Here is a 57,671-nt window from a genome sequence, read left to right as displayed (position 1 = left end):
GTCGAGCCCGTCCGGCACGTCGATCTTGTTGAGCACGACCACCCGGGGACGGTCGCCGAGGCCGCCGTACTGCTTCAGCTCCTCCTCGATCACGTCGAGGTCGGAGACCGGGTCGCGGTCCGACTCCAGGGTCGCCGTGTCCAGCACGTGGACCAGGACGCTGCACCGCTCCACGTGCCGCAGGAACTCCAGGCCGAGGCCCTTGCCCTGGCTGGCACCCGGGATCAGGCCCGGCACGTCCGCGATGGTGTAGACGGTCGAGCCGGCGGTCACCACGCCCAGGTTGGGCACCAGGGTGGTGAACGGGTAGTCGGCGATCTTCGGCTTGGCGGCCGACAGCACGGAGATCAGCGAGGACTTGCCCGCGCTGGGGAAGCCGACGAGCGCCACGTCGGCGACCGTCTTCAGCTCCAGCACGATCTCCTGGGCGTAACCGGGCTCGCCCAGCAGCGCGAAGCCCGGCGCCTTGCGGCGGGCGGAGGACAGCGCGGCGTTCCCGAGCCCGCCCCGGCCGCCCTGCGCGGCCACGAACGTGGTGCCCTCGCCGACAAGGTCCGCCAGGACGTTGCCCGCGCGGTCGAGCACGACCGTGCCGTCCGGCACCGCGAGGACCAGGTCCTGGCCGTCCTTGCCGGAGCGGTTGCCGCCCTCGCCGGGCTTGCCGTTGGTGGCCTTGCGGTGCGGGCTGTGGTGGTAGTCGAGCAGGGTGGTGACGGACTGGTCGACGACCAGCGTCACGTCACCGCCCCGGCCGCCGTTGCCCCCGTCGGGGCCGCCCAGCGGCTTGAACTTCTCCCGGTGAACGGAGGCACAGCCGTGGCCTCCGTTACCCGCGGCGACGTGCAGTTCGACGCGGTCCACGAAGGTGGTCATGTCAGTGCCTCCAGTTACGTACGGGTGTCGTGTTTCGCGGCGCGATCAGCACCGCACGACAGGAACAACACGCGAAAGGCGGACCAGCTTCCCCCGTACTGATTCGTAGGGGGAAGGCGTGGCCCGCCTCCGCGATGAGAATCGCTCTACAGCAGTCCGGTCAGCCGACCGGAACGATGTTCACGACCTTGCGGCCGCGGAACGTGCCGAACTCCACGGCACCGGGCTGGAGCGCGAACAGCGTGTCGTCGCCGCCGCGGCCGACGCCGGAGCCGGGGTGGAAGTGGGTGCCGCGCTGGCGGACCAGGATCTCACCCGCGTTGACGACCTGACCGCCGAAGCGCTTCACGCCGAGCCGCTGGGCATTCGAGTCGCGACCGTTCCGGGTGGACGATGCGCCCTTCTTGTGTGCCATCTCTCCTCAGTCCCTTACTTCGCAGCCGTGGGGATCGCCGTGACCTTGATCGCCGTGTACTGCTGGCGGTGGCCCTGACGACGGCGGTAGCCGGTCTTGTTCTTGTAGCGAAGGATGTCGATCTTCGCGCCCTTGTGGTGGTCCACGACCTCGGCCGTGACCTTGATGCCGGCAAGCACCCACGGGTCGCTGGTGACGGCCTCGCCGTCAACGACGAGCAAGGTCGAGAGCTCGACCGTGTCGCCCACCTTGGCAGTGGAAATCTTGTCAACCTCTACGGTGTCGCCGACAGCAACCTTGTGCTGGCGACCACCGCTGCGCACGATGGCGTACACGCGGGTCTCACTCTCTGTAGCTCGCAACGGAACCTCTGAAGCCAGCCGCTCACACGGGCCCGAGGGCCGTGGATCCACGAGGGCGAGCGGCCTCTCCGGCCCGGCCCTGACGGCCCGAGGTGGAGGGAGGTGCTCAGAGGGATGGCGCAGGAACGCCGACGCTCTAGGTTACGGGGCCCTCCGCGGCCGGTCAAACCGGGCCCCGGCCCCCGTCCGGGACGCCCCGGGAACGGACGCGCCGGCGGCCCGGAACCGAAGTCCCGGGCCGCCGGCTACGTGCTCGACCGTGTGTCGACCGTGACCGTCAGTCCTCCGTGGAGGCGGTGACGGTCGGCGCCGTCTGCTGCTCCGCCGCGGCGGTCTTCTTGGTCGCCTTCTTGGCGACGGTCTTCTTCGCGGTCGTCTTCTTGGCCGTCGTCGTCTTCTTGGCGGCGGTCTTCTTGGCGGCCGTCTTCTTGGCCGGTGCCTTCTTCGCGGTGGCCTTCTTGGCGGCCGTCTTGCGGGTCGCCTTCTTCACGGGCGCCGCGGCCTCGTCGGCGGTCGCCTCCTCGGCCAGCGCCTCCTCGGCCCGACCGGCCGCCTCGTTGGCCTCCACGACCTCGACGGGCGCGGGAGCCTCCGCCGCGGGCACGACCACGACGGCCGCCTCCTCGGACGCGGTGGGCGCGGTGGCCTTGCGCACGGCCCGGCGCCGCGGACGGGCGGGAGCCGCGTCGGCGACCGGCTCCGGGGCCTCGACCGGCTCCGGGGCCACCGGCTCCGTCACCGGCTCGACCACCGGGACGGTGACCTCGGCGGCCTCGGCCGCCGAGCCGTCGCCCTGCGGGGAGCCCGCGGGGGCGCTGGCCTTACGGGTGGCCCGGCGCCGCGTACGGCCCTGCACAGCGGCCTCGGGGGCCTTCTCCTGAGCCACCTCGGCGACCGACTCGGTCACCGCGGCCGGCTCCGGGGCCTGCGCCACCGGAGCGGCCTCGGCGGGGACCGCCGGGCGCTCGGCGGGGGCCTCGTCGGCACCCCTGGGCGCACCGGCCGGAGCCGACGCGCGACGACCGCCCCGACGCCGGGAACGACCCCGGCCCGCCGCGGCCTCCGCCTCGGCGACACTGCTGTACAGCTCCTCGTCGGGCGCGAAGTCCGGTGCGCTCAGCGCGACGGGCTCGGCGACCTCCGCAGCGACCTCCGCCGCCGTCTCCTGCTCCGGCTCGGCGGCCGGGGCCTCGGCGAGCTCGTGCACGTGCTCGTCGTGACCGTCGGCGCCACCGCCGCGGCGCTTCTTGCGCTTGCCGCCACCGCCGAGGGACGTCGGCTGCTCCATGTGGACGATCACACCGCGCCCGTTGCAGTGGACGCAGGTCTCGGAGAAGGACTCCAGCAGGCCCTGGCCCACCCGCTTGCGGGTCATCTGCACCAGGCCCAGCGAGGTGACCTCGGCGACCTGGTGCTTGGTGCGGTCGCGCCCCAGGCATTCGAGCAGCCGTCGCAGCACCAGGTCCCGGTTGGACTCCAGGACCATGTCGATGAAGTCGATGACGACGATGCCGCCGAGGTCGCGCAGCCGGAGCTGACGCACGATCTCCTCGGCCGCTTCGAGGTTGTTCCTCGTCACGGTCTCTTCGAGGTTGCCGCCCTGACCGGTGAACTTCCCGGTGTTGACGTCGACCACGACCATGGCCTCGGTCTTGTCGATGACCAGGGAACCGCCCGACGGCAGGTAGACCTTGCGGTCCAGCGCCTTGATGAGCTGCTCGTCGATCCGGTACGTCGCGAAGACGTCCACCTCGGAGGTCCACCGCTGGAGCCGGTCGGCCAGGTCGGGCGCCACGTGCGACACGTAGCCGTGGATGGTCGACCAGGCGTCGTCACCGCTGACGATGACCTTGGAGAAGTCCTCGTTGAAGATGTCGCGGACGACCCGGACCGTCATGTCCGGCTCGCCGTAGAGCAGCGTCGGGGCGTTGCCCGTCTTCGCCTTCTTCTTGATCTCCTCCCACTGCGCCTGGAGGCGTTCCACGTCACGGCGCAGCTCGTCCTCGCTGGCGCCCTCGGCGGCGGTGCGCACGATGACGCCCGCGTCCTCGGGGACGATCTTCTTCAGGATCGTCTTCAGCCGGGCGCGCTCGGTGTCCGGGAGCTTGCGGCTGATCCCCGTCATCGAGCCCTCGGGCACGTAGACGAGGTAGCGGCCCGGGAGGGACACCTGGCTGGTGAGCCGGGCGCCCTTGTGGCCGATCGGGTCCTTGGTGACCTGGACGAGCACGGACTGTCCGGACTTGAGGGCGCTCTCGATCCGACGCGGACCGGACATGCCGAGGGCCTCGAAGTTGACCTCGCCCGCGTACAGCACGGCGTTGCGGCCCTTGCCGATGTCGATGAAGGCGGCCTCCATCGACGGCAGGACGTTCTGCACCTTGCCCAGGTAGACGTTGCCGACGTACGACGTCGACTGCTCCTTGTTCACGTAGTGCTCGACGAGGACGTTGTCCTCCAGCACGCCGATCTGGGTGCGCTCGCCGTACTGACGGACCACCATGACCCGCTCGACGGCTTCCCGGCGGGCCAGGAACTCGGCCTCCGTGATGATCGGAACGCGACGGCGTCCCTGCTCGCGCCCCTCGCGACGGCGCTGCTTCTTCGCCTCCAGGCGGGTGGAGCCCTTGATGGACTGCACCTCGTCGGACGCGGGCCGCTCCTCCTTCTTGCGGGGCTCGCGGACCTTGACGACCGTGCGCTCCGGGTCGTCGGACCCGGTGTCGGCGTTGTCCCCGGCACGGCGCCGGCGGCGACGGCGGCGACGGCTGCTGCTGGAACCGCCGCCGTCGGCGTCATCGTCGTCGTCGGCGTCGGACTCGTCGGCGTGCTGGCCGGCGTCGTCGGCCCGGTCGGCGCCGCGCTCGGCCCGGTCGGTCTCGTCGGCGTCGTCCTCGGACTCGTCGGAGCCGTTCTCGTCGCCCTCGGCGTGCTCGCCACGGCGACGACGGCGGCCACCGCGACGGCGACGACGGCGGGAGCCCGTCTCCTCGGTCTCCTCGACCTCCTCGGCCTCGACCTCCTCGGCGTCGACCTCGACCTCGACCTCGTCGAGGGATGCCTCGGCCGCGACGGTCTCGGACGGCGCCGGCACGGCGGCGGGCTCCTGGGACTGCGGGGCGGCGGCGGGTACGGCCACCCGGCGGCGACGGCGACGGCGGGACCCCGCGGTCTCGGCGGCGTCCGCCTCCGACCGCTCGGTGCGCTCCGACCGCTCGGCGCTCGGGGCGGTGGTCGTCTCCTCGGGCTCCTCGATCTCCTCGGGCTCCTCGACGACGTTGCGGGCCTGCGCGGCCTCGGCAGCGGCGCGCTCGGGCGTCTGGAACATCGGCTCGGCGAAGACCGGTGCCTGGAAGACGGCGACGGCCGGCCGCGCGGGCCGCTCGTCCCGGCCCCCGCGGGTGTTGTGCTGGGCGGGCTCGGAGAACCCGACGGCGGCCCGGGTGGCACGGCGACGGGAGCGCTTGGGCGCGGCCTCCTCCACCGGAGCCGCCTCGGCGGGCGCCGCTTCGGCGACCGGGGTCTCGACGGCCGGCGTCTCGGCGGCGGCCCGGGTGGCGCGGCGGCGCGCACGCTTGGGCGCGGCCTCCTCCGCGGGAGCTTCCTCGACGGGTGCCGCCTCGGCGGGCGCGTCCGCGGCGGTGGTCGGTGCCTCCGTGGAGGCGGTGGCCCGGGTGGCGCGGCGGCGCGCACGCTTGGGCGCGGCTTCCTCCACCGGAGCCTCCTCCACCGGAGCCGCCTCGGCCGGGGCCTCTTCGGCGACCGGTGCGGGCTGCTCCTGGGCGGCGGCCTCGGACGCCGTGGCGGAGGCCACGGCGCGGGTCGCCCGGCGGCGGGTGCGCGCGGGTGCGGCGGAGACGGCCGGGGTGGCGGCCTCGTCAGCGGAGTCGTCCGGCTCCGGGACCGCGGCGGTCACCGCGGTCCCGTCGGACGCCTGGGGGGTGCCGGCGGGCGCCGAAGCACGGCGCACGGCGCGGCGCCGCGCACGGGGCTCCGACACGGCCTCGACGGCGGCGGGCTCTTCGGCCGGCGCCGGTTCGGCCACGGGCTCCTCGGCGGGGGCGTCCTGCGCCGCGGGGGCGCCGACGGGCGCGGAGGCCCGACGAACGGCCCGACGGCGGGTACGGGGGGCGGGCGCCTCGGCGGCGTCCTCCGTGCCGTCCGCGGCGGCGGCCGCGGCGTCCGTGGTGTCCTCGGCGGCGACGGTCGCGCCCCCGGTCGATGCCTCGGCGGACGCGCCGGCCGGGGACCCGGCGGGACGCGAAGCCGCGCGGCGCCTGCGGCGCGGCGGCAGGGTGTCGCCGGGGCCCTCGCCACCGGCGGACGTGCGGGTGGTGGGTTCGGTGTGGGAACCCTCGGTGGATTCGATCGGTTCGAGCATGCGGGCGGTTCTCCCGTCGGCTCCCGGGCGCCGCGCCTGTTCCGGTGACGTCCGCGGCGCACGCACTGGTGTGCGGGGCCGCCGTCCGGGGCGTGGGCGCCGCACGGGAGCTTTCTGTGTCCTGTCTCGCCGGTTCCGTACGCCTTGTCGCGTACGGCCTGGCGAAAGTCTTGTGGTCGGTGCGCTGCCCGACCCAGGTGGCTCCCGGATACGAGGGCGACGCTACGACGTCCGTCCTTACGCGGGCCCTTCCGGCGCCGCTGCCGTCGCGGCGGCGGGCGTGGCGACCCCGGGAACAGAAGCCGGGGCGGCCTCGACCGCCTCGCGGTCGGGCGCGAGCGGGTCGGAAACCGTGCCGGTCTCCTCATCGAAAAGCCCCTGCGCCAGCCTGGTCACCGCTACGGGGACCGGCGGCGCCAGGTCGGCCACAGCTCGGAGACCGGACAGGACGTCGTCGGGTCGTACGGCAGGCGTCACGTGCCGAACAACCAGGCGCAGTATCGCACAGGGCCGGACGCCCGGCCCATCAGGCCGGGGCGCGTCCGTCCCGGGTGGGACCGCTGTGCCGTCCGTGTCCCCCGGTGCGGCCGGGTTCCCGGCGAGCTCCAGGTGGGCGACGGCGGCCCGGGCGTCGAAGGTGCGCATCCCGTTCTTCGTCCGGCGCTCGACCTCCACCACCTCGGCGGCAGTGAAGGCGTCGACGGCGCGCCGGGCGGCGTCGGGCGCCACTCCGTCGAGCCGCAACTCCCACACGGAACCGGTCAGCCGGTCCGCGAGGCCCGAGGTGCGGACCTCCACCGCGTCGACGATGTCGAGCCCGGTCGGGAGCGATGCGTCGAGCAGGGCCCGGAGGGCCCCGGGGTCACGCGCCTCGGTGAGGGCGATCTCCAGGTACTCCGCCTCACTGCCCGTGCCGGTGGGTGCGGCATTGGCGTACGACACCTTCGGGTGGGGGGTGAACCCCGCCGAGTACGCCATGGGCACCTCGGCGCGGCGCAACGCCCGCTCGAACGCGCGCTGGAAATCACGGTGGCTGGTGAACCGGAGGCGGCCGCGCTTGGTGTAACGCAGTCTGATGCGCTGCACCGCGGGCGCGGGCGGGGGGCCTTCGGGCTGTCGCTTGCCCAGTGTCGTCAGTCCTTCGTGAGTGCGGTCTTGCTCCTGACTAGGGTACGTCGCGGATCGTCTCCGGGTTCAGGTGACCCGGAAGCCCGGCGCCCGGCGGCCCGCGGAGCACCGGTGTGCGGGGGCCCGGCCGACGCGCGCGGCACGGCCGTCCGCTCGGGTCGTGCGCCGAAGAGCATCCGCCGGACGTCCGCCCGGGCCTGGCGGGCGCCCTCCCGCACGGAGGCGAGGGCCTGGCGCGCGCCGTGGCCGACCTCCCGGGCGACCCGCGCGGCCGGCCGCCACAGCGCGTCCCGGACCAGGTGTCCGACCGGGGTGCACACGGTGCGGTAGACCCACACCACGGGCGTCACGAACAGGAGTGCGAACGCCGCACCGAGGAACCGGCCCACCGCCCGGGAGATCCGGCCCGCGATCCGCCAGGCGTGCCCCAGGGCGTCCACCACTTCCCGCCCCGCCACGGCCAGGACCCGCCCGAGCGGCACCAACAGCCAGCGCCACACCCCCACGGCCGGGTAGTAGACCAGCAGGCGCAACGTCCAGTAGAGGGCGTACCCCAGTCCCCTGCCCACCGGAAGCAGGGCCTGCGTCCACAACCAGGACAGCGGGACGAGGACGCACACCCGCAGCAGCCACGCCAGGCCGGCGCCGACACCGCGCCCCAGCGGGGCCAGAGCGCGCGCCCAGAGCCACTGCACCCCGTGCCCCAGCGGGGTGAGCACCGCCCGGTACAGCCAGGCCAGGGGCGTCACGACCAGGGTGCGCAGCAGCCAGTCGGTCCCCCGCCACAGCGCCGACAGCAGCCACAGCACGGCGCGGCACAGCGGGACGAGGACCCACTCGGCCAGCCACTGCACCGGTACGACGACCAGGGTCCGGCCGAGCCAGCCCAGCGCACGGCCCAGGGGGTGCAGGGCGTACCGCCACAGGAACGCGCCGGCCAGGACCAGCGCGTCCCACAGCAGCCGTGCGGGCACCACCAGGGCGAGCACCACGAGGCGCACCGGCAGCCGGACCGCCACGGCGAGGTACCCCGGGTGCTCGCCGTGGCCGTCCGGTCGCCGTTCGGGCCCCGGCGTGCGCTCCTGCTTGATCAGGTCCATGTGTCCACAGACACGTGGCGCACCCGGACCGTTTCGCCGGCGCCCCACTCCGTGGCCAAGGTGTTACCCGGCCGCCGGGCGGGTCCGTCACCGGGCGGCCGTCCTCGTCACCGCGGGGCGGAGGCCGCGCCACCCGGGCTCGGGGCCGCGGGGGCCGTGGGACGCATCCGTGACGCGACGACGAGCGCGAGGACGACGACCGCGGCCATGGCCAGGAAGACGTCGGAGTAGGCCGAGCCGTCCGCACCGGAGTGGAAGGGGTTGACGGCGTCACCGCCGCCCTGCTGCCGCGCGGACACCAGCACGCCGAACACGGCGGGGCCCGTACCGGCTCCGAGGAACTGGGCCCCCTGGAGGACCCCGAGGCCGACGCCGGTCTGCTCGGGCGGTAGCTCGCGTGCCGCAGCGCCGATGACGGTGGTCATCACCAGCATGAAGCCGATGCTCAGCCCGAGGATGCCGACACCGGCGAAGACCACCGAGGAGCCGCCGGTGAAGGTCGAGAGGAACAGCGAGAACAGCCCGATGAGGCCGAGCCCGGAGAACACCAGGAGCCGGGTGTCGACGCGGCCGGCGAGGCGCCCGATCCACGGTGCGAGGAGCGCGGTCACGGCTCCGGCCGGGATCATGACCAAGGCGCCCTCCCCCGGGGTGAGTTCGTTGACCTCCACCAGCAGCAGCGGGACGAACACCAGGCCGCCGAGGTTGACGGCCATGGCCAGGAACGCGACGAGGACGCCGGTCCGGTAGACGCGGTTCGTGAACAGCGAGGGCGGAACGAACGGCTGGTCGACGCGGACGGTGCGCACCCCGAAGAGCACGAGCGCCGCGACCGCGACCGCGAGGCTGCCCCAGGACAGGGGTTCGGTGAAGCCGGAGACCTGCGCCCGGGTCATGCCGAACAGGACGAGACCGGCTCCGAGGCCGAGGAGCAGACCGCCGGGGAGGTCGAGCCGGCCCGTGCTCCGCGGAGTCTCGTCCGGGAGTACGCGCAGGGCCGGGAAGAGCAACAGCAGCGAGACCACCAGCATGATCCAGAACAGTGCGGGCCAGCTGAGCGCTTCCCCGATGCCGCCGCCCAGCGCCGGACCGACGGCGGTGCCGACGCCCGCACCGGCGGACACGACGCCGATCCCGACGCCGCGCCGCTCCGGCGGCAGCAGGGTCGTGACGGCGATGATCGAGAGCACGGGGATCGCGGCCGCGCCGATGCCCGTCACGATCCGCCCGGCCACGAGCACGGCCAGACTCGGGGAGATCGCGCAGATCAGGCTGCCGACGGCGTAGGTGAGGAGCGCGAAGGCGAAGAGCCGGCGCAGGCTCACCCGGTCGGAGATGCGGCCGTACAGGGGGATCCCGACCGAGAACATCAGCAGGAAGCCGGTGACGACCCAGGCGAGTTCCGCCTCGGACGCCCCGAACTCGGACCCGATCGTCGGAAGCATCAGATTGACCATGTCGCTGGCCGTGACCGTGACGAGGATCGCCGGCATCAGCACGGCCAGTAAGCCCAGTCCCGAGCCGGTCCGTTCGGTCGTTGTCGACGTGGAAGTCATACGAGGCCCTCCGGGCGGCTTTCTGCCACCATGGCAGTTACAGTTAGGACAAAAGAAAGGGCGGAGGGCACCGCCTCCGCCGTCGGTCAGCTGCCGGCGCGCTGCGCGACCGCACGCTCGCTCGCCCGCACCTGCCGGACGAGGTGGGCGATCGTCGTCCGCCCGAGCCGCTCCTTCATGGCCCGCTCCGCGTCCTGGAACTCCACCTCAAGCAGCTTCTGCATGTTCCGCCCCACCTCGCACTCGGCACTCGGCGGATGCGGGTACCGCGAGAGGATCGGCCCCGCCTCCACGGCGGCGTACGCGTCGTAGAGCGTGATCTCACGGGCGGGTCGGGCGAGCGACCAACCGCCGTTGCGCCCCTCGGTGGACCAGACCAGGCCGGCGTCCCGCAGACCGCCGAGGATCCGCCGCACCAGAACCGGATTGCTGGCCAGACTCTCCGCGATCTCCGCGGAGGTCAACGAGCGGTCCCAGCGCCCCAGCATGGTGAGGGCGTGGATCGCGACCGCGCTCCTGCTGCTGATGCTCACCGAGACCCCTTCGCGATCGTCGCCCCACCCACCCAACTGCAACAACGCTAGTAGCAGTTTGATCCATGCGTCAACCCGACAGGCGGCCCGCTACGGGGCGCCCGACCTCGTTGCCGTCGCGAGGACCCGGCTGCACCCCTCCCCCACGCGTCAGGTCCGCGGTTGCGCACCCGCTGCGTAGCCGGGCACGGACGGCCATCGAACGGTCAGCACCACCGACTCCTCCTCGGCGTACCACGAGTGATCCACTCCGCGCCCCCACACGACGTAATCGCCCTGCCGCGCCAGAAGCACGCTGCGGCCGGGCAGTTCGACGCGGAAGCGTCCACTGATGAGCACCAGGAGAGCCGTGCGCTCCTCGCCCCTCACCCATAGCGATCGCGCATCGGCGCGGGGGTGAACACCCCATTTGATCTCTACGGCCTCACTGTGGCGCGGGTCGCCAACGTCCTTGAAGTGTCCGAGGATCCACCCCCGGTCCAGTGCTGCGTCCTCGCCCGCGTTGCCTACGTGCACGTGGTCATTCACGTAGGCGAACGCTAGCAATGCGGTCAGGGGCACCCGGGCCGATGGACACCGGGCCAGGCGACTGCGGGCCCAAGTGGCCCGCCGGCAAGGGGAGGAGCGAATTTCGGCCATCGCCGGAACCGGTGGCAACGCGCACGTGCAGCGCCGCACTCTCACGCTCCGGGAGTGGGAAACCGGGGCGGCCACCTCCGACGTTTCCTCGACGGCCCCGCTGAGCTGCAAGGAGTCACCTTGCCATTCACCAGACGCCGGGGTCGCGGCGCGGCGACCGCCGCCGCGACCCTCACGGCAGCAGCGCTCATAGCCGGGCTGACCGCCACCCCCTCGTTCGCCGGCCCCTCGTTCGCCGGCCCCGACGGACCGAGTACCGGTGCGGCCCCCGCCGCCGGACTCCGTTGGGTCACCCTGATCACGGGCGACCGGGTCGCCGTGGACGCCCGCGGCAGGGTCGTCACGGTCGACCGGGCCGAGGGCCGCGGGAAGGTCCCCGTACGGAGCTGGACCGAGAAGGGCCGCACCTACGTCGTCCCGGCCGACGCCGAACGGCTCGTCGCCCGGGGCACCCTCGACCGCCGCCTCTTCGACGTCACGGGGCTCAGCACCCCCGAGAGCCGGCTGGCCCACGGCAAGGGCCTCAAGGTCATCGTCGCGTACGAGGGCGCCTCGGGCCCCACCGCCCGTACCGAGGTGCGCGGCGACGCCGAGGTGCAGCGGACCCTGCCCTCGCTCGACGCGGACGCCGTGACCGTTCCGGAGCAGGACCCGGGCGCGCTGTGGGCCGCCCTCACCCGCACGACCGCGGCGGACGCCCGTACGACCCGGGCCGTCCCGGGCGTCGACCGCGTCTGGTTGGACGCGGTGCGCACCGCGTCCCTCGACAAGAGCACGGCACGGATCGGCGCGCCCGAGGCGTGGCGGGCCGGGTACGACGGGACGGGCGTCACCATCGCCGTCCTCGACACCGGCGTGGACGAGACCCACGAGGACCTGCGGGGCAAGGTCGTCGGGGCGCACAACTTCTCCGACGCGCCCGACACCACGGACCGCAACGGGCACGGCACCCACGTCGCCTCGACCGCGGCCGGCACCGGCGCCCGCTCGGGCGGTACGCACCGGGGGGTCGCACCGGGCGCCCAGGTGCTCAGTGCCAAGGTGCTCGACGACTTCGCCCGCGGCACCGACTCCCAGATCATCGCCGGCATGGACTGGGCCGTGGCGCAGGGCGCGGACATCATCAACCTGAGCCTCGGCGGCCTCGACACCCCCGAACTGGACCCGCTGGAGGCCCAGGTCAACAAGCTCTCCCGGGAGAAGGGCGTCCTGTTCGCCGTCGCCGCCGGCAACAGCGGACCGGGCGCCGGCTCGATCGAGTCCCCGGGCAGCGCGGACGCCGCCCTCACCGTCGGTGCCGTGGACGACTCCGACCGGATGGCCCGCTTCTCCGCGTCCGGGCCGAGGTTCGGCGACGGCGCGGTCAAGCCGGACGTCACCGGGCCCGGCGTCGACACCACCGCCGCTTCCGCCGCCGGCAGCACCCTCGCGCGGCGCTACGGGGAGAACCCGCCCGGCTACCTCTCGATCTCCGGCACTTCGATGGCCACGCCGCACGCCGCGGGCGCCGCCGCCCTGCTCAAGCAGCGCCACCCCGACTGGTCGGGCGCACGGATCAAGTCCGTGCTCACCGCCTCCACCGAGGACGGCGGCCACGGCGTGTTCCGGCAGGGCACGGGGCGGATCGCCGTCGGCGCGGCCCTGAAGCAGTCCGTGGTCGCCGACACGGCCACCGTTTCCTTCGGCCGGCAGCAGTGGCCGCACACCGACGACCGGCCCGTCACCAAGGAGATCACCTACCGCAACCTCGGGGACCGGGAGGTCGTGCTGGAGCTGACGGCCCGCGGCCTCGACCCGCAGGGCCGGCCCGCCCCGGCCGGATTCTTCACCCTCGGCGCCGACCGGGTCACCGTGCCCGCGGGCGGCACCGCCGCCGTGCCCGTGACGGCGGACACCCGGATCGGCGGCTCCCTGGACGGCGCCTACACCGCGACCGTCGTCGCGACCGGCGGCGGGCAGACCGTGCGCACCACCGCCGCCGTGGACCGCGAGGTCGAGTCGTACGACCTGACCCTCCGTCACACCGGGCCGGACGGGAGTCCCAGCAGGGAGTTCTTCAGCCGCCTCATCCAACTCTCCGGCGTGGCCGAGCACTCGGGCACGTACGCCGAGGGCAAGGCCACCGCGACGTTCCGACTCCCGAAGGGCAGTTACGTGCTGGACGCGGACCGTTCCACCGAGTCCGCGTCGGACTGGCTGACCCACCCCAAGCTGGCGCTGACCGAGGACACCACCGTCGAGGTCGACGCACGGCTCGCCCGGCCCGTCCGGATGAGCATCCCGGACGGCCCGGCCCCGATGACCGACGCCCGCAGGACCCTGTCGGTCGAAGCCGGCCGGGGGTTCTACTCGACCTTCCGGATCTTCGGCTCCTTCGACGGCCTGCGCACCGCACAGCTCGGCCCCCGGCGGCCCACCGGCGTCACGCTCACGGAGTCCTTCGCCGCCCAGTGGGAGGGCGGCGCCTCGGCCCAGTACAACGGCGCTGCCGGCGGGCCGGTCGAACGGCTCTCCACCGGCCACGACACGGCGTTCACGGCCGCCGACTTCGCGAAGATCTCCGCGACCGCGGGCTCCTCGGTCCCGGGCAAGAAGGCGGTGTCCACCCTGCTCAGCGGCGTGGACGGCATCTACTTCGACTCCGACGTCCCGTTCGACCTGCCCGGCACCCGGACCCACTACGGGGCCACCGTCGGGAAGGCCAACCGCTGGTCGGTGCGGATGGCTCAGCTCGGCGCCGACGGGCGTGAGGAGACCGACCACACCTCCCCGGTGCGCCACCGCCGTCCGGGCGGGAGCCATCGGGTGACCCTCGGCACCGCCGTCCACTCCCCGCTGATGGACGAGCGGGCCGGTGTCTTCCGCGACGAGGACGTGCTCTTCGGCACGGTGCCGCTGTTCTCCGACGGCAGGGGCAACACCGGCTGGTCCGTGCACTCCTCGGCGCAGAGCGTGCTCTACCGGGGCGCCACCGAGGTCGCGCGGAGTGCGGGTCAGCTGGACGGCCTGGGCGGGTTCGAGGTCGGTGCGGAAGACGCCGAGTACACCCTGACCACCTCGGTGCGGCGCAGTCCGTCCGTCGCCGCGGTCGGGACCCGCGTCGACGGTTCCTGGACCTTCCGCAGTGCGCGGCCGGCGGCGGGCGAGTACACCAGGACCCCGCTCTCCACGGTCCGGTTCGGCGCCCGGGTCGCCCTCGACGGCACCGTACCCGCGGGTCGTACGGCGACCTTCCCGGTGACGGTCCAAGGGCCGGCGGCCGGCGCGGGAGCGAAGTCGCTCACCGTGTCCGTCTCCTACGACTCCGGCGCCACCTGGCGGAACGTGCCCGTGGCCAAGGGGAAGATCAAGGTCAAGAACCCGGCGCGGGGGAAGTCGGTGGCCCTGCGCGGTCAGGTCACCGACCGACAGGGCGGCAAGGCGAGCGTGACCGTGTACGACGCGTACCTCGGCCGGTAGCGGACGGGGGGCGCGCCGCCCGTCCATGAGGGCGGGCGGCGCGCGTCCCCCGGCGGGAGCGTCATGGTTCCCCTGCTCACGCCGCGCCGTCGAGTACCGCCCGTACCTCGGGCACGTGTGCGTACTCGGCGAGTCGGGCCAGCACGACCCTGCCCCGTTCCGCTGTCCGCTCGCTGGCCATGTCAGCCGACAGGCTGACGACCCGTTCGGCGGTCGCCGCCGCTTCCTCCGGTTCGTTGGCGTCGACGTAGGCAACGGCAAGCCACGACAGGTACAGCGCGAGTTCACGTGTGTGGGTCGCGTCGTACCTGCTGAGCACGTCCCGCAGGAGCGGCACGGCCCGCAGCGGCCGGTGCAGTTCGGTATAGACCCGGGACTCCATGACCTGGAGTTCGCCAGCGTCCACCCAGTACAGCCACGTCGGGGACTCGGTTCCCTCGCTTTCCTCGGCCAGGGCTTCCCCGGCTTCTCCAAGGGCCCGCATGGCGTGTTGCGCGCTCTCAGGTCCCCCGGCTTTCGTGTGCGCCCAGGCGACCCGGTCGAGATACAGTGCGCGAGCCTTTGGTGGTGCGTCCGTCCCGGCCTCCGCCAGCGCCGAGCGAGCGAGCATCAGCCCCTCCGCTTCGCGGCCGGTGTTGCTGAGCTGGTAGGCGAGTGACCCGGCGAGGTTCCCGGCCAAGGTGTGGTCCTCGGCCTGCTGTGCCGCACTGAGTCCCAGCCGGTAGATCCGCTCGGCTTCCGCGTGCTGCCCCGCGTCGCTGGCGATCCAGCCGGCGATCTGTGCGAACTCGCCGACCAAGCCCAAGAGCTGGCGGCCGGTCTCCTCGGTGTACCGGGCTTCGCGGAACAAGGTGACAGCGGCGCGCAGGTCCCGCGTGGCTCGCCCGATGAGATCCAGCCCGTAGACGACGTCGTCGGCAAGGCGCAGCCCGTGAACCCTCCGGTGCAGGTCGAGCACGACCCCGCCGCCGATGCGACGCCCGCTCTTGGCGCTGAGAGGGGCCAGCGGGTCACCCTCGGGCAGATAGTGGGCCAGCATCGGCATCACCGGTTCCGGGGGCGCTGGAGCGCCTGTCAGCACGTCCACGGAAACCCCCAGGACGGCGGCGAGGAACGAAAGCCAGTCGCGAGGGGTACGCCGACCGGCTTCCCACCTGCTGATCTCCTGGGCGCTGACCGGTTTGCCCTGCACCCCCGCCGCACGGCACAGCTCCCACGCCAGGCGCGCCTGAGTCCATCCGTGCTGTCTCCGCAGACGCCTGATGTTGGCCCCGATCACGGTGGTCATCGACCCAGTGTGGCCTACGACTTGGCCCACCCGGGGGCCTATGCCGGGCCAATGGATACCCATCCTCCGCAGGCCGACGCTGAACGGTATGAAGTCCAGCAGCACGGCGAACCGCAACGGCACGGCGTTCCGCCCGGAGGACATGGGCGCGCCCCGGTCATCGGAAACCGCCATCCCCTACCAAGGAGTCTCACCATGAGGGCTGCCCTGAACCTGCTGAAGTTCGCGTGGTTAGAGGTGACGGGACTCTGCAACGAGTTCTGTGATCACTGCTACGCCGACTCGTCCCCCAAAGGGACGCACGGCACGATGACCGTGCCGGACTGGAAGAACACGATCGATCAGCTCTCGGCCATGGGGGCGCGGGACGTTCAGTTCATCGGCGGGGAACCGACGCTGTACCCGCATCTCCGTGAGCTGATCGAGCACGCGCACGGGGCGGGGCTGGGGGTCGAGGTGTTCTCGAACCTGACCCACATCCGCGACGAGCTGTGGGAGACCTTCACGGCGTGTGGCGTCAAGCTGGCCACGTCGTACTACTCCGACAGCGCGGAGGACCACGACACGGTGACCCGGCTCAAGGGGTCTCACAAGCGCACCCGCGCGAATGTCGCCAAGGCGCTTGGCCGGGGCATCCCGCTGAGGGGCGGAGTCGTCGCCGTGAACCCGGGACAGCGCGTCCAAGAGGCGGCGCGGGATCTGGCGGCACTCGGAGTCGAAGAGATCGGCGGCGACCGGACCCGCGCGTTCGGACGGGCCAGCCGAGGAGCCGCACCGACCATCACCGACCTGTGCGGACACTGCGCCCACGAGAAGTGCGCCATCGGCCCGACCGGGGACGTGTGGCCCTGCGTCCTGGGACGGTTCCTCACCATCGGCAACGTGCGGGAAACGCCGCTCGCCGACGTCTGGGGCGGCCCGCAGATGGCCAAGGTGACCGCTGGCATCACGGCCGTGCACGGGGAGGGGGCGCAGTCGTGCACGCCTCCGCAGTTCCTGCCGATGTGCGGACCGTGCCAGCCCTGCGTTCCCTCGGTCGGGCACTGCGACCCGAGGGAGGCGAACCCGGCAGCCGAAGCCGCTAGCATCGGCGCACCCGCTTGACCCTCCAAGAACCCTGGAGTGCGCAGATGGACGACCACGGAGACGACTTCGGCAGGTGGGGCATGGAGGCCTCCCCCGGCGCCGTCCAACGGAGCGACGAGGAGTGGGCCGTCATCGCCGGGTACATCCGGCACGCCGCGAACAAGGTCGGCCCCATGCTTGCCCTGTGCCTGCCAGGGGAGCCGCAGGAGTGCGGGCGGACCGCGCAACAACATGTGCTGGCGTGGTCGGCCCACCTCAAGGCCGTGGCCCATCACCTGATCGAACAGTCCGCCCCCAGTGAGGCACGTGCCGCCCACGTGGCCGGACCCCTGTACCAGCGGCGACTGACCGAGTTGCGTTCCCTGGACGCACCCCAGCACGTCTAGCGGGATCCGCGACGCCCCATCCATGCACCGCCCACGTGGCCGTGCGGGCGGGGCGTCCGGCTGGCGAACTCCGACTCGGTCAGGCCCGCCAGCGTCTCGTCACCCGCCGCCGAACAGCATCGCCGCTGGTCACGACGGATTCTTGACCGACAGCGGCAACAGCTTCTTGCCGGTCGGGCCGATCTGGATGCTGGTGTCCATCTGCGGACACACCCCACAGTCGAAGCAGGGTGTCCAGCGGCAGTCCTCGACCTCGGTCTCGTCGAGGGAGTCCTGCCAGTCCTCCCAGAGCCAGTCCTTGTCGAGGCCCGAGTCGAGGTGGTCCCAGGGCAGGACCTCCTCGTAGGTGCGCTCCCGCGTGGTGTACCAGTCGACGTCGATGTCGAAGGCGGGCAGTTCCTTGTCGGCGCAGGCCATCCAGCGGTCGTACGAGAAGTGTTCGCGCCAGCCGTCGAACCGGCCGCCGTCCTCGTAGACGGCGCGGATCACCGTGCCGAGGCGGCGGTCGCCGCGCGACAGCAGGCCCTCGACGATGCCGGGCTTGCCGTCGTGGTAGCGGAAGCCGATGGAGCGGCCGTACTTCTTGTCGCCGCGGATCTTGTCCCGGAGCTTCTGGAGCCGGGCGTCCGTCTCCTCGGCGGAGAGTTGCGGGGCCCACTGGAACGGGGTGTGCGGCTTGGGCACGAAGCCGCCGATGGACACCGTGCAGCGGATGTCGTTGGCGCCGGAGACCTCGCGGCCCTTCTGGATCACGTTCATCGCCATGTCGGCGATCTGGAGGACGTCTTCGTCGGTCTCGGTGGGCAGACCGCACATGAAGTACAGCTTCACCTGGCGCCAGCCGTTGCCGTAGGCGGTGGCGACCGTGCGGATCAGGTCCTCCTCCGAGACCATCTTGTTGATGACCTTGCGCATCCGCTCGGAGCCGCCCTCGGGGGCGAAGGTGAGACCGGAGCGGCGCCCGTTGCGGGTCAGTTCGTTCGCCAGGTCCACGTTGAAGGCGTCCACCCGGGTCGACGGGAGGGACAGGCCGATCTTGTCCTCCGTGTACCGGTCGGCGAGGCCCTTGGCGATGTCCCCGATCTCGGAGTGGTCGGCGCTGGACAGCGACAGCAGGCCGACCTCCTCGAAGCCGGTCGCCTTGAGCCCCTTCTCGACCATCTCGCCGATGCCGGTGATGCTGCGCTCGCGGACCGGGCGGGTGATCATGCCGGCCTGGCAGAAGCGGCAGCCGCGGGTGCAGCCGCGGAAGATCTCCACGGACATCCGCTCGTGGACGGTCTCGGCGAGGGGTACGAGGGGCTGCTTGGGGTAGGGCCACTCGTCCAGGTCCATGACGGTGTGCTTGGACACCCGCCACGGCACCCCGGAGCGGTTGGGCACGACCCGGCCGATGCGCCCGTCGGGCAGGTACTCGACGTCGTAGAAGCGGGGCACGTACACGCCGCCGGTGCGGGCGAGCCGGAACAGCAGCTCGTCGCGACCGCCGGGCCGGCCCTCGGCCTTCCAGGCGCGGACGATGTCGGTGATCTGGAGCACGGCCTGCTCGCCGTCGCCGATCACCGCGCAGTCGATGAAGTCGGCGATCGGCTCGGGGTTGAACGCCGCGTGGCCGCCGGCGACGACGACCGGGTCGTCGAGTCCGCGGTCCTTGGCCTCCAGCGGGATGCCCGCGAGGTCCAGGGCGGTCAGCATGTTGGTGTAGCCCAGCTCCGTGGAGAAGCTCAGCCCGAACACGTCGAACGCCTTCACCGGGCGGTGCGCGTCCACCGTGAACTGCGGGACGTCGTGCTCCCGCATCAGCTCCTCCAGGTCGGGCCAGACGCTGTAGGTGCGCTCGGCGAGGACGCCCTCGCGCTCGTTCAGCACCTCGTAGAGGATCATGACGCCCTGGTTGGGCAGACCGACCTCGTAGGCGTCCGGGTACATGAGGGCCCAGCGGACATCGCAGGCGTCCCACGGCTTGACGGTGGAGTTGAGTTCCCCACCGACGTACTGGATGGGCTTCTGGACGTGCGGGAGAAGCGCTTCCAGGCGGGGGAAGACCGACTCGACAGGCATCGTGGCGTCTCTCGTGAGCTGGCGGGGGACGCCCCGCGGGAAGAGCGGGGTGACCCTCAAGCCTAGCGCGTCCCGCGAAGCCCCCGGGTGGCTCGTTCGGCGGCCTCCCACGCCGCGGGCAGCTCGGCCTCGTAGCCGTCGGCCCGCCGCTCCTCGTGGCCGTGGATCAGTCCGTAGGTGAACGCGTTCTCCCGGGCCGCGTGCGCCTGGGTCGCGAGGTCCCGCAGGGTGGTGCGGGTCATCACGCTGTCCTGGTGCTCGCCCAGCAGGTCCTGGAGGGCCTTGCTGCCGCGGATGGCCTGTTTGGCGGGCTTGCCCAGGGTGTCCAGGGCGGCCTCTGCGGCGTAGCGGAGCCGTTTGGCCTTCTTGCGGGCCTCGTGCATCGCGAGGTCGCGTTCGGGGCCGCTGGGGCGTTCGAGGGCCTCTTCGACCAGGGCGGCGAGCTTCCCGAAGTCCTTGCGGGCGGCCCGGTGGATCACGGTGGTGGCGTCCCGGGCCCCGGCGGGGAGCAGGGGCGGGTCGGCGAGCAGCGCGTCCAGGGCGTCGAGGAGGGCGAGGTAGCGCTTGCCGTTGAGGACGGTGATCAGTCGGCGGCGGGAGCCGCCGCGCCGGGCGTGCGCCCAGGTGCGCAGTCGGGTGCGGACGGGGCCGATCACGAGGTTGCGGGGCAGTTCGGCGAAGTGGCCGGTGAGCCGTTCGGTGAGGACCTCGGCGTCCCGGTCGATGCCGAGTTCTCCGGCGAGCCACTTGAGTTCCGCGCCGATGGGGTCGGTGACGGCGCGGTCGAGGACCTTGGAGTAGGAGCGGAAGGTGCTGCGGGCGCGGCGGGTGGCGACGCGCAGGCGGTGGACGGAGTCGTACTCGTTGCGGCGGACGGCGGGGTCGAGGGCGACGATGGCGTCCCGCTGGGCGGTGAGGTAGGCGAGGACGGGGGCCGCGGCGGTGCCCTCGTGCGGGGGGCGGGGGGCGGTGGCCGGGGTGTGTCGGTCGGCCGTCACCGGCGTGTGCCGTTCCGGGATGACCGGGGTGTGCCGTTCCGGGGCGACCGGGGCGTGTCGGTCGGGGGTGGTCTCGGCGAGGGCGCGGGACAGTTTGGAGGCGGAGGCGGAGCGGCGCAGTCCGCCCTTGCGGAGCTTCTTCTCGACCTTGTCGAGGAAGGCGGGCTGTTGGTCCCGGCCGAGTTCGACCTCGACCTCGGTCCAGGTGGTGGTGGCGTCGCCGCCGGTGAGGCGCTGGGCGCGGACCACGTCCACGCTGAGTTCGGCGAGCAGGGTGCCGTCGGCGTCGACGAGGTGGTGGACGTCGCGCGTGGAGCGCAGTCGGATCACCGGGACGAGGGGGGCGCTGCGCACCCGGGAGCGGACGAGTCCGGTGAGGGTGCGGGGCGGGGTGGCCGACAGGGGGGCGCGGATCTCGTCGCGCACGTCCCGGGCAACGGGGAGTTTCAGGTGCCAGCCGGCGTCGGCACCGCCGGTGCGTCGGCGCAGGGTGATCGACGCGGCGGCGAGGCGGTGGTCGACGGTGTCGTAGTAGACGGCGTCCAGCTCGGTGACGCCCTGGTGGACGACGGCCGAGACCCCGCCGACGGCGGTCAGGTCCGGTAGCGCCCGGTCGCTCTGGTTCGGGTAGGTGGCTTCGTACTTACGCTCGATCTCGCGCTGTATATCCGCCATGCACCGAATCTAGACGGATTTCGCCCCGTCCGGCAGACCTCGGGGGCCCCGAGCGGCCGGAAACGGGCGGGAACGGCGGGAAACTGAGGAGATCCCGTCGGGGTCGGTGCCCGGGTGGTGGCGCCGACCCCGGTGCGGTCAGGCGGACAGGGGGCGCTGGACCCGGATCGACTGGAGGAGTCCCACGGCGACCCACACGGCGAACATCGAGGACCCTCCGTAGGAGACGAAGGGCAGGGGGAGGCCGGCGACGGGCATGATGCCGAGGGTCATGCCGATGTTCTCGAAGGACTGGAAGGCGAACCAGGCGATGATCCCGGCGGCGACGATCGTGCCGTACAGCTCGGTCGTCTCGCGGGCGATGCGGCAGGCGCGCCAGAGCAGCACGCCGAGCAGGACGAGGATCAGTCCGGCGCCGACGAAGCCGAGTTCCTCGCCGGCGACGGTGAAGACGAAGTCGGTCTGCTGTTCGGGGACGAACTGGCCGGTGGTCTGGGAGCCCTTGAACAGGCCCATGCCGGTGAGGCCGCCGGAGCCGATGGCGATGCGGGCCTGGTTGGTGTTGTAGCCGACGCCGGCGGGGTCGAGTTCCGGGTTGGCGAAGGCGGCGAAGCGGTTGATCTGGTACTCGTCGAGGACGTTCAGCTGCCAGACGGCGACGGCCCCGAGGGCGCCGGCCCCGAGGATGCCGAAGACCCAGCGGTTGGAGGCGCCGGAGGCGAGCAGGACGCCCAGCACGATCATCGCCATCACCATGACCGACCCCAGGTCGGGCATGAGCATCACGACGGCGATGGGGATGACGGCGAGGCCGAGCGCCTGGACGACGGTGCGGTGGCCGGGGTGGAGCCGGTCGCCGGCGTCGACCCGGGCGGCGAGCAGCATCGCCATGCCCAGGATGATCGTGATCTTCACGAACTCGGAGGGCTGGAGCGAGAAGCCGCCGCCGATGACGATCCAGGCGTGGGCGCCGTTGATGGTGGCGCCGAGCGGGGTGAGGACCAGCAGGACGAGGAAGACCGAGATGCCGTAGAGGATCGGTACGGCGGTGCGCAGGGTGCGGTGGCCGAGCCAGACCGTGGCGATCATCAGGGTGATGCCGATGCCGGTGTTGAGCAGGTGGCGGAAGAGGAAGTAGTAGGGGTCGCCCTGGTTGAGCTCGGTGCGGTTGCGGGTCGAGGAGTAGACGAGGACGGCGCCGATGAGCGAGAGGGCGACGGCGGACAGCAGTATCGGCCAGTCGAGGCGGCGCAGCAGGCTGTCCCGGGCGGTGACCCGGGTGAGCCAGGACCGCTCGGGGCCGTACCCGGAGACGGAGAAGCCGTGGGAGCCGCTCATCAGTCGCGCCTCCCGGTGCCCGGCGCGGGGGGTCCGGCCAGTCCCTGTGCGGTGGGGGACGGCTCGGGCTGCGGCTTGTAGGGCTTGATCCTGGGGGCGTCGATGGAGCCGTCCCGCTGGATCTTCGGGAGGGTCTTCTGCGGTTGGGGCAGGAGGGCCTTCTTGCGGTCGATCTTGCCGTCGGGGCTGACGCCGTAGAGGGCGTTGTACACGTTGCGCACGGCGGGTGCGGAGGCGCCGGAGCCGGTGCCGCCCTGGGCGATGGTCATGACGATGGTGTACTCGTCGGTATAGGTGGCGAACCAGGAGGTCGTCTGCTTGCCGTGGACCTCGGCGGTGCCGGTCTTGGCGTGCATCGGGATCTTGTCCTGGGGCCAGCCGGTGAAGCGCCAGGCGGCGGTGCCGCGGGTGGCGACGCCTTCGAGGGCTTCGTCTATCTTGCCGAGGGTCTTGCGGGACAGGGGGAGCTTGCCGTGTGCCTTGGGCTTGATCTCCGTGGCCTTCTTGCCGTCGGGGCTGATGATCGCCTTGCCGACGCTGGGGTCGTACATGGTGCCGCCGTTGGCGAGGGCGCCGTAGATGGTGGCCATCTGTATCGGCGTGACGAGGGTGTCGCCCTGGCCGATGCTGTAGTTGACGGAGTCACCGGCGCGCATGAGGTTGCCTTCGAGGCAGTTCTCGTAGGAGAGCTGCTCCACGAAGTCGCCGCCCTTCTTGCCGGCCTTGCACCAGGCGTCCTTGTTGGCCTTCCAGAAGTCGCGCTTCCACTGGCGGTCGGGGATGCGGCCGGTGACCTCGTTGGGGAGGTCGATGCCGGTCTCCTTGCCGAGGCCGAACTGGTGGGCGGTGCGGTAGAACCAGTCGTTGGCCTTCTTCTTCGGCTTGGTGCCGCCGTCCCGCTTCCACTCCTCGTGGGCGAGGCGGTAGAAGACGGTGTCGCAGGAGACCTCCAGGGCCTGGCCGAGGTCGATCGATCCGTAGCCCTTGGACTCGAAGTTGTTGAAGACCTGGCCGCCGATGGCGTACGAGCTGGAGCACTCGTAGCGGTCGTTGAAGCCGTAGCCGGCGTTGACGGCGGCGGCGACGGGGACCACCTTGAAGATGGAGCCGGGGGCGGCCTGGCCCTGGATGGCGCGGTTGAGCAGGGGGTAGTTGGAGGACTTGCCGGTGAGCCGGGCGTAGTCCTTGCCGGAGATGCCGCCGACCCAGGCGTTGGGGTCGTAGGTCGGGTTGGAGGCCATGGCGACGACGCGTCCGGTCTTGGACTCCATGACGACGATGGCCCCGGAGTCGGCCTTGTAGTTCATCCGGGTGTTGTCGTCGTAGACCTTGCGGGCTTCCTTCAGCGCCTTGTTCAGTTCGTACTCGGCGACGCTCTGGACCCGGGCGTCGATGCTGGTGACGACGTTCGCGCCGGGTTCGGCCTCGTCGCTCTTGGCAAGGCCCATCACGCGGCCGAGGTTGTCGACCTCGTAGCGGGTGACGCCGGCCTTGCCCCGCAGCTCCTTGTCGTACTGCCGTTCGAGACCGCTGCGGCCGACCTGGTCGGAGCGGAGGTACGGCGAGTCGCTGTCCTTGGCCTTCTCGATCTCGTTGTCGGTGACCGGCGAGAGGTAACCGAGGACCTGGGCGGTGTTGGCGTCGCCGGGCGAGGCGTAGCGGCGCACGGCGGTGGGCTCGGCGGTGATGCCGGGGAAGTCCTCGGCGCGCTCGCGGATCTGGAGGGCCTGCTTCGGGGTGGCCTCGTCGGTGATGGGGATCGGTTGGTAGGGGGAGCCGTTCCAGCAGGGCTGGGGGGTCTCGGCGTCGCAGAGGCGGACCTTGTCGGTGACCTCCTTCGCCGGGACGCCGAGGACCCCGGCGAGCTTGGTGAGCACGCCCTTGCCGTCGTCCTTCATCTTCATCAGGTCGGTGCGGGAGGCCGAGACCACGAGTCGGGTCTCGTTGTCGGCGATCGGTACGCCGCGGGCATCCAGGATCGAGCCGCGCACCGCGGGCTGGACGACGCGCTGGACGCCGTTGCCGGACGCCTCCTTGGCGTACTCCTCGCCGTTGCGGACCTGGAGGTACCAGAGCCGCCCGCCGAGGGTGAGCAGCAGGGAGACGACCAGCACCTGGATGACGACGAGCCGGATCTGGACCCGGGGCGTGCGGCCGGTCTCCGGAATGTTGGTCACAGTCGCTTGGCCCCCTTGACCTTGATGCGTCCCGCGCGCGCCACCCGGGCCCGCGCCGCCTTGGCGCGCAGCCCGCTGCGCTGGCTGCCGATCCGCAGGCCGGTGCCGGAGGCCAGCCAGCCGGCCGAGACGTCGCTCTTGGCGGCGGCGTTGGTCTCGGCGAGCGGATCGTTGTCGGCGCGTCTGGCGAGCGCCATGATGAACGGCACGGTGAACGGCGCGAGCAACAGGTCGTAGAGCGCCGCGGTGAACAGCAGGCTGCCCAGGCCCACGTGGCGGGCGGCGGTGTCGCCGACGAGGGCGCCGACACCGGCGTAGAGCAGGGTGGAGCCGACGGCGGAGCCCACGACGACGAGCATCGGGCCGGCGGCGGACTGGAGGCGCCCGTTCTCCGGCTTGGCGAGCCCCGCGAGGTAGCCGATGACGCACAACACCAGTGCGTACCGGCCCACGGCGTGGTCGGCGGGCGGCGCGAGGTCCGCGAGGAGCCCGGCGCCGAAGCCGACCAGGGCGCCGCCGACGTGCCCGTAGACCAGGGCGAGGCCGAGGACGGTGAGCAGCAGCAGGTCGGGCACGGCGCCGGGCAGTTGCAGTCGGGCGAGGACGCTCACCTGGATGACCAGGGCGGCCACCACGAGGGGGGCCGAAAGCAGCATCCGGTTGAAGCGCATGGTCGGGCTCCTACGGCACTGGGGTCTGTCCGGCCTGGCCGGGTACCTGCGCGGACGGGGTGACGGTGACGGTCACGGTCGGCGTGGGGGTGGGCTTCGGGGCGGGCGGCAGGACGGTGTCGCGCGGGTCCTTGCGGGGGGCCTCGACGACGACGCCGACGATGTCGAGCTTGGTGAACCCGGCGTAGGGCTTCACGTAGACGGTGCGGGTGAGGTCGCCGCCGGACGGGTCGACGCGGACGACCTCGCCGACGGGGACGCCGGGGACGAAGGGCTTGTCGGCGGCGGAGCCGAAGGTGACGAGCCGATCGCCCTTCCTGACCTTGGACTTCCCGTTGAGGAGGTCGACCCGGAGCGGGCCGTCGCCGCCGCCGGAGGTGAAGCCGAGTTCGTCGGTCTTCTCCATCCGGGTGCCGACGGTGAAGTCGGGGTCGTTGGCGAGCAGGACCGTGGCGGTGCCGGGGCCGACGGTGGTGACCCGGCCGACGAGTCCGTCCCCGTTGAGGACGGTCATGTCGCGCTCGATGCCGTCGCGGGCGCCCGCGTCGATGGTGACGGTCCAGGAGAAGCCCTGTGCGGCTCCTATCCCGATGACCTCGGCGGCCTTGACGCCGTACTGCCCGGCTCCGGCCTTCTTGAGCAGGGAGTCGAGTTGGCGGACGCGGCTGCGGTTGCGGTCGTCGCTGCCGAGACGGGTCTTCAGGGCGGCGTTCTCGCGCTCCAGGGTGGTGATGCGGCTGTGGCGTTCGCCGGAGTCGCGGACCGCGGCGATCGCGTTGCCGATGGGGTCGACCGCGGAGGACACCCCGTTCTCGACGGGTCCGAGGACCGTTGCGGCGGCCCGGCGGGCGCCGTCCACCGGTGAGTCCTCGCCGCCCCTGATGTCCACGGTGATCAGCGCGAACGCGATGGCGATCAGCAGCACCAGGAGCAGCCGGCTCTCTCGTGTGTCCCTCACGTGCGGCGGCCGTGCCTTCCTCGTCGGAATGTGTGCTCTTGTCTCTGTACCAGCGGCTGTCCCATGACCGGCGACTGTCGCTCCCCCGGCCCCGGGACACCCGGTCCGGACGGCCGGGATACGGCGGGTGACGGTCCGTCCGGCCGGTCCCGCACGGGGGTGCGACGCGCCCGGCGCCCTCCTGCCGCCCGGCGCGCGCCGGGTGGCAGGAGGGTCGGGGTCATCTGCGGGGCTGGGCGTCCAGCACCTGCTGGAGCGCCTCGAACTCCTCGACGCACTTGCCGGAGCCGAGCGCGACGGAGTCCAGCGGGTCCTCGGCGATGTGGATCGGCATGCCGGTCTCGCGGCGCAGCCGCTCGTCGAGGCCGCGCAGCAGGGCGCCGCCGCCGGTGAGGACGATGCCGCGGTCCATGACGTCGCCGGAGAGTTCCGGCGGGCACTTGTCGAGGGTGGTCTTCACCGCGTCCACGATCGCGTTCACGGGTTCCTCGATGGCCTTGCGGACCTCGGCGGCCGAGATGACCACGGTCTTCGGCAGTCCGGAGACCAGGTCGCGACCGCGGATCTCGGTGTGCTCGTCCTGGTCGAGGTCGTACGCGGAACCGATCGTGATCTTGATCTGTTCGGCGGTGCGCTCGCCCAGCAGGAGGCTGTACTCCTTCTTGATGTGCTGGATGATCGCGTTGTCCAGTTCGTCGCCGGCGACCCGGATCGACTGGGCCGTGACGATGCCGCCGAGGGAGATCACGGCGACCTCCGTGGTGCCGCCGCCGATGTCCACGACCATGTTGCCGGTGGCCTCGTGGACGGGGAGGCCGGAGCCGATGGCCGCGGCCATGGGCTCCTCGATGATGTGCACCTGGCGGGCGCCCGCCTGGGACGAGGCCTCGATGACCGCACGGCGTTCGACCCCGGTGATGCCCGAGGGCACGCAGACCACGACGCGGGGGCGCGCGAGGTACCGCCGCTTGTGGATCTTGAGGATGAAGTAGCGGAGCATCCGCTCGGTGATCTCGAAGTCGGCGATCACGCCGTCCTTCAGGGGGCGCACGGCCACGATGTTGCCCGGAGTGCGCCCGATCATCTTCTTCGCTTCGGCGCCGACCGCGAGGATGCCACCGGTGTTGGTGTTGATCGCGACGACGGACGGCTCGTTGAGAACGATCCCCCGGCCCCTGACGTACACCAGCGTGTTGGCGGTCCCGAGGTCGACAGCCATGTCACGGCCGATGAACGACATGTTGTTCCCCAAGAGGATGCGTCTGGCCTTCCCGGACGAGCGGATGAGTGCTCTTCAGGTCGGCATGTGGGTGCTGTGTGGCGTGAAGGCTTCCATCGTAGTCTCGCCTGCACGGACACGGCGCGAGGGTCTTCGCCATTGTCAGCAGATGAAGTGCTGCCCCGCTATGGGGGACGTGCGGATGGGGCCATGCGTTCCCCCGATCGGCGCGCACCTGCCCGGCAGCGGCGAGGTTCTCGGGTGCCGCCTCCGCGCGGGGCACGCTGATGCTCCGTCAAGGGCGCCGCCCCGGGTCCTCCGCGGCCGGACCGACCGCGGAGGCGGCCGGCCGCACGCGTGCGCGGGTCGACCGCCCGACCGCCCCGGGTCGACCGCCCGAGCACGCGATCCGCGGTCAGACGAGGCCGGGGAAGAAGATCTTCAGTTCCCGCTCGGCGGACTCCTCGGAGTCCGAGGCGTGGATCAGGTTCTCCCGGGTGACGGTGCCGAAGTCACCGCGGATGGAACCGGGGGCCGCCGCGATCGGGTCGGTGGGCCCGGCCAGCGTGCGGATGCCCTCGATGACCCGCTCGCCCTCGACGACCAGGGCGACCACCGGGCCGGAGGACATGAAGGCGATCAGCGGCTCGTAGAAGACCTTGCCGACGTGCTCGCCGTAGTGCTGCTCCAGGGTGGCCTGGTCGAGCGTCCGCAGCTCCAGCGCGGTGATCCGCCAGTCGGCCTTGCGTTCGATGCGACCGACGATCTCGCCCACCAGACCGCGCTTCACGGCGTCGGGCTTGAGCAGGACGAGGCTGCGCTGGGTCATGGGGTGCGGCTCCTTCGGTCACCGGGTGTGCGGGGTTCAGAGGTTACAGGCACCGCACCCCCGTTCGTCACGCAGCGTCAGGCCCTGGGGTGACCGTCCCGTCCTCGCTCAGTGCGGCCCAGCGCGCCTTGGCCTCGTCCACCTTCCGTCCGAAGTGCAGGGACGCCCACCACAGGCCGCCGAAGCAGAGCCCGAGGACGAACATCATGGGGACGTAGACACCGCTGACGACCAGCGCGATCTGGAGGCCCCAGCCGAGCCGGATTCCCAGCGGCTGCCCCGCGATCCGGCACAGCAGCAGGCTCGCCGCCATCAGCACCCCGCACACCGTCCACACCGTGGTCGCGGTCAGATCGGGGTCCTTCATGGCGACCAGCCCGGCGAAACCGATCAGGAAGAACTCGGCGAGCAGGGTGGTCGAGCAGAGCATGCGCATGGTCAGCCCCTCCCGAGGAGCAGTCGGGCGTCGCCGACGGTGAAGACGGAACCGGTGATGAGCACTCCCCCGCCGGAGAACTCGCCGTCCTCCTCGGCGAGCGTGATCGCCGCTTCGATGGCGTCGTCGATCCGGGGTTCCACCTGGACCCGGTCCTCCCCGAACACCTCCACGGCGATCGCGGCCAGCTCGTCGGCGTCCATCGCGCGGTGGGTGGAGTGCTGGGTGACGACGATCTCCGTGAAGACCGGCTCGAACGCTTCGAGCAGCCCCCGCACGTCCTTGTCCGCGCTGGTGCCGACGACTCCGACGAGTCGACTGAAACCGAACGCCTCGCCCAGTGACTCGGCCACGGCGCGGGCGCCGGCCGGATTGTGCGCGGCGTCCAGGACCACCGTCGGCGAACGACGGACGACCTCCAGCCGGCCGGGTGAGGTGACGGCCGCGAACGCCTTGCGGACGGTGTCCGCGTCGAGCCGGTTGGTGTGCTGGGAGCCGACCCCGAAGAACGCCTCGACCGCGGCGAGCGCCACGGCCGCGTTGTGCGCCTGGTGGACGCCATGCAGCGGGAGGAACACCTCCTCGTACTCGCCGCCGAGGCCGCGCAGGGTGAGGAGCTGTCCGCCGACGGCGACCTGTCGGGCCAGCACGCCGAACTCCAGGCCCTCCCGGGCCACGGTGGCGTTCACCTCGACGGCCTTCTTCAGCAGGACCTGGGCGGCGTCCACGGGCTGCTGGGCCAGGATCACCGTCGCGTCCTGCTTGATGACGCCGGACTTCTCGGCCGCGATCTCGCCGGGGGTGCCGCCGAGCCGGTCCGTGTGGTCCAGGTCGATGGGGGTGACGACGGCGACCGCGGCGTCGATGACGTTGGTGGCGTCCCAGGTGCCGCCCATGCCGACCTCGACCACGGCGACATCGACCGGGGCGTCCGCGAAGGCCGCGTACGCCATGCCGGTCAGCACCTCGAAGAAGGAGAGCCGGAAGTCCTGCTGGGCGTCGACCATCTCGACGTACGGCTGGACGTCCCGGTACGTCTCCACGAACCGCTCGGCGGGGATCGCGGCGCCGTCCAGGCTGATCCGCTCGGTGATCGACTGGACGTGGGGCGAGCTGTACCGGCCGGTGCGCAGCTCGAAGGCGCCGAGCAGGGCCTCGATCATGCGGGCGGTGGACGTCTTGCCGTTGGTGCCGGTGATGTGGATCGAGGGGTACGAGCGCTGCGGCTCCCCCAGGACGTCCATCAGCGCGGCGATCCGGGTGACGGACGGCTCCAGCTTGGTCTCGCCCCAGCGGGACGACAGCTCGGTCTCCACCTCGCGCAGCGCCCGGTCCACCTCCGGGTCCTCGGGGCGGCGGGGAAGGTCCGCGGCGGGGTCACCGCCCTGGGTGCGCAGGGTGCGGCTCCCCGCCTCGATCACGGCGAGGTCGGGGTCGCGGCCGGTCTCGGCCTCGACGATCTCGTCGAACTGGTCCAGTGCGTCCAGGGGGTCTCGGTCCGGGTCGTCCGGGGGGAACTCGCTCACGGGGCCAGTCTACGGAGCGCCGCCGACAGCGGCTCACCCCCCGCCCGGACGCGCCGGAGCCCGGCACCGGTCACGAGGACCGGGCCGGGCTCCGGGCGAGGGCCGGTGCGCCGGTCAGGCGGCCGGCAGCCGCTCCAGCTGGACCTGGATGCGGGCGATGTCCTCGTCCGCCTTGGCGAGTCGGCCACGGATCTTGTCGACCACCTGGTCGGGCGCCTTGGCGAGGAACGCCTCGTTGCCGAGCTTGGCGGTCGCCTGCGCCTTCTCCTTCTCGGCGGCGGCCAGGTCCTTGGCGAGCCGCTTGCGCTCGGCGGCCACGTCGATGGTCCCGGACAGGTCCAGGGCGACCTCGACCCCGGACACCGGCAGGGTCGCCGTGGCGGCGAAGCCCTCGCCCTCGGGCTGGAGCCGCAGCAACTGCCGGATCGCCGCCTCGTGCGGGGCGAGCGGCGTGCCCTCCAGGGTGAGCCGCGCGGGGACCCGCTGACCGGGCTGGAGGCCCTGGTCGGCACGGAACCGGCGGACCTCGGTGATCAGCTGCTGGACGGTGTCGATCTCCCGCTCGGCCGCGGGGTCCCGGAAGCCGCTGTCCTTCGGCCAGTCGGCGATCACCAGGGACTCGCCGCCGGTGAGGGTGGTCCACAGGGTCTCGGTCACGAACGGCACGATCGGGTGCAGCAGCCGCAGGGTGACGTCCAGGACCTCGCCGAGGACCCGGCCGGAGACCTTCGCCGCCTCGCCGCCGCCCAGGAAGGTGGTCTTGGACAGCTCCACGTACCAGTCGAAGACCTCGTCCCACGCGAAGTGGAACAACGCGTCGGAGAGCTTGGCGAACTGGTAGTCGTCGTAGAGCGCGTCGACCTCGGCGACCGTGGCGTTCAGCCGGGACAGGATCCAGCGGTCGGCGGCCGACAGTTCCTCGGCCGGCGGCAGCGGGCCCTCGACGGTGGCGCCGTTCATCAGGGCGAACCGGGTGGCGTTCCAGATCTTGTTGGCGAAGTTGCGGGAGCCCTGCACCCAGTCCTCGCCGATCGGCACGTCGACGCCCGGGTTGGCGCCGCGCGCGAGCGTGAAGCGCAGGGCGTCGGAGCCGTACTTGTCCATCCAGTCCAGCGGGTTGACCGCGTTGCCGAAGGACTTCGACATCTTCTTGCCGAACTGGTCGCGGACCATGCCGTGCAGGACGATCGTGCCGAACGGCGGGGTGCCGTCCATCGCGTACAGGCCGAACATCATCATCCGGGCGACCCAGAAGAAGAGGATGTCGTAGCCGGTGACCAGCACGGAGTTCGGGTAGAACTTCGCGAGGCTCTCGGTCCGCTCGGGCCAACCGAGCGTGGAGAACGGCCACAGGCCGGAGGAGAACCAGGTGTCCAGGACGTCGGTGTCCTGGTGCCAGCCCTCGCCGGTCGGCGGCTGCTCGTCGGGGCCGACGCAGACGACCTCGCCGTTCGGGCCGTACCAGACGGGGATGCGGTGGCCCCACCAGAGCTGGCGCGAGATGCACCAGTCGTGGAGGTTGTCCACCCAGTCGAAGTACCGCTTCTCCATCTCCTGCGGATGGATGGCCACCCGGCCGTCGCGGACGGCGTCCCCGGCGGCCTTCGCCAGCGGGGCGACCTTGACCCACCACTGGAGGGACAGCCGGGGCTCGATGGTGGTCTTGCAGCGCGAGCAGTGGCCCACCGAGTGGGTGTAGGGGCGCTTCTCGGCCACGATCCGGCCCTCGGCGCGCAGTGCGGCGACGATGGCGCTGCGGGCCTCCAGCCGGTCCAGTCCCTGGAACGGACCGGGGGTGGTGATGACCGCGTGGTCGTCCATCACCGTGACCGAGGGAAGGTCGTGGCGCTGGCCGATCTCGAAGTCGTTGGGGTCGTGGGCGGGCGTCACCTTGACGGCGCCGGTGCCGAACTCGGGGTCGACGTGCGCGTCCGCCACGACCGGGATGCGGCGGTCGGTGAGCGGCAGGGCGATGGTCCGCCCGACGAGGTGCCGGTAGCGCTCGTCCTCGGGGTGCACGGCGACGGCCGTGTCACCGAGCATGGTCTCGGCGCGGGTGGTCGCGACGACGAGGGAGTCCTCGCCCTCGCCGTAGCGGATGGAGACGAGTTCGCCCTCGTCGTCCTGGTACTCGACCTCGATGTCGGAGATGGCGGTCAGACAGCGCGGGCACCAGTTGATGATGCGCTCGGCGCGGTAGATCAGCTCGTCGTCGAAGAGCCGCTTGAAGATCGTCTGGACGGAGCGGGACAGCCCCTCGTCCATGGTGAAGCGCTCACGGGACCAGTCGACGCCGTCGCCGAGGCGGCGCATCTGCCCGGAGATCTGCCCGCCGGACTCGTCCTTCCACTGCCACACCCGCTCGACGAACGCCTCACGGCCCAGGTCGTGGCGGGACTTGCCCTCCTTGCCCAGCTCGCGCTCCACCACGTTCTGGGTGGCGATGCCGGCGTGGTCCATGCCGGGCTGCCACAGCGTCTCGTGGCCCTGCATGCGCTTGCGGCGGGTCAGGGCGTCGATCAGCGTGTGCTCGAAGGCGTGCCCGAGGTGCAGGACCCCGGTGACGTTCGGCGGCGGGATGACGACGGCGAACGGGGGCTTGTCGCTCTTCTCGTCGGCCTCGAAGTAACCGCGCTCTACCCAGCGCTCGTACAGCTTCCCCTCTACCTCGGCCGGCGCGTACTGGGTCGGCAGTTCCGTGGAGGGGCTTGAGTGCTGCTGCGAGTTCTCGGTCACGGGCCCAGTTTAGGGGCGTCACGGTCCCGTACAGAAACCGTGTGTTTGGTAACGGTGCGACCCCCGCCGCTGCGTTCCCTATGGGCGTTGGGTCAGGATGTCGGGAGCACGTAAACATCGGGGAGGAACCTTCGCATGAGCCACAACCAGCCGGGACCGTACGACGGCCAGCAGCCGAACCAGCCGCCGCAGCCGAACCCGTACGGTCAGCCGGGGCCCTACGGCCAGCCGCCGCAGCCCCCGCAGCCCGGCTACGGCAGCCCCCAGCAGGCTCCCCAGCCGGGTTACGGATACCCGCAGCAGCCCCCGCAGCCGGGGTACGGATACCCCCAGCAGCAGCCCCCGCAGCCTCCGCAGCCCGGCTACGGGTACCCGGGGCAGCCCGGTCAGCCGGGACAGCCGGGTCAGCCGGGTCAGCCGGGGTACGGCTTCCCGCAGCCCCCGCAGCCCGCCGGCGGCAAGAAGAAGACGGGCCTGATCATCGGCGTGGCGATCGCGGTGGTGGCCGCGGTCGGTCTCGGCGCGTTCCTGGTGCTGGCGAACTCCGAAGGCGACTCGGGGCTCGCGGACGACGGACCGCACAAGCTGACCACGCCGGAGCGGGTGCTGAAGGACGAGTACAAGCGGCTCACCCCGGACAAGCCCGCCGAGGACGCGTCCGACTCGGACACCGCCAAGGAACTGGCCAAGACCGGGGTCACCGAGGCCAAGGCCGTGACCGGCATATATTCCACGATCGACATCACCCCCGGCAGCCAGCCGACCCCCGACCAGATCACCGCCTCCAAGGCCGTCACCTTCGTGGGCGTGTTCGGCAAGCTGAAGGACCCCGAGGCCGCCCTCGACGCCGCCTTCGCCAGCATGACCAAGGAGAAGTCCGAGGAACTGAAGGTGATCGGCGAGGTCAAGACGGTCACGCCGGACGGCAGCGACGGGGCGGTCTTCAAGTGCCAGCAGGCCGAGGCCAAGGACAAGACCGGGAAGACCGACACCCAGTACATGTGCATGTGGGCCGATTACAGCACCATGGCCCTGGTGGTCCCCGCCGAGAGCGGCACCGGCGTCTCGTTGAACGTGTCGGCGCAGGTGACCGCCGACCTCCGCAAGGACGTGCGCGTCAAGCTGTGACGCCCGCCCCCTCATGCGCGAGGCCCCGGACGACGGATCGTCCGGGGCCTCGCGCATGACCGTGGTGCGCGGTGCTACGCCGTCTTCTGCTCCCCGGGCCCCCGGCCCCGGGCGTCCCGGGGGATCAGGGTCGGGTTGACGTTGGAGTGGACGACCTCGGCGGTGATGACCACCCGGGCGACGTCCTTGCGCGACGGCACCTCGTACATCACCGGCATCAGGACTTCCTCCATGATGGCGCGCAGCCCGCGGGCGCCGGTCTGGCGGAGGATGGCCTGGTCGGCGATGGCCTCCAGGGCGCCGCGCTCGAAGTCGAGCTCCACGCCGTCCAGTTCGAACAGCCGCTGGTACTGCTTGACGAGCGCGTTGCGCGGCTCCACCAGGATCTGGAGCAGGGCCTCGCGGTCGAGGTTGTGGACCGAGGTGATGACCGGGAGCCGGCCGATGAACTCGGGGATCATCCCGAACTTCACCAGGTCCTCGGGCATGACGTCCTCGAACTGGTCCTTGGACTCCAGCTCCCGCTTGGACCGGATGGTCGCACCGAAGCCGATGCCCTTGGCGCCCGCCCGGGACTCGATGATCTTCTCCAGGCCCGCGAAGGCCCCGCCCACGATGAACAGCACGTTCGTCGTGTCGATCTGGATGAACTCCTGGTGCGGGTGCTTGCGTCCGCCCTGCGGGGGGACGGAGGCGGTGGTGCCCTCCAGGATCTTCAACAGGGCCTGCTGGACGCCCTCGCCGGAGACGTCACGCGTGATCGAGGGGTTCTCGCTCTTGCGGGCGACCTTGTCGATCTCGTCGATGTAGATGATGCCGGTCTCGGCCTTCTTGACGTCGTAGTCAGCGGCCTGGATCAGCTTCAGCAGGATGTTCTCGACGTCCTCGCCGACGTAACCCGCCTCGGTGAGCGCCGTGGCGTCCGCGATGGCGAACGGGACGTTGAGCATCCGGGCGAGCGTCTGCGCGAGCAGCGTCTTGCCGGACCCCGTGGGGCCGAGCAGCAAGATGTTGGACTTGCCCAACTCGATGATGTCGTCGCGCCCTTGGGAGCCCGCGCTCTCTCCCGCCTGGACGCGTTTGTAGTGGTTGTAGACCGCCACCGACAGGGCCTTCTTCGCGGGCTCCTGGCCCACGACGTAACCCTCAAGGAACTCGTAGATCTCGCGGGGCTTGGGCAGTTCCTCCCAACGCACCTCGCTCGTCTCCGCGAGTTCCTCCTCGATGATCTCGTTACAGAGGTCGATGCACTCGTCGCAGATGTACACACCGGGACCTGCGATGAGCTTCTTGACCTGCTTCTGGCTCTTGCCACAGAACGAGCACTTGAGCAGATCGCCGCCGTCACCGATGCGTGCCACGAGGTGCTTCCCCTTCGCCTGGGAGCCGCTAGCGTAAGCGACTCCTGGTGCCTCATATTCGACGGTACCCTGCCGGGCCCCCCGTTCGGGCCCCCCTTGGCGTGGTTCACGTCGACTCACGTCAACTCGTGTGGCCCGACACGGACCCGGACCACACCAAGGGGCAGCAAATCATGCCGTGCCGGGTCAGACGACCTTCGCGTTGTTCATCTTCCGCGTCGAGATGATCTGGTCGACCAGTCCGTAGGCCAGGGCGTCCTCGGCCGTGAGGATCTTGTCGCGCTCGATGTCCTCGCGGATCTTCTCGATCGGCGTGGTGGAGTGCTTGGCGAGCATGTCCTCCAGCTGCGCCCGCATCCGCAGGATCTCGTTCGCGGCGATCTCCAGGTCGGACACCTGGCCGCGGCCCGTCTCACTGTACGGCTGGTGGATCAGCACCCGCGCGTTCGGCAGGGCCATGCGCTTGCCGGGGGTGCCGGCGGCGAGCAGGATGGCCGCGGCGGAGGCCGCCTGGCCCATGCACACCGTCTGGATGTCCGGCTTCACGAACTGCATGGTGTCGTAGATGGCCGTGAGCGCCGTGAACGAGCCGCCGGGGCTGTTGATGTACACGGAGATGTCACGGTCGGGGTCCATCGACTCCAGGCACAGCAGCTGCGCCATGACGTCGTTGGCGGAGGCGTCGTCGATCTGGACGCCGAGGAAGATCACCCGCTCCTCGAAGAGCTTCGCGTACGGGTCGTACTCGCGCACGCCCTGCGAGGTGCGCTCGACGAAACGGGGGATGACGTAACGGGACTCGGCGCGGGGGCCGGTGTATTCGGCCTCGGTGCGGGCGTAGATGCCGCGGCCGGGGAAGTCGTTCATCGTAACTCTCCTGAAGGGCGCTGGGGGCGCTGAGGCGGTCGGCTGGGGGCGCTGCGGGGCGGGCGGGGCCCGGTCTCTCCCGGTGGGCCGCCGGGCTCCCCGTCGCTCGCGTTCACGGGCGGGCGCGTGGGGGCCGCGGAGGCCGTACGGTGCCGGGCTTGCCGGATCAGACCGCCCCGGTGCCTCCGCCACCCGGCATACCGGCTGCGGTGGGCATGATGTCGTCGATCAGGCCGTACTCCTTGGCCTCGATCGGGTCGAACCAACGGTCGCGGTCCGAGTCACGGGTGATCTGCTCAACGCTCTGGCCGGTGTGGAACGAGGTCAGCTCGGCCATCCGCTTCTTGGTGTGCAGCAGCCGTTCCGCGTGGATCTTGATGTCCGAAGCAGATCCCGCGAGACCAGCGGAGGGCTGGTGGATGAGGATCTCGGCGTTCGGAAGGGCGAAGCGCTTGCCCGGGGTGCCCGCGCTGAGCAGGAACTGTCCCATCGAGGCCGCCATGCCCATGGCGATGGTCACCACGTCGTTCTTGATGTACTGCATGGTGTCGTAGATCGCCATGCCGGCGGTGATCGAACCGCCCGGGCTGTTGATGTAGAGGTAGATGTCCTTGTCCGGGTCGGAGGCAAGGAGCAGCAGTTGTGCGGTGATCTTGTTCGCGATGTCGTCGTCAACCGCCTGGCCGAGGAAGATGATCCGCTCGTTGAGCAGCCGGTTGTAGACCTGGTCGCCGAGGCCACCACCGAAGGAAGGCTCGCCGGCGGCGGAGGGCATCAGATTCGTCACGTATCCACCTGCTCGTCTTACGACGGCGCCGGGCCGTCTCACGTCTTCTGCTGGGGCACGGGACCCCGCGCTGCGCCGCTTGGCGGCGGGTCCGGGGGCTCCCCTGCCCTCGTATTCATGGACCCTAACGCGATGGGGGCCGGGGGCCATCCCGCATGGGGAACTGTTCGCTGTCAGCGCAGGTCGTCGGCGCCGGGCCCGCGGGGTGCGGGAGCCCGGCGCCGGGGCCGGTCGCGGCCCGCCCGGGCGGGCCGTGCGCCGGGGCCTGCGGGGGCCGGGCGCCGGGGTCCGGGGCGGGTGGTCCGAAGGGGTCCGGGCGGGTGGTGCGGGGGGAGCGGTCGCGTGGTGCGGGGGCGGGCCGGGCGGGTGGTGCGGGGCGGGTCGCGAAGGGGCCCGGAAGCGATGTCGCGCTTCCGGGCCCCTTCGGACTACCGCTGTACCGGGTACCCGCTGGTACCGGGCGGGTCAGGACTCCGCGGGGGTGTCCTTCTTCGCGTCGGCAGCCTCATCGGCGGCCTCGGTGACCTCAGTGGTCTCGGCATCGGCGTCGTCTTCGTCGTCGAGGTCGACGACCTCGCCGTTGGTGTCCTTCACCGTGGCGGCCTCGACGACGACCGCGAGGGCCTTGCCGCGGGCGACCTCGCCGACCAGCATCGGGACCTGGCCGCCCTCGACGACGGCCTGCGCGAACTGGTCGGGGGACATGCCGGAGGAAGCGGCCCGCCGCATGAGGTGCTCGGTGAGCTCCTCCTGGTTGACGTTGAGCTTCTCCTTGCTGACCAGCTCGTCCAGGACGAACTGGGTCTTGATGCCCTTGACCGCGGCGGTCTTGGTCTCGTCCTCGAACTCCTCGGCCGTCTTGCCCTGGATCTCCAGGTACTTGTCGAGGGTCAGGCCCATCTGGCCCAGCTGGTGGTGCTCCAGGTTGTGCTTGCGGGTGTTGACCTCGTCCTCAAGCAGCTTCTCGGGGACGGGCACCTCGACCAGTTCGAGCAGCTTCTCCAGCACGCGCTCCTGGGCCTGGGTCGCCTGGTCGTACTGCTTCATGTTCGCGAGGCGCTTGCGGCTGTCCGCACGCAGCTCGTCGAGCGTGTCGAACTCGGAGGCGAGCTGCGCGAAGTCATCGTCCAGCTCGGGGAGTTCACGGGCGGCGACCTGGCTGACCTTGACGGTCACCTCAGCGTCCTTGCCCTCGCCCGAGCCGCCCTTCAGCTGGGAGGTGAAGGTGGCCTCGCCACCGGCCTCCAGGCCCTTCACGGCCTCGTCGATGCCGTCCAGCAGCTCACCGGAGCCGATGGTGTACGAGACGCCCTGGGCTACGCCGTCCTCCAGGACCTCGCCGTCGACCTTGGCCTCCAGGTCGAGGGTCAGGACGTCGCCGTCCTCGGCCGCGCGCTCGACCGGGGCGGTGGAGCCGAACCGGCCGCGCAGCTCCTCCACGGCCTTGTCGACGTCCTCGTCGGTGACCTCGATCGCGTCGACCTCGACCTCGATGCCCGAGTAGTCGGGGATCTCGATCGTCGGGCGGACGTCGACCTCGGCGGTGAAGTTCAGCGTCTCGCCGTCCTTCAGCTCCGTGATGTCGACCTCGGGCTGGCCGAGGACGTTCAGCTCGGCCTCGTTGACCGCCTCGGTGTAGAACTTCGGGAGCGCGTCGTTGACGGCCTCCTCCAGCACCGCACCGCGGCCGAAGCGCTGGTCGATGACCCGGGCCGGGATCTTGCCCTTACGGAAGCCCTTCACCGTGACCTGCTGGTTGATCTTCTTGTACGCCGCGTCGAGGCTGGGCTTGAGCTCCTCGAAGGGCACCTCGACAGTGAGCCGAACCCGGGTCGGGTTCAGGGTCTCCACGGCGCTCTTCACGGTTCGGTCTCCTTGTGGCTGACTTCTTGGGTGTGTACCGGGCCGCTCCGGCGGAACGGGGAGCCTCGGCAGAGTCGCGGCCCTGAGAGACGTACGTGTGCGTGTACAGAGCTGTCTCGTGAGTGAAACAGAGCTGCGTACTGAACGTGCGGACACACGGGCGCGCAGTCTGCATAGTAGCCGCAGCGGATACACGCCCCAAAGGCGATCTTGATGATGGTCGGGGTGGCGGGATTTGAACCCACGGCCTTCCGCTCCCAAAGCGGACGCGCTACCAAGCTGCGCCACACCCCGTCGGTGCGACACGTAGGGTACATGCCCGCAGCCAGCGCAGGTCCCGCATTTTCCGTGGTGGCGTGCCGTGGGAAACCGGTGTGCGACGAGGGCCCGGGACCCGCTAGGATGCTGCCGTGCCGCGGTCGATGACCTGCGGCGCGACCGTGCGGGCGTAGCTCAATGGTAGAGCCCTAGTCTTCCAAACTAGCTACGCGGGTTCGATTCCCGTCGCCCGCTCCAGGCAGTGTCCGGGGCCGGTTCGGACAGGTGATCCCCAGGGTGATCCTGTTCGGACCGGCCCTGTTGCGTTGTCCCGTGACGAGCTGCGTGCCGCCACGACGCCCGCGACACGCCGCGGATACGGATACGCGTACGGGTGCGGGGCGCTACGGTGCCCGCACGGGGCGTAGTCGCTGCGCGGGCGCGCCCCCCGTACGCTCCGTGACCGGTGACGCTCCCCCGCCGGCCGGGTTGCCGTGAGCCGGGTGGGCTCGTCGGATTCAGATGTCGATCGAGCTGATCGAGTCCCCGACCGCGTCGAGGAAGCGTTCGATGTCGTCGGCCATGCCCGTGGAGGCGAGGAAGAAGCCGAAGAGCACGGCGACGACGGCGGGTCCCGCCTTGAGTGATCCGCCCCGTATCAGCACGACGAGGATGATCGCCAACAGCAGTACCACTGATAGCGAAATGGCCACTCTGATCACACACCCTCGGTTGGTTCCGCTCCGGGTGGGGGTGCGCCCTCGCACGCCCCACCAGAACCATCGTGCCACCAACGGACCCGGACCATGCGGCCCGTGACGGATCGTCGTGCGCGGAAGCGAAGGGAATGTGCACGGAATCGGCGTCGGCCACGGCGGGCACCGACGCCCGGGCGGGCCCCGCGATCACCTCCGGGTGAATTCCGCGGAGCCGCGCGAGGGCGAATTCGATCCAATGGTTTCCATGCCCACACAGCTTGTTCGCAGGAATTTCGAATGATCGGCGCAGCCATGACACAGTCACCCACCTCCGGGTATCCGCGCGGGAGATCCGAACGGTGCGGGCACTCCCCCAGGCGAGGTGACTGATGGGCCATTGGAGGACATTTCACCAGCATCACCCGTGAGTGTTATGCACCGTTTAAGGGGGATTAAAAGTTACATAGTGGTCAACTTGGCCGTCTGAGCGTCGACTTCGCGGGCTTCACGGAACGAATGTCCATCCGCTGGTGCACTTCTCCGAATACGGGGTAGCCGCCGCCCATGGGCCGATTTACTCAAGATGGATCGCGAGAAACGTCAGGAGGCGTTTCACCACCTGCCGCGTCCGACGCTAGGGTTCCTCAAATGTTTCCCACTGCCCTGCCCCACGCACGTGCGGTGAGGTCGCGGATCGTCTCCCCCAGTTCCTGGTGGGAGGGCCTGTGACCAACTCACTGCGGCCGTCCGCCCGTCATCCGGCGCCGTTGCCGCCGCTCAGCGAACCCCCCGGCCCCGTCGAGCCCGCGGACGGAGTGCCCACCCCCCGCACCCGGCGCGCCGACCCCCCGGCAGCGGCGCCGACTCCCCCGAGCCCGGGCGGCCCCGCCAAACAACGCGACCCGTTCTTCGACAACGCCAAGTACCTCGCCATCGTGCTGGTCGCGATGGGCCACGCCTGGGAACCGTTGACCGACCAGAGCCGCACGGCGACGGCGCTCTACCTCTTCGTGTACACCTTCCACATGCCCGCCTTCATCCTCATCTCGGGCTACTTCTCCCGGGGGTTCGACATGAGCCCCGCCCGGGTCAGGAAGCTGCTGACCACGGTGGTCGCGCCGTACATCGTCTTCGAGGTGGCCTACACCTTCTTCAAGCGGTGGGCGGACGACGACCCCGGGCACCGGCTCAGCCTGCTCGACCCCTGGTACCTGACCTGGTTCCTGATCGCCCTGTTCGCCTGGCGGATCTCCACCCCGCTGTGGAAGGTCGTGCGCTGGCCGATCCCCGTCGCCCTCGGCATCGCCGCGCTCGCCTCGGCGTCCCCCAGCATCGGCGACGACTTCGACCTGCAACGGGTGCTCCAGTTCATGCCCTTCTTCGTGATCGGCCTGTACGCGCGGCCCGAGCACTTCCAGTTGGTCCGGCGCCGCGAGGTGCGGTTGCTGTCGGTGCCCCTGGTCGCCGCGGCGCTGCTCGTCGCCTGGTGGGCGGCGCCCCGGATGGAGACCGGTTGGCTCTACCACAGCAACAGCGCCCAGGAGATGGGCGCGCCGTGGTGGACCGGTCCCGTGATGACCTTCGCGCTGTTCGGCTGCTCGCTGGCGCTCACCGCCTGCTTCCTCGCGTGGGTGCCGCGCCGTCGGACCTGGTTCACCGTGCTCGGCGCGGGCACCCTCTGCGGCTACCTGCTGCACGGGTTCCTCGCCAAGGGCTCCCGTTTCTGGGGTTGGTACGACGCGGCCTGGCTGCACGAGCCGTACGGGCAGGTGTGCGTGACGCTGGTCGCGGGGGTCGCCATCACCCTGATGTGCACGCCGCCGGTGCGCGGTGCGCTGCGGTTCGCGCTGGAACCCCGGCTGCGGTGGGCGATGCGGCGTGATGCCACGGACGTCGCACACGGTCGGGCCCGCGACACCCGCTGACCGTCCGTCCCGCCTGACCCGCCTGTCCGTCAGTGGTCCGGCAGGTCCGGCAGGTTCAGTAGGGCTCGCATCGCGGCGTACTTGCGGGTCAGTCGGTCCCGGGTGGGGCCGTCCAGGACGGCGAGCCGCGCGGGATCGGCGTTGTGCGCCAGGTCGGCCTCCTTCACCAGGCGTGCGCCCGGCGTCCGGAGGATGCGCCGGGCGTACGTCTGTGGGGTTTCGCCGGACCGTTTGGTGACGGCGAGGACGATCTCCTTGGTGCGGGAGGTGAGCGCCGCCCCCGCGAGCCAACGCTCGCTCAGGACCCCGTCCTCGACGGCGTCGTGCAGCCAGGCCGCCGCGATCTGGTCCGGAGTGCCGCCCCGGGCCCGTACTCCCTCGGCGACCGCCCGCAGGTGCTCCGCGTAGGGGCGACCCGCCTTGTCCCGCTGGCCCTCGTGGGCGGTGCGGGCCAGCGACTCGACCTCCGCGAGGGTGAGGCCCGCGGTGGGCGTGGGGTGCGGGGCGTGGTGGTGGCCCCGGGGTGTCTCGGTCATCGGTCGAGTGTGACCGAGACACCGCCGGGGCGGCTACACCCGGCCCGCGGAGCGGAGCACCGCCCGGGCCGGCAGGGTCGTCGCCGCCAGGCCGAGGACGACGGCCGCGCCCACCAGCGAGCCGTACAGCGTCGGGGGTATGTACACGCCCTCGCCGGTGATGCCGCGGACCATGGGGACCAGGGTGGCCAGGGCGATGGCGCTGCCGAGGGTGACTCCCGCGACGGCGACGAGCAGCGCCTCCCAGCGGATCATGCGCAGCACCTGGCGGCGGGTGGAGCCGATGAGGCGCAGGGTGCCCAGTTCGCGGCGGCGGTCGAGGACCGTCATGACCAGGGTGTTGGCGGCGGCGACGGCCGCGAAGCCACCGAGGACCGCGGCCATGGTGTGGTTGGCCCAGGCGTTCAGTTCGCGCTCCACGGATGCAGCCGAGGTGTAGTCCCCGCCGTCGAGGACCGTGCCGAGGGCGGCGAGCTGCTGCGGGGAGCCGCCCTTGACCCACAGTTCGGCGGCGAACGGGTCGCTGACGTGCCGCGCGGCGTCGGCGCGGACCAGGGTGACCTCCGCGAAGCCGAGTCCGTGGCCGTAGGTGGCGACGACCTCGGGGGTGGCCTTGGTACCGTCCGGCAGGCGCAGGGAGAGCCGGTCGCCGACGCCGACGCCGGCCGCGTCCGCCAGGCCCGCGTCGAGGGCCACCCGGCCGGGACCGAGGTCCAACTCGCCGGTGCGCAGCTCCAGGTCCTGGACGGCCGCGAGGGCTTCGGGGGTGCCGTCGACGGCCTGGGCGGAGGCGGTGCGCAGCGTGGTGGACTCGCCGGAGCCGGTCGGGACCACGACCGAGGTCTTCAGCAGGCCCACGGCCGCGGTCACTCCCGGTCGGTCGGCGGCTTCGGCCACGGCGTCCGGGGCGAGGCCACCGGAGGCGGGCCGCACGACGTGGTCGGCGGTGACCCCGGCGCTCTGTTGGCGGGCGGTGGCCCGGTCGGTGCTGGTGTGCATGAACAGCAGCGTGGAGGCGAAGGCCACGGCGAGCACGATCGGGGTGATCGCGGAGGCCAACCGGCGGGCGTTGGAGCGGGAGTTGGCGGCGGCCAAGGAGCCCGGGGCGCCGGCGCCGCGCAACGGCAGCCCGACGAGGGCGGCGCAGGCGCGGGCGACCAGCGGACCGAGCAGCGCCACGGCGAGCATGAAGCACATCACGACGCCCAGGGCGGTGTCCGCGGCGTCCTCCCCCGACACGGACTGGGAGATCCCGGCGAGCACGAATCCGCCGATCAGTGCGGCGGTGCCGAACAGGAGGCGCACCGGGCCGGGGCGGGAGCGTTGCACGGCGGCGTCCGCGAGCGCCTGGCCTGGGCGGACCCGGGAGGGGCGGCGGGCCGCCGACCAGCCGGCGACGAGTCCGGTGAGGATCACGGCCGCGACGGCGATCGCCGGGGGCAGCGGGGAGACGGCGAGGTCGACGGAGGCGGGGATCGCGCCCTTGTCCCGGAGTTGACCGAACCACCAGGTGGCCAGGGCGATGCCGGGGAGACAGCCGAGCACTCCGGCGAGCGGGGCGACGAGCAGGGTTTCGGTGGCGATGGCGCGGCGCACCTGGCGCGGGGTGGTGCCGATCGCGCGCAGCAGTGCGTACTCGCGGGCGCGTTGGCCGACGGAGAGGGCGACCGTGCCGGCGGCGGTGAAGACGGCGACCATCGTGGCGACTCCGCCGAAGGAGCCGCCGAGGCCCAGGAGGAGTTCCGCGGCGTCGTCGACCCGGGTCTCCTCGACGGAACCGCGGTCCTCGCCGGTGTGGACCAGGGCCTGCTTGCCGAGGGCCGTGGTGACGCGGTCCTTCAGGACGGCGGTGGACACGCCCTTCTCGGGCAGGACGGCGATCGCGTCGACCCGGTCCGGGTGGCCGGAGATCCGCACGGCCTCCCGGTCGGCGAACCACGCCGTGGGGCCGGCCCCGGGCGCGCTGACGAGGGCGGCGACGCGGAAGTCGCGGGCCCCGTCCGCGGTGTGCAGCGTGACGCGGTCGCCGACGGCGGGCGGGGTGCCGTCGGCGGTGCGCACCGGGGTGCCGGTGGTGAGGGCGACCTCGCCGGTGGCGGGGGCGCGACCCTTCGTCGGTTCTTCGCCGGTGAAGGCGGTGGCGCCCCAGCCGTGCGCGGTGAGGGCGGCCCGGTCCGTCCGGACGGGGAAGGTCACGTCGGCGACGGCGGTGCGGGCGCCGGGCACCGCGGCGGCCTTCGCCACGAGGGAGGCGTCGAGCCGGGCCCGGTCGGGCACGGGGCCGCCGATGTCGGTGCGGCTGTCGCCGCTGCCGGTGTAGTGGTGGGCCTTCTGGTCGGCGGCGGCGACCACGGGGGCGGCGGCGTACCGGTCGGGCGGGGCGGCGGCCCGTACCCCGGACTCCAGGAGGATGCCGCAGGCGCTGACGATCATCGCGGCCATGAACAGGGCGATGAAGGTGCCGGCGAAGGCCGAGGGCTTGAACCGGAGGGCGGCTCTGGCGAGTCCGTTGGTGCGCATCAGGCCACGGCTCCGGCGGGCTGGCGGTGGTGGGCGATCAGCCCGGTCAGTCGGGTGGCGATCTGCTCGGTGGACGCTCCGGTGAGTTCGTCGGTGATCGAGCCGTCCGCGAGGAACAGGACGCGGTCCGCCCAGGCGGCGGCGGCCGGGTCGTGGGTGACCATCACGACGGTCGCCCCGAGTCGGTCCACCGCGGTGCGCAGCAGGGTGAGGATCTCGGTCGCCGTGGTGGTGTCCAGGGCGCCGGTCGGTTCGTCCGCGAAGATCACGTCGGGCTGGGTGATGAGGGCCCGGGCGACGGCCACGCGCTGTTGCTGGCCGCCGGAGAGTTCCGAGGGGCGGCGGCGGGCCTTGTCGCCGAGGCCGACCTGGGCCAGCACCTCGGCGGCCCGGCGGGAGTCGGGGCGGCGGCCGGCGAGCCGCATCGGGAGGACGACGTTCTGCTCGACCGTGAGGGACGGGAGCAGGTTGAACGCCTGGAAGACGAAGCCGAGTCGGGCGCGGCGCAGTTCGGTCAGCTCGTTCTCGTTGAGTGCGGTGATGTCCGTGCCGGCGAGGCGGACCGTGCCGGTGGTGGGGCGGTCGAGGCCGGCGGCGCACTGGAGGAAGGTGGACTTCCCGGAGCCGGAGGGGCCCATGACGGCGGTGAAGCTGCCGTGCGGCAGGGCGAGGTCGATGCCGCGCAGGGCGTGGACCGGGTGGGCCCGCCTGCCGTAACGGCGGTGCACTCCGTGCAGTTCGACGGCCCAGGGGGAATCGGCTCGGTGGGGGGTGGTCCGCTTGCTGCGCAGGGCCATGACGGGGGTGCCTCTCGTTGGTGCGTGCGGACGTTCTCCGGGGCCGCAGGTCGATGCTTCGAACGTACGGACCGTGGGGGTCCGGGCACCATGAGGTCCACCGCAAAGCTGGGGTGGGGTTGTCCCCACCCCAGCTACTGGGGTGATCCGCGGGCGGCCCCGGGCGCGGGTCCGCGGAGGTCACGGGCCTGCGGGGCAGTCGGGGCGGGCGCCGGCTCCCGTCGCGGGGGCCCGGACCCTGACCGCGGCCCCGGACGCGGGGGCCGGCCCGCCCCCGGTGACACCGGGACAGTCCGCCGCGGCGGCTTGGAGGCCGGCCCGCCACGGCAGCACGGGGCCTGACCAAGGTCGCGGCGCCACGGGCGCTGGCCGCCACCTCGGCGGGCACGGGGCAGCCCGCCGCTGCGGGCACGGGCATCGACTCGCCCCGGCAGCACGAAGCCGACCCACCCGACACCACGGGACCGACCGCGGTCTCTGCGCTGCGGCATGGAGGCCAGCTGCCGTCCCGGCAGGCCCAGGCGCGGGTCCACCCCGGCGGCACGGGACCGACCCACCCCGTTGCACGGGGTCCGGCCCGTCTCGACGACACGGAGGCCGACCGAACCCAGCAGCGCGGAGGCCGACCGGCCGCTGCGGGCACGGGCGGCGACACAGCGCCGACCGGCCGCTGCGGCACAGGGTCAGCCCACCCCGACGGCAGTGGAGGCCGACTGCCGTCCCGGCAGGCCCGGGCGCCCGGCCCGCCCCAGCCGCCCGGCCCGCCCCGGCCGCGCGGAGCCTGACCGGTCCCGGTGCCACCGGGGATGACCGCCGTCTCGACGGGCACGGGCGCCGGCCCACCCCAGCGGCACGGGGCCGACCCACCTCGAACGCACAGGGCCCGCCCGTCTCCGCGGCATGGGGGCTGACCCTCATCTCCGCCGGCGAGGACCCTCTCCACATCAATCGTTCAGTAAACTAACTATTAACGTCTTCTTGACGCGCCTTTGCGGCCTTGAGCCCCGTTGCGCACTTGACACCCCTGAAGCCCTGTGAAGCCCCTTTGCACGGAGGAGGAAGCCCATCGGACACGCAGACACGCTGATCGCCATGGGCGGCGCGTTCCTCGCCGCCGCCGTCCTCGCACGGCTCGGCGGGCGTATCGGACTGCCCACCATTCCGCTCTTCATCCTGGCCGGGATACTCCTCGGCCCGCACACCCCCGGCATCGTGCTCGTCGCCGACCCGCACGACCTGGAGATGCTCTCCGCACTCGGCCTGGTCCTGCTGCTCTTCTACCTGGGCCTGGAGTTCCACCTCGACGACCTCAAGGCGGGCGGGCGCAGGATGGCCCTCGCCGGCGGCCTGTACCTCGCGCTGAACGTGGGCGCGGGGCTCGGCTTCGGGTTCGCCCTGGGCTGGGGCACCTCCGAGGCGCTGGTCCTGGCCGGCGTGCTCGGGATCTCCTCGTCGGCGATCGTGACCAAGGTGCTGGTCGACACCGGACGGCTCGGGAACCCGGAGACCCGGCCGATCCTCGGCATCATCGTGGTCGAGGACATCTTCCTGGCCCTCTACCTGGCCGCCCTCCAACCCATCCTGTCCGGCGCCGACGACCTCTCGTCCGCGGTGCTGGACGCGGGCAAGGCGTTCGGGTTCCTGCTGGCGCTCGCACTCGCCGCCCGGTTCGGCACCCGGATCATCGGCCGGCTCTTCGCCACCAAGGACGACGAGCTGCTCGTGATCTCCTTCCTGGGCGCCGCCGTCCTGGTGGCCGGGGTGTCCGAGTGGTTCGGGGTCGCCGACGCCATCGGCGCGTTCATGGTCGGCCTGATGCTCGGCAGCACCACCTCCGGGGAACGCATCCGCGCCCTGGTGCACCCGCTGCGGGACGCCTTCGGGGCCATCTTCTTCTTCGCGTTCGGGCTGTCCATCGACCCCGGCGACCTGCCGGTGGTCCTGTGGCCCGTGCTCGCCGCCGTCGCGTTGACGCTCGTGATGAACGTGCTCGCCGGTGTCGGCGCCGCCCGGCTGTACGGGTTCGGGCCCGGTCCGGCCGCGAACATCTCCACGACGCTGCTGGCGCGCGGGGAGTTCGCGCTGATCCTCGCGACCATGGCCGCGGGCGCCGGGCTGGACGAACGCCTGTCGCCGTTCATCGCCGGTTACGTCCTGCTGCTCGCCGTACTGGGTCCGATGGCCGCCGGGCGGTCGTACCTGCTCGCCCGGATCCTGCCCGACCGTCGGGCCCTCGGACCCGACGACCCGGTGGAACCGGCCGCCGAGCGCGACCCACAGGTCCCGGCCCCCGCGGAAGCCCCTCGCTAGGACCCGTGGGACCGGTAAGGCCCCGTACGACGAAGGCCGTTGCGGCGGCGCTGCCGCAACGGCCTTCGTCGTGCCGTGTCCTGCGGTGGGGCGACGCGCGGCGCGTCAGCCGGCGGGCTGGGTGTCCCGGGAGATCAGGAGCAGCGCCCGGTCGTCGTTCACGTCCTTGGCCACCGCTTCGATGAGGTGCCAGGCGGCGCCCTGGAACCCGCCGGCCACATAGCGATCGGCCTCGCCGGTGAGCCGGTCGATGCCCTCGTCGAGGTCGCGTTCCGAGGTCTCCACCAACCCGTCCGTGAAGAGCATCAGTACGTCACCCTGGCGCAGGCAGCCCTTGAGCGGGTCGAACTGGGCGCCGTCGTAGACGCCGAGCAGCGGGCCTTCGGGCGCCTTCTCCTCCCAACGGCCGGAGCCGGCGCTGAGCTGGAGGCCCGGCGGGTGGCCGGCCGAGAAGAGTTCGTAGTCGCCGGACTCCAGGTCCAGCACCAGGTGGATGGAGGTCGCGAAGCCCTCGTCCCAGTCCTGGCGCAGCAGGTAGCCGTTGGCGGCCGGGAGGAAGGCGTGCGGCGGCAGGGAGCCGAGGAGGCCGCCGAAGGCGCCGGAGAGCAGCAGGGCGCGGGAGCCCGCGTCCATGCCCTTGCCGGACACGTCGGTGAGGACGACCTCCAGGGTCCGGCCGCCGTTGGTGCGGGCGGCCACCACGAAGTCGCCGGAGAAGGACTGGCCGCCCGCGGGGCGCAGGGCCATCTCGCGGTGCCAGCCGCGCGGCAGCGAGGGCAGCTTGCTCTGCACCCGGATGCGTTCGCGCAGGTCGAACAGCATGGTGCCGCCGCGGCGCCAGGGCACGCCGACGCGGCTGCGGAACTGGGCGATGAGCAGACCGGTGAACCCGCAGGCGGCGACCACGAGGACCACCCCGGGCGTCACCCGGGCGGGCCCCTCGGCGTAGGGGCCGAGGCGGACCGACTCCACGATGAGGGCGGACGCGGCGGCGGCGTACAGGGCGAGCAGGCTCGCGGGGCGCAGCAGCAGCCCGCCCGCGACGATCGGCAGCACCAGGGCGGACGGGGAGAACCACACGGAGTTGGCCAGCGTGCCCAGGGCGATCAGGGGGACGGTGCAGAGCAGGCCCACCAGGGCTATCCAGTCGGAGCCGTCACCGCGGAAGTAGTCGACGCCCGACTTGCGCATGCCGACGCGGGCCCGGTGGAGTTGTTTCTTCAATCGGGCCGGGAACTTCTCTGCTGCCGTTCGTCGTCGTGCCATCGCACGTGGACCCTATCCAGCGCGCCGGTGGGGGCGCACGACAGGCCCCTCCCGGCGCTCCGTCGGGATCAGCGAATCCACGGGTGAACCCCCCTGTTCCATGGGCCGCCGACCGGCCCGTGCCGCCTGGGTGCGGGCCCGGCAAGACGCACGGAAATCGGTTCGCTCATCCTGCTTCGCCCTGATAGTCATGTCTACATGACGACAGAGCCGAGGGTGCTACGACCGGATGACTGGACTGTGTGGTACGCCACACTGGAGCGGGCGTTTGGCGGCGTGGCCGAGGCTCCCGAGGAACGTGCGCTGTGGCAGGAACTCACCGAGGAGGAACGTTCCCTCGGGGTGTGGGAGGGCGATGCCTGCGTCGGTACGGCGGGGGCGTTCAGCTTCCGGATGACCGTACCCGGCGGCGCGCAGGTGCCCGCGGCGGGCGTCACCATGGTGAGCGTGGCCGCCACGCACCGGCGGCGCGGCGTGTTGACGTCCATGATGCGGCGACAGTTGGACGACGTACGCGCGCTCGGTGAACCCCTCGCGGTGCTGACGGCTTCCGAGCCGGAGATCTACGGCCGGTTCGGGTACGGCATCGGGACGTACCAGTTGGGCGCGACGATCGACACCTCGCGGGTGACGCTGCCGGTGCCGGCGGACGCGGCGGGGCTGCGGCTGCGCTTCGTGGCCCCCGTGGACGTGCAGGACGCGTGCGAGGCGCTGTACGCGCGGCGGGTGGCCGAGCGGCCGGGGATGATCGCCCGGGCCCCGGGCTGGGCGCGGTTGCCCCTGCTGGACCCGGAGGGCGAGCGGCACGGCGCGTCCCCCTTGCAGTGCGTCGTCGCCGAACGCGACGGCGAGCTGGTCGGTTACGCGCGCTTCCACAACAAGCCGGAGTGGAACGCCTCGGGCCCGGCCGGAGTGGTGACGCTGCGGGACATGGAGGCGGTGGAGCCGGCGGCCTACGCCCAGCTGTGGCGGTTCCTGCTCGACATCGACCTGACCTCGACCCTCCAGGTGCGCAACCGTCCGGTGGACGACGCCTGGCAGTACCTGGTGTCGGACGTGCGCCGCTGCCTGGTGACCACGCGGGACTCGCTGCACGTGCGGCTGGTGGACCTGGGCGCGGCGCTCGAAGCGCGGACGTACCGGGCGCCGGTGGACGTGGTGCTGGACGTGGCGGACGACTTCTGCCCCTGGAACGCGGGGCGCTGGCGGCTGACGGGCGATGCCAAGGGCGCGACCTGTCGGCGCACCGAGGAGCCCGCGGAGCTGCGGCTGTCGGTGCGGGAGCTGGGCGCGGCCTACCTCGGCGGGGTCGGGCTCAAGGCGCTCGCCGCGGGTGGCCGGGTCGAGGAGCTGCGGCTGGGCGCGCTGGACGAGACGGCCACGGCCTTCGGGTCCGACGTGGCCCCCTGGCTGCCCCACGGTTTCTAGCCCTACGCCCGCTAGGCCCCCCTACGCGGCGGAGCCCTGCCGCGGGGCTCCCCTGCGCGGCCCGGTACCTGGCCTGCTACGTACCCGGCCTGCTACGTGACCTTCGCGGAGGTCGGTTGGCAGGTGGGGCACCAGAAGAGGTTGCGGGCGGCCAGGCCGGCGGTGCGGATCTCGTCGCCGCAGAGGTGGCAGGGCCGTCGGTCCCGGCGGTACACGTACACCTCCCCGCCGTGGTCGTCGACGCGCGGCGGACGGCCCATGGCCTCGGGGGTGTGTGCGGGGCGGACGGTGTCGATGCGGTTGTTGCGGACGCCCTCGCGCATCAGGTCGACGAGGTCGGCCCAGATCGCGTCCCACTCGGCCCGGGCGAGGTCCCGGCCGGTGCGGTAGGGGTCGATGCCGTGCCGGAAGAGGACCTCGGCGCGGTAGACGTTGCCGACGCCCGCCACCACCTTCTGGTCCATCAGCAGGGCGGCGACGGTGGTGCGGCTGCGGGATATCCGGGCCCAGGCCGGGGCCGGGTCGTCGTCCCGCAGCGGATCGGGGCCGAGCCGGTCGTGGACGGCCCGCTTGTCGTCCTCGGTGATGAGGGCGCAGGTGGTCGGGCCGCGCAGGTCGGCACTGTCGGTGGGCGTGGCGAGCCGTAGCCGAACAGTGTCCGTGGGCGGTGGCACGGGCGCCGTCGCGAAGTCGAGTTTGCCGAAGAGCCCCAGGTGGACGTGGATCCAGTCGCCGCCGGGGAACCCCAGGAACAGGTGCTTGCCGTGGGCTTCGGCGGCGGTCAGCGGGCGGCCGTCGAGGAGGGCCGCGCTCGCCGCGAACCGGCCCTGCGGACTGCTGACGCGGACCTCGCGGTCCAGGAAGCGGTCCCGGTGGTCGAGGGCGAGTCGGTGGATCGTGTGCCCTTCCGGCACGGGCGGCGCTCCTGGAGTGTGTACGGGGCTCGTGCCCGTGGCGCGGGGCGGACGCGCACCACGGGCACCGGGACGGTTACGGCTGCGGGTGGTGGGCCGGGATCGGCGGGAGGTCGCCGGTCGTCTCGTAGGCCGAGAGCATGTCGATCCGGCGCTGGTGCCGGGCCTCGTCGGAGAACGGCGTGCTCAGGAACTTCTCGACGAACGCGGTGGCCTCGTCCGTGGTGTGCATCCGCGCACCGACGGCGATGACGTTGGCGTCGTTGTGCTCGCGCCCGAGGGCGGCGGTCTGCTCGCTCCAGGCCAGCGCGGCGCGGACGCCCTTGACCTTGTTCGCGGCGATCTGCTCACCGTTGCCGGAGCCGCCGATCACGACGCCCAGCGAGCCCGCGTCCGCGGCGGTCCGCTCGGCGGCCCGCAGACAGAACGGCGGATAGTCGTCCTGGGCGTCGTAGACGTGGGGCCCACAGTCGACGGGCTCGTGGCCGTTGGCCTTGAGCCACTGGACGAGGTGGTTCTTGAGTTCGTAGCCGGCATGATCCGAGCCGAGGTACACGCGCATGCGTCCGAGTGTGGCATGCCGTGAACGGAGCGTACGCCCATGGGTCTGCGGATTGGTCCGGACCTGAGGGGCGGGCGCGGGACGCGCAACGGCCCCGGTTCCTGGGGTGGAACCGGGGCCGCAGGGCCGGGGGTCGTCCGGCTCAGCGCTTGACGAGGCGCCAGGCGGTGGGCAGCGCGCCCATCGCGAGGGCGGCCTTGAGGGCGTCGCCGATCAGGAACGGCGTCAGGCCCGCGGCGACCGCACCGGACAGCGACAGCGGCGTGCTCGCGGCGAGGTAGGGCACGCCGACCGCGTAGATGATCGCGGAGCCGATCACCATGGTGCCCGCGGTGCGCAGCATCGAACGGTCGCCGCCGCGGCGGGCGAGGGCGCCGACGACGGTCGCGGCGAGCAGCATGCCGAGGACGTAGCCGAAGGTGGCGCCGCCCGCGCCGGAGGTGCCCTCCGCGAACCAGGGCACGCCCGCCATGCCGACCAGGGCGTACAGGGCGAGCGAGAGGAAGCCGCGGCCGGCGCCGAGCGAGGTGCCGACCAGGAGCGCCGCGAAGGTCTGTCCGGTGACCGGGACGGGGGAACCGGGAACCGGGACGACCAGCTGCGCGGCGACGCCGGTGAGCGCGGCGCCGCCCACCACGAGGGCGACGTCCCGGACCCGGGCGCGGGCCGTCGAGGAGGCGGGCAGGAGGTCGGCGAGGACCTCGCCGGGGCGAACGGTGACGGTTGCGGTGCTCAACGGGGCTCCCGGGGAGGTCGGACGGTGCAGGGGACGGGCGGTGCGGGGTCCTGGCGGTGCAGGGGCGCGGCGCTGCGGGGACACGGCGACGCTATCCCAGGGGCCCCGGCGCGCTCACCGTCAACGGCCGACAAAGGGCGCTACCACGGATTGGTCACCTCCCAACAAAGCGGCTGGGCGAATCACCCGGTCAAGGTGACACTGATCACTGAGGGACTGTGGGGTACCACCAATTCCGGGGCGGGGCAGGCGATCTCGCCGGTGGCACGGGTCCACGCCGGGAAGGCATGTCCATGACCGTCTTGGGCACGAGTCCTCCGTGCGGCACACTGAACGCCCCCCACATCCCCTCATGTAAGGGAATGCCCCCACATGGCTCGACCAGACGCCGAGGCGCGCGCGGACTCCCCCACGCAGGGTGCGGACCCGGGGTCCGGGCCCGCACCGGGCGGCACCCTCGGGCACGGCCTCAAGCAGCGGCACCTGTCGATGATCGCCCTCGGCGGGGTGATCGGCGCCGGTCTCTTCGTGGGGTCGGGGGCCGGCATCGCCGCCGCCGGTCCTTCCATCGTCGTGGCGTACTCCGTGTCCGGGCTGTTGGTGATGCTCGTGATGCGGATGCTGGGCGAGATGTCGGCCGCGTACCCGTCGTCGGGCTCGTTCTCGGCACACGCGGAGCGCGCGATCGGACCGTGGGCCGGGTTCACCGCCGGCTGGGCGTTCTGGGTGCTGCTGTGCACCGCCGTGGGACTGGAGGCCATCGGGGCGGCGGCGATCGCCTCCGAGTGGCTGCCGGGCACCCCGCAGTGGGCGTGGGTCGCCCTGTTCATGGCGGTGTTCTGCGCCTCGAACCTGGCGGCGGTGCGCAATTTCGGGGAGTTCGAGTTCTGGTTCGCCGCGTTGAAGGTCGCCGCGATCGCCGTGTTCCTGGTCCTGGGGGCGCTCGCCATCGCCGGGTTGCTGCCCGGTACCGACGCGCCCGGCACCGCGCACCTGACCGGCGACGGCGGGTTCCTGCCCAACGGCAGCGAGGGACTGGTCGTCGGGCTGCTCGCCTCCGTGTTCGCGTACGGCGGGCTGGAGACGGTGACGATCGCCGCGGCCGAGTCCGAGGACCCGGTGCGCGGGGTGGCGAGCGCGGTGCGCACCGCGATGTGGCGGATCGCGCTGTTCTACATCGGCTCGATGGCCGTCATCGTGACGCTGGTGCCCTGGAACGACGAGGACCTCGTCGACAAGGGCCCGTACGTGGCCACCCTCGACGCCCTGGGCATCCCGGGCGCCGGCGAGATCATGAACGTGGTGGTGCTGGTGGCCCTGCTGTCGGCGATGAACGCCAACGTCTACGGGGCGTCCCGGATCGCGTACTCCCTGGTGGAGCGGGGGCAGGGGCCGAAGGCGCTGGGGAGGGTGTCGGGCGGGGTGCCGCGGGTCGCGGTGGTGGCCTCGTCCCTGTTCGGCTTCCTGTGCGTGCTGCTGAGCTACTGGCGGCCCGACGACGTGTTCAGCTGGCTGCTCAAGATGATCGGCGCGGTGATCCTCGTCGTGTGGATCACCATCGCGGTCTCCCAACTGATCCTGCGGCGCCGCGTCGAACGGGAGGAGCCCGGGCGGCTCACCGTGCGCATGTGGGCGTACCCCGCGCTGACCTGGGTGGCGCTCGCCGCGATGGCGGGGGTCTTCCTGCTGATGGCTCGGCAGCCGGAGACGCGGGTGCAGTTGTACGCCACCGGGGCGATGGTGCTGGCGCTGGCCGCGACCGGGTACGCCCGGCAGCGACGGCGCGCCGGGCGGGGGTAGACGACCCGCCCGATCGTTCCCCGGCCGGCTCCCGGCACCGCCAAGTCCGGTGCGGAGCTGGCCACTTGGCGTTCAGTAGCATGCGGTGGTGTCCCTCAACGGAAGCGGCGGTCCGCGGCGGCTGTTCGTCATCGCCGGCGTGGGCGTCGGGCTGGCCGCGATGCTCCTGGGCTGGCACGCGACGCGTCCCGTGCACCCCGACTGCTCGGTCAGCTACGCCCGACTGACCGACGGCACGGGGCGCAGCCTCCCCGAGGCGGACGGTCGGGTGCCGACGGACGAGGAACTCGTCGCTCGCGCCCTCCGGGCGGCCCGGGAGTCGGGCCACTGCGCCCCGCCCCGCCCGCGCTGGCGGCACTGGCTCGACTGAACGCCGTCGGCCCGGACCGCCGATGGGGCCGCTCCCCCGTCCGGCTCCGCCCGGCGCGCAGGCGGGGCTTCCGGACGCCCGGTCACCGACCCCCCGACCGGAGCCCCGTTGAACGTATGGGCGGCCGTCGGAGCACCTGAGCGGGGCCGCGACCCGAGCGCCACGGAGGGCCCAGGGGGGCGCACGCATTCACGGGAAGCTGCTGGTAGCGTGCAGTTGCAAGTGCTTTGCAATAAGAGGTCAGAGGGGACCCGCGATGGCCGTCTACACACTTCCCGAACTTCCGTACGACTACTCCGCACTCGCCCCGGTGATCAGCCCCGAGATCATCGAGCTGCACCACGACAAGCACCACGCCGCCTACGTGAAGGGTGCCAACGACACCCTGGAGCAGCTGGAGGCGGCACGGGACAAGGACCAGTGGGGGTCGATCAACGGCCTCCAGAAGAACCTGGCCTTCCACCTGTCCGGCCACATCCTGCACTCCATCTACTGGCACAACATGACCGGTGACGGCGGCGGCGAGCCGCTGGACAAGGACGGCGTGGGCGGGCTGGCGGACGCGATCGCCGAGTCCTTCGGTTCGTTCGCCAACTTCAAGGCGCAGCTCACCAAGGCGTCGGCGACCACCCAGGGCTCCGGCTGGGGCGTCCTCGCCTACGAGCCGGTCAGCGGCAAGCTGATCGTGGAGCAGATCTACGACCACCAGGGCAACGTGGGCCAGGGCTCGACGCCGATCCTGGTCTTCGACGCCTGGGAGCACGCCTTCTACCTCCAGTACAAGAACCAGAAGGTCGACTTCATCGACGCCATGTGGCAGGTCGTCAACTGGCAGGACGTGGCCAAGCGCTACGCCGCCGCCAAGGAGCGCGTGGACAACCTGATCCTCGCCCCCTGATCCGACGCTCCACCCCGCACCACCGCAGTACCCGACGCACCACCGCAGTACGTGCCACCCCCCGGGTTAGGGCCGCTCCCGGGGCGGCACCCAAGGCCCTGCTCGTGATCGTCTTCTCACCGTTCATGGGGCAGGAGCAGAAACGGAAGGTCCCGCGAGGACGTGACTCGCGGGACCTTCCGGCGTTCGCAGCCGTGCAGCGGCGGGGCTCAGTCGAAGACGGGGTCCTGGGTGCGGGTGCGCTTGATCTCGTAGAAGCCGGGGACGGAGGCCACCAGCAGGGTGCCGTCCCACAGTCGGGCGGCCTCCTCGCCCTTGGGCGCAGGGGTGACCACGGGGCCGAAGAAGGCGATCTGCTCGCCGTCGGCGCCGGGCACGGCGATGACGGGGGTGCCCACGTCCTGGCCGACCTTGTCGATGCCCTCCTTGTGGGAGGCGCGCAGCTCGACGTCGTACTTCTCGGAGTCCGCGTACTCGATGAGCGACTCCGGCAGACCCGCGTCCGCGAGGGCCCCCGCGATCGCCTCGCGGGTGTTGCCCTCGTCCCGGTTGTGGAAGCGGGTGCCGAGTGCGGTGTACAGCGGGCCGACGACCTCGTCCCCGTGCAGTTGGCGGGCCGCGGTCACCACGCGGACCGGCGCCCACGCCCGTTGCAGGCCCTCGCGGTACCTCTCGGGCACCTCGTCCAACTTGTTCTCGTTGAGGACGGCGAGGCTCATCACGTGCCAGTGGACCTCGATGTCCCTGACCTTCTCGACCTCCAGGATCCAGCGGGAGGTCATCCACGCCCACGGGCAGATCGGATCGAACCAGAAGTCGACGGGGGTCTTCTGCGTCATGGGTACGTCTCTCCTCAGCGCCCGCGGGCGCGTGCCGGTGGCCATCACACTCATGTGAAGAACGCCACAGGTCACCCGGGTCATTCCCGCCCGGACGGCCGACGGGCGTCCGGTGCGGCGCGTCCGGGGGCCCATGGCAGGATCGTTTCCCGGGTAGCGAATACCGTGTACCGATTTCCGATACATCCGACCAGCTGAAGATCCGACGATCCGCGAGTCACAAGGGAGTGCCGCCGTGCCCGGTGAGAATCTGTCCCGCGACGAGGCCCAGGAGCGGGCCGCGCTGCTGTCCGTCGACGGTTACGAGGTCGCGCTCGACCTGCGGTCCGCGATCGGAGCGGGGGACGGCGACGGTCCGCGGACGTTCCGGTCGGTCACCACGATCCGGTTCCGCTGCGCCGAGCCGGGGGCGAGCAGCTTCGCCGACCTGGTGGCGCCGGGCGTCACCGCGGTCTCGCTGAACGGCAAGGACCTCGACCCGGACGCGGTCTTCGACGGGACCCGGATCGCGCTGGCGGACCTCGCCGCGGAGAACGAACTCGTGGTCGACGCCCGGTGTGCGTACAGCCGCACCGGCGAGGGCATGCACCGCTTCGTCGACCCGGAGGACGGCGAGGTCTACCTCTACACCCAGTACGAGCCGGCCGACGCGCGCCGGGTGTTCGCCAACTTCGAGCAGCCCGACCTGAAGGCCCCGTACCGCTTCGAGGTGACCGCGCCCGACGGCTGGACGGTGTGGAGCAACGGGGTCGGGGAGCTGGTCGACGGGGTCTGGCGGTTCGCGCCGACCGAGGCCATCTCCACGTACATCACGGCGGTCGTCGCCGGGCCGTACCACCACGTCACGGACCACTACCGCCGCACCTTCGCGGACGGCACGACCTTGGAGATCCCGCTCGGCGCGCTGTGCCGCAAGGGCCTCGCCAAGCACTTCGACGCCGATGACGTGTTCCTGGTGACCAAGCAGGGGCTCGACTT

The 57,671-nt window shown here is 71.8% G+C and carries 45 protein-coding genes and 2 tRNA genes (2 of these 47 cut by a window edge); 12 read left to right on the top strand and 35 right to left on the bottom strand.

Going from position 1 to position 57,671, the window contains the following annotated elements:
* From obgE to ACFWIA_RS12265, 9 genes are all read right to left on the bottom strand, one after another.
* Positions 1 to 873: the 5' portion of a GTPase ObgE gene (gene obgE / locus ACFWIA_RS12305; protein WP_387003028.1), read on the bottom strand. It extends 564 nt beyond the left edge of the window; 873 of the gene's 1,437 nt are visible here — the first part of the coding sequence; it begins with the start codon at positions 871 to 873; the stop codon falls past the left edge of the window.
* 160 nt (positions 874 to 1,033) lie between these two features.
* A complete protein-coding gene (gene rpmA, locus ACFWIA_RS12300) occupies positions 1,034 to 1,288 on the bottom strand; it encodes a 50S ribosomal protein L27 (RefSeq protein ID WP_010355336.1) in 255 nt (84 codons plus the stop codon).
* A gap of 14 nt (positions 1,289 to 1,302) precedes the next feature.
* Positions 1,303 to 1,623, bottom strand: a complete 321-nt coding sequence (gene rplU / locus ACFWIA_RS12295) for a 50S ribosomal protein L21 (protein WP_385487514.1) — start codon at positions 1,621 to 1,623, stop codon at positions 1,303 to 1,305.
* A 304-nt stretch (positions 1,624 to 1,927) separates the two neighbouring features.
* A complete protein-coding gene (locus ACFWIA_RS12290; protein ID WP_387003025.1) occupies positions 1,928 to 6,031 on the bottom strand; it encodes an Rne/Rng family ribonuclease in 4,104 nt (1,367 codons plus the stop codon).
* A 237-nt stretch (positions 6,032 to 6,268) separates the two neighbouring features.
* Positions 6,269 to 7,117 (bottom strand): TIGR03936 family radical SAM-associated protein, encoded by an 849-nt coding sequence (locus ACFWIA_RS12285; protein ID WP_387003023.1) that lies wholly within the window; start codon positions 7,115 to 7,117, stop codon positions 6,269 to 6,271.
* Positions 7,118 to 7,164: 47 nt separating this feature from the next.
* Positions 7,165 to 8,259, bottom strand: a complete 1,095-nt coding sequence (locus tag ACFWIA_RS12280) for a hypothetical protein (RefSeq protein WP_387003022.1) — start codon at positions 8,257 to 8,259, stop codon at positions 7,165 to 7,167.
* Positions 8,260 to 8,366: 107 nt separating this feature from the next.
* Positions 8,367 to 9,815, bottom strand: coding sequence for an MFS transporter (locus ACFWIA_RS12275; RefSeq protein ID WP_387003020.1), 1,449 nt, complete (start codon positions 9,813 to 9,815; stop codon positions 8,367 to 8,369).
* 86 nt (positions 9,816 to 9,901) lie between these two features.
* Positions 9,902 to 10,348, bottom strand: coding sequence for an Rrf2 family transcriptional regulator (locus ACFWIA_RS12270; RefSeq protein WP_387003018.1), 447 nt, complete (start codon positions 10,346 to 10,348; stop codon positions 9,902 to 9,904).
* A 150-nt stretch (positions 10,349 to 10,498) separates the two neighbouring features.
* Positions 10,499 to 10,876, bottom strand: a complete 378-nt coding sequence (locus tag ACFWIA_RS12265) for a signal peptidase I (RefSeq protein ID WP_387003016.1) — start codon at positions 10,874 to 10,876, stop codon at positions 10,499 to 10,501.
* 231 nt (positions 10,877 to 11,107) lie between these two features.
* On the opposite strand from ACFWIA_RS12265, the gene ACFWIA_RS12260 reads away from it, so the two are divergent.
* A complete protein-coding gene (locus tag ACFWIA_RS12260; protein ID WP_387003014.1) occupies positions 11,108 to 14,446 on the top strand; it encodes a S8 family serine peptidase in 3,339 nt (1,112 codons plus the stop codon).
* 76 nt (positions 14,447 to 14,522) lie between these two features.
* Here ACFWIA_RS12260 and ACFWIA_RS12255 read toward each other — a convergent pair whose 3' ends face one another.
* A complete protein-coding gene (locus ACFWIA_RS12255; protein ID WP_387003012.1) occupies positions 14,523 to 15,734 on the bottom strand; it encodes a helix-turn-helix transcriptional regulator in 1,212 nt (403 codons plus the stop codon).
* Between the two features lie 195 nt (positions 15,735 to 15,929).
* On the opposite strand from ACFWIA_RS12255, the gene ACFWIA_RS12250 reads away from it, so the two are divergent.
* Both ACFWIA_RS12250 and ACFWIA_RS12245 read left to right on the top strand, forming a co-directional pair.
* Entirely contained in the window at positions 15,930 to 16,838 is a 909-nt protein-coding gene (locus ACFWIA_RS12250) for a radical SAM protein (RefSeq protein WP_387003010.1), read from the top strand.
* 26 nt (positions 16,839 to 16,864) lie between these two features.
* Positions 16,865 to 17,206, top strand: a complete 342-nt coding sequence (locus tag ACFWIA_RS12245; protein ID WP_387003008.1) for a hypothetical protein — start codon at positions 16,865 to 16,867, stop codon at positions 17,204 to 17,206.
* Between the two features lie 129 nt (positions 17,207 to 17,335).
* On the opposite strand, the gene ACFWIA_RS12240 is transcribed toward ACFWIA_RS12245, so the two are convergent.
* From ACFWIA_RS12240 to ACFWIA_RS12190, 11 genes are all read right to left on the bottom strand, one after another.
* The gene (locus ACFWIA_RS12240) at positions 17,336 to 19,267 is read right to left on the bottom strand and encodes a TIGR03960 family B12-binding radical SAM protein (protein ID WP_387003006.1); all 1,932 of its coding nucleotides are present in this window, start codon (positions 19,265 to 19,267) and stop codon (positions 17,336 to 17,338) included.
* Between the two features lie 62 nt (positions 19,268 to 19,329).
* Positions 19,330 to 20,940 (bottom strand): CHAD domain-containing protein, encoded by a 1,611-nt coding sequence (locus ACFWIA_RS12235; protein WP_387003005.1) that lies wholly within the window; start codon positions 20,938 to 20,940, stop codon positions 19,330 to 19,332.
* Positions 20,941 to 21,078: 138 nt separating this feature from the next.
* Positions 21,079 to 22,278, bottom strand: coding sequence for a rod shape-determining protein RodA (rodA, locus tag ACFWIA_RS12230; RefSeq protein ID WP_387003003.1), 1,200 nt, complete (start codon positions 22,276 to 22,278; stop codon positions 21,079 to 21,081).
* Complete coding sequence (gene mrdA, locus ACFWIA_RS12225) at positions 22,278 to 24,455, bottom strand: penicillin-binding protein 2 (RefSeq protein ID WP_387003002.1); 2,178 nt, start codon at positions 24,453 to 24,455, stop codon at positions 22,278 to 22,280. Before mrdA ends, rodA begins: the two co-directional genes overlap by 1 nt.
* Positions 24,452 to 25,126, bottom strand: a complete 675-nt coding sequence (gene mreD / locus ACFWIA_RS12220) for a rod shape-determining protein MreD (protein ID WP_387003000.1) — start codon at positions 25,124 to 25,126, stop codon at positions 24,452 to 24,454. The genes mrdA and mreD overlap by 4 nt, the downstream gene beginning before the upstream one ends.
* 10 nt (positions 25,127 to 25,136) lie before the next feature.
* Positions 25,137 to 26,084 carry a rod shape-determining protein MreC gene (gene mreC / locus ACFWIA_RS12215; RefSeq protein ID WP_387002998.1) on the bottom strand — a complete coding sequence of 316 codons (948 nt, stop codon included), beginning with the start codon at positions 26,082 to 26,084 and terminating at the stop codon, positions 25,137 to 25,139.
* Positions 26,085 to 26,304: 220 nt separating this feature from the next.
* Entirely contained in the window at positions 26,305 to 27,324 is a 1,020-nt protein-coding gene (locus ACFWIA_RS12210) for a rod shape-determining protein (protein ID WP_385487478.1), read from the bottom strand.
* Positions 27,325 to 27,718: 394 nt separating this feature from the next.
* Positions 27,719 to 28,132: a nucleoside-diphosphate kinase gene (gene ndk / locus ACFWIA_RS12205; protein ID WP_387002996.1), complete on the bottom strand. Its 414-nt coding sequence runs from the start codon at positions 28,130 to 28,132 to the stop codon at positions 27,719 to 27,721.
* A gap of 67 nt (positions 28,133 to 28,199) precedes the next feature.
* On the bottom strand, positions 28,200 to 28,568 hold the full coding sequence (locus tag ACFWIA_RS12200; RefSeq protein WP_387002994.1) for a DUF4233 domain-containing protein: 369 nt from the start codon (positions 28,566 to 28,568) through the stop codon (positions 28,200 to 28,202).
* A gap of 2 nt (positions 28,569 to 28,570) precedes the next feature.
* Positions 28,571 to 30,094 (bottom strand): bifunctional folylpolyglutamate synthase/dihydrofolate synthase, encoded by a 1,524-nt coding sequence (locus tag ACFWIA_RS12195; RefSeq protein ID WP_387002992.1) that lies wholly within the window; start codon positions 30,092 to 30,094, stop codon positions 28,571 to 28,573.
* 114 nt (positions 30,095 to 30,208) lie between these two features.
* Entirely contained in the window at positions 30,209 to 32,830 is a 2,622-nt protein-coding gene (locus ACFWIA_RS12190; RefSeq protein WP_387002991.1) for a valine--tRNA ligase, read from the bottom strand.
* Between the two features lie 135 nt (positions 32,831 to 32,965).
* On the opposite strand from ACFWIA_RS12190, the gene ACFWIA_RS12185 reads away from it, so the two are divergent.
* Positions 32,966 to 33,958 carry a hypothetical protein gene (locus ACFWIA_RS12185; RefSeq protein ID WP_387002989.1) on the top strand — a complete coding sequence of 331 codons (993 nt, stop codon included), beginning with the start codon at positions 32,966 to 32,968 and terminating at the stop codon, positions 33,956 to 33,958.
* Positions 33,959 to 34,032: 74 nt separating this feature from the next.
* On the opposite strand, the gene clpX is transcribed toward ACFWIA_RS12185, so the two are convergent.
* The 5 genes from clpX to ACFWIA_RS12160 all read right to left on the bottom strand — a co-directional run bounded on the left by clpX (position 34,033) and on the right by ACFWIA_RS12160 (position 39,130).
* Positions 34,033 to 35,319: an ATP-dependent Clp protease ATP-binding subunit ClpX gene (gene clpX, locus ACFWIA_RS12180; protein WP_387002987.1), complete on the bottom strand. Its 1,287-nt coding sequence runs from the start codon at positions 35,317 to 35,319 to the stop codon at positions 34,033 to 34,035.
* Between the two features lie 186 nt (positions 35,320 to 35,505).
* Positions 35,506 to 36,186, bottom strand: a complete 681-nt coding sequence (locus tag ACFWIA_RS12175) for an ATP-dependent Clp protease proteolytic subunit (protein WP_385487464.1) — start codon at positions 36,184 to 36,186, stop codon at positions 35,506 to 35,508.
* A gap of 166 nt (positions 36,187 to 36,352) precedes the next feature.
* Positions 36,353 to 36,961, bottom strand: a complete 609-nt coding sequence (locus ACFWIA_RS12170; protein WP_385487988.1) for an ATP-dependent Clp protease proteolytic subunit — start codon at positions 36,959 to 36,961, stop codon at positions 36,353 to 36,355.
* A 477-nt stretch (positions 36,962 to 37,438) separates the two neighbouring features.
* Positions 37,439 to 38,836 carry a trigger factor gene (gene tig, locus ACFWIA_RS12165; protein ID WP_387002985.1) on the bottom strand — a complete coding sequence of 466 codons (1,398 nt, stop codon included), beginning with the start codon at positions 38,834 to 38,836 and terminating at the stop codon, positions 37,439 to 37,441.
* A 217-nt stretch (positions 38,837 to 39,053) separates the two neighbouring features.
* Positions 39,054 to 39,130 (bottom strand) — tRNA-Pro (locus ACFWIA_RS12160).
* A 148-nt stretch (positions 39,131 to 39,278) separates the two neighbouring features.
* Here ACFWIA_RS12160 and ACFWIA_RS12155 point away from each other — a divergent pair.
* A tRNA-Gly gene (locus ACFWIA_RS12155) sits at positions 39,279 to 39,352 on the top strand.
* Between the two features lie 260 nt (positions 39,353 to 39,612).
* Here ACFWIA_RS12155 and ACFWIA_RS12150 read toward each other — a convergent pair.
* On the bottom strand, positions 39,613 to 39,807 hold the full coding sequence (locus ACFWIA_RS12150) for a hypothetical protein (protein WP_385487460.1): 195 nt from the start codon (positions 39,805 to 39,807) through the stop codon (positions 39,613 to 39,615).
* A 710-nt stretch (positions 39,808 to 40,517) separates the two neighbouring features.
* Here ACFWIA_RS12150 and ACFWIA_RS12145 point away from each other — a divergent pair.
* The gene (locus tag ACFWIA_RS12145; RefSeq protein ID WP_387002983.1) at positions 40,518 to 41,717 is read left to right on the top strand and encodes an acyltransferase family protein; all 1,200 of its coding nucleotides are present in this window, start codon (positions 40,518 to 40,520) and stop codon (positions 41,715 to 41,717) included.
* A gap of 29 nt (positions 41,718 to 41,746) precedes the next feature.
* Here the strand turns inward: ACFWIA_RS12145 and ACFWIA_RS12140 are convergent, their stop codons facing one another.
* The 3 genes from ACFWIA_RS12140 to ACFWIA_RS12130 are packed head-to-tail and all read right to left on the bottom strand — an operon-like array spanning position 41,747 to position 45,570.
* Positions 41,747 to 42,253, bottom strand: a complete 507-nt coding sequence (locus tag ACFWIA_RS12140) for an HD domain-containing protein (RefSeq protein ID WP_387002981.1) — start codon at positions 42,251 to 42,253, stop codon at positions 41,747 to 41,749.
* 33 nt (positions 42,254 to 42,286) lie between these two features.
* Entirely contained in the window at positions 42,287 to 44,773 is a 2,487-nt protein-coding gene (locus ACFWIA_RS12135) for an FtsX-like permease family protein (RefSeq protein ID WP_387002979.1), read from the bottom strand.
* Complete coding sequence (locus ACFWIA_RS12130; protein WP_387002977.1) at positions 44,773 to 45,570, bottom strand: ABC transporter ATP-binding protein; 798 nt, start codon at positions 45,568 to 45,570, stop codon at positions 44,773 to 44,775. Before ACFWIA_RS12130 ends, ACFWIA_RS12135 begins: the two co-directional genes overlap by 1 nt.
* A 1,092-nt stretch (positions 45,571 to 46,662) precedes the next feature.
* On the opposite strand from ACFWIA_RS12130, the gene ACFWIA_RS12125 reads away from it, so the two are divergent.
* Complete coding sequence (locus ACFWIA_RS12125) at positions 46,663 to 47,880, top strand: cation:proton antiporter (RefSeq protein WP_387002976.1); 1,218 nt, start codon at positions 46,663 to 46,665, stop codon at positions 47,878 to 47,880.
* Positions 47,881 to 47,985: 105 nt separating this feature from the next.
* Here the strand turns inward: ACFWIA_RS12125 and ACFWIA_RS12120 are convergent, their stop codons facing one another.
* A complete protein-coding gene (locus ACFWIA_RS12120) occupies positions 47,986 to 49,146 on the bottom strand; it encodes a PP2C family protein-serine/threonine phosphatase (protein WP_387002974.1) in 1,161 nt (386 codons plus the stop codon).
* Between the two features lie 198 nt (positions 49,147 to 49,344).
* Between ACFWIA_RS12120 and ACFWIA_RS12115 the strand changes: the two genes are divergently transcribed.
* On the top strand, positions 49,345 to 50,574 hold the full coding sequence (locus tag ACFWIA_RS12115; protein ID WP_387002972.1) for a GNAT family N-acetyltransferase: 1,230 nt from the start codon (positions 49,345 to 49,347) through the stop codon (positions 50,572 to 50,574).
* A gap of 92 nt (positions 50,575 to 50,666) precedes the next feature.
* Here the strand turns inward: ACFWIA_RS12115 and ACFWIA_RS12110 are convergent, their stop codons facing one another.
* From ACFWIA_RS12110 to ACFWIA_RS12100, 3 genes are all read right to left on the bottom strand, one after another.
* A complete protein-coding gene (locus ACFWIA_RS12110) occupies positions 50,667 to 51,488 on the bottom strand; it encodes an Fpg/Nei family DNA glycosylase (protein ID WP_387002971.1) in 822 nt (273 codons plus the stop codon).
* 76 nt (positions 51,489 to 51,564) lie between these two features.
* Positions 51,565 to 52,050 carry a ribose-5-phosphate isomerase gene (locus ACFWIA_RS12105; RefSeq protein WP_387002969.1) on the bottom strand — a complete coding sequence of 162 codons (486 nt, stop codon included), beginning with the start codon at positions 52,048 to 52,050 and terminating at the stop codon, positions 51,565 to 51,567.
* Between the two features lie 142 nt (positions 52,051 to 52,192).
* Complete coding sequence (locus tag ACFWIA_RS12100) at positions 52,193 to 52,786, bottom strand: biotin transporter BioY (RefSeq protein WP_385487392.1); 594 nt, start codon at positions 52,784 to 52,786, stop codon at positions 52,193 to 52,195.
* Between the two features lie 372 nt (positions 52,787 to 53,158).
* On the opposite strand from ACFWIA_RS12100, the gene ACFWIA_RS12095 reads away from it, so the two are divergent.
* From ACFWIA_RS12095 to ACFWIA_RS12085, 3 genes are all read left to right on the top strand, one after another.
* On the top strand, positions 53,159 to 54,586 hold the full coding sequence (locus ACFWIA_RS12095; RefSeq protein ID WP_387002967.1) for an amino acid permease: 1,428 nt from the start codon (positions 53,159 to 53,161) through the stop codon (positions 54,584 to 54,586).
* A gap of 88 nt (positions 54,587 to 54,674) precedes the next feature.
* A complete protein-coding gene (locus ACFWIA_RS12090; protein ID WP_387002965.1) occupies positions 54,675 to 54,956 on the top strand; it encodes a hypothetical protein in 282 nt (93 codons plus the stop codon).
* 256 nt (positions 54,957 to 55,212) lie between these two features.
* The gene (locus tag ACFWIA_RS12085) at positions 55,213 to 55,854 is read left to right on the top strand and encodes a superoxide dismutase (protein WP_385487386.1); all 642 of its coding nucleotides are present in this window, start codon (positions 55,213 to 55,215) and stop codon (positions 55,852 to 55,854) included.
* A 209-nt stretch (positions 55,855 to 56,063) separates the two neighbouring features.
* On the opposite strand, the gene ACFWIA_RS12080 is transcribed toward ACFWIA_RS12085, so the two are convergent.
* On the bottom strand, positions 56,064 to 56,693 hold the full coding sequence (locus ACFWIA_RS12080) for a DsbA family protein (RefSeq protein WP_387002964.1): 630 nt from the start codon (positions 56,691 to 56,693) through the stop codon (positions 56,064 to 56,066).
* 235 nt (positions 56,694 to 56,928) lie between these two features.
* Between ACFWIA_RS12080 and pepN the strand changes: the two genes are divergently transcribed.
* Positions 56,929 to 57,671, top strand: the beginning of a protein-coding gene (gene pepN / locus ACFWIA_RS12075; protein ID WP_387002963.1) for an aminopeptidase N. The gene runs 1,840 nt beyond the window's last position; the window shows 743 of its 2,583 coding nt (coding positions 1–743); its start codon is at positions 56,929 to 56,931; the stop codon falls past the right edge of the window.

The sequence above is a fragment of the Streptomyces sp. NPDC127068 genome, from assembly GCF_042724695.1.
Classification (GTDB): domain Bacteria; phylum Actinomycetota; class Actinomycetes; order Streptomycetales; family Streptomycetaceae; genus Streptomyces.
This window is presented reverse-complemented; position numbering and strand designations above follow the sequence as displayed.

Coding starts and splice junctions, on each gene's coding strand:
- rpmA (WP_010355336.1), bottom strand. CDS start 1,288: ATGGCACACAAGAAGGGCGCATCGTCCACCCGGAACGGTCGCGACTCG.
- ACFWIA_RS12290 (WP_387003025.1), bottom strand. CDS start 6,031: ATGCTCGAACCGATCGAATCCACCGAGGGTTCCCACACCGAACCCACC.
- ACFWIA_RS12280 (WP_387003022.1), bottom strand. CDS start 8,259: ATGGACCTGATCAAGCAGGAGCGCACGCCGGGGCCCGAACGGCGACCG.
- ACFWIA_RS12275 (WP_387003020.1), bottom strand. CDS start 9,815: ATGACTTCCACGTCGACAACGACCGAACGGACCGGCTCGGGACTGGGC.
- ACFWIA_RS12255 (WP_387003012.1), bottom strand. CDS start 15,734: ATGACCACCGTGATCGGGGCCAACATCAGGCGTCTGCGGAGACAGCAC.
- ACFWIA_RS12250 (WP_387003010.1), top strand. CDS start 15,930: ATGAGGGCTGCCCTGAACCTGCTGAAGTTCGCGTGGTTAGAGGTGACG.
- ACFWIA_RS12245 (WP_387003008.1), top strand. CDS start 16,865: ATGGACGACCACGGAGACGACTTCGGCAGGTGGGGCATGGAGGCCTCC.
- ACFWIA_RS12240 (WP_387003006.1), bottom strand. CDS start 19,267: ATGCCTGTCGAGTCGGTCTTCCCCCGCCTGGAAGCGCTTCTCCCGCAC.
- ACFWIA_RS12235 (WP_387003005.1), bottom strand. CDS start 20,940: ATGGCGGATATACAGCGCGAGATCGAGCGTAAGTACGAAGCCACCTAC.
- rodA (WP_387003003.1), bottom strand. CDS start 22,278: ATGAGCGGCTCCCACGGCTTCTCCGTCTCCGGGTACGGCCCCGAGCGG.
- mreD (WP_387003000.1), bottom strand. CDS start 25,126: ATGCGCTTCAACCGGATGCTGCTTTCGGCCCCCCTCGTGGTGGCCGCC.
- ACFWIA_RS12210 (WP_385487478.1), bottom strand. CDS start 27,324: ATGTCGTTCATCGGCCGTGACATGGCTGTCGACCTCGGGACCGCCAAC.
- ndk (WP_387002996.1), bottom strand. CDS start 28,132: ATGACCCAGCGCAGCCTCGTCCTGCTCAAGCCCGACGCCGTGAAGCGC.
- ACFWIA_RS12200 (WP_387002994.1), bottom strand. CDS start 28,568: ATGCGCATGCTCTGCTCGACCACCCTGCTCGCCGAGTTCTTCCTGATC.
- ACFWIA_RS12185 (WP_387002989.1), top strand. CDS start 32,966: ATGAGCCACAACCAGCCGGGACCGTACGACGGCCAGCAGCCGAACCAG.
- ACFWIA_RS12175 (WP_385487464.1), bottom strand. CDS start 36,186: ATGAACGACTTCCCCGGCCGCGGCATCTACGCCCGCACCGAGGCCGAA.
- ACFWIA_RS12170 (WP_385487988.1), bottom strand. CDS start 36,961: ATGCCCTCCGCCGCCGGCGAGCCTTCCTTCGGTGGTGGCCTCGGCGAC.
- ACFWIA_RS12140 (WP_387002981.1), bottom strand. CDS start 42,253: ATGACCGAGACACCCCGGGGCCACCACCACGCCCCGCACCCCACGCCC.
- ACFWIA_RS12135 (WP_387002979.1), bottom strand. CDS start 44,773: ATGCGCACCAACGGACTCGCCAGAGCCGCCCTCCGGTTCAAGCCCTCG.
- ACFWIA_RS12130 (WP_387002977.1), bottom strand. CDS start 45,570: ATGGCCCTGCGCAGCAAGCGGACCACCCCCCACCGAGCCGATTCCCCC.
- ACFWIA_RS12125 (WP_387002976.1), top strand. CDS start 46,663: ATGGGCGGCGCGTTCCTCGCCGCCGCCGTCCTCGCACGGCTCGGCGGG.
- ACFWIA_RS12120 (WP_387002974.1), bottom strand. CDS start 49,146: ATGGCACGACGACGAACGGCAGCAGAGAAGTTCCCGGCCCGATTGAAG.
- ACFWIA_RS12115 (WP_387002972.1), top strand. CDS start 49,345: ATGACGACAGAGCCGAGGGTGCTACGACCGGATGACTGGACTGTGTGG.
- ACFWIA_RS12105 (WP_387002969.1), bottom strand. CDS start 52,050: ATGCGCGTGTACCTCGGCTCGGATCATGCCGGCTACGAACTCAAGAAC.
- ACFWIA_RS12095 (WP_387002967.1), top strand. CDS start 53,159: ATGGCTCGACCAGACGCCGAGGCGCGCGCGGACTCCCCCACGCAGGGT.
- ACFWIA_RS12085 (WP_385487386.1), top strand. CDS start 55,213: ATGGCCGTCTACACACTTCCCGAACTTCCGTACGACTACTCCGCACTC.
- ACFWIA_RS12080 (WP_387002964.1), bottom strand. CDS start 56,693: ATGACGCAGAAGACCCCCGTCGACTTCTGGTTCGATCCGATCTGCCCG.